Genomic DNA, 55,819 nt, shown 5'->3' with positions numbered 1-55,819 from the left:
GGGCCGCACGGCTTCAGCGAAGCCGATGCCGCGTTCCACCGCGTGGTGGCCGAGGCCAGCGGCAACGCGCTGCTGGCCCTGTGCGCCCGCGCCGTGCACGACGCGGTGGTGGACGCCATCGAAAGCAAGCTGGCGCGTGCCCAGCACACCGGCGAGGCCGTCGAGGCGATGCGGCGGTCGGTCGCCCATCACCGCCAGATCCTCACCGCCCTGCGCGCCCGGGACGGGGCGCGCGCCGCCCGCCTGGGCAGGGAAGCCCTCCACGACCACTTCGCCCCGCACCTCCCGCCCCGCGACCGGCTCAGGCTGCGGGCGGCCCTGGAGACGAGCCGACCGTGGACGGCGACCTGGGGCGAGCTCCTTGCGGCACTGGACTCGTTGGCGCCGGGCGACATGGTCTGTTTCGGCACCGGCCCCGTGACACCGGACGAGCACTGCCTGGTCACCGCGGGCGACGCGTCGGCGGACGGCGCCGGTACGGGTGTAGGTACCGGCGCCGACGACAGTGCCGACGCAGGTGTCGACGGCGGCGTGCCCGCCGAGGCGGCGGCGCGTGGCTGGCACCGCTGCCTGCTCAAGGGGCAGATCGAGGACGTGGTGTCCGACCTCCGCCGCCAACGGGGGCACCCCCCGGACCAGCAGCTGACCCTGCGAGGGATCGCCCACTACGCCGCCCACGGCACCTTCCTGCGGACCGGCGCCGCCGGGGGGCGCGCTGATACCGAGGACCCGTAGGGGGCGGTGCCCGGGCGTCCGCCGCTTGTGTCGAGGTGCTGCGGCCGTCGGGCCCGAGCCGGTGCTACGTCTCGGTGGTGGGCCCCGCAACGAGTTCGCGGAGGTCGGAGAGGGTGGGGGCGGGGCTGAGCCACGCGGCAGGGGTGGGGCCGCCGGTGTAGCCGAGGACGGGCATGCGGGCGGCCCGGGCGGCGCGTACCCCGGCGGGGCTGTCCTCCACCACCAGGCAGTCGGCGGCGGGCACTCCGCACTCCGCGGCGGCGTGCAGGAACAGGTCAGGGGCCGGCTTGCCCTCCGGTACGTCGTCGGCGCTGAAGACGCGCCCGGCGAAGCGGTCCCACAGCCCGGTGGCCGTCAGCGAGTGGCGGATGCGGGGATGGCTGCCGCTGGAGGCGACGCAGTAGGGCACGCCCCGGGCGTCGAGGGCGTCCAGCACCTCGGGCACCCCCGGCATGGTGTGCGGGGCGGCGTCGAAGGCGGCGGCGACCCGGGCGCGGTACTCGACCAGCCAGTCCTCCGCCACGGGCACCGTCGCGCGGGCGCGGACCTGCGCGAGCAGGTACGGCTCCGAGGTACCCAAGAAGCGCTCCAGCACCTCGCGCGGTGTCAGGGGCCAGCCGGCCTCGGTCGCCATCGCGGCCACCACCTCCGGGCCGATCCGCTCGGTGTCCACCAGCACCCCGTCGCAGTCGAAGACGACGAGCCGGGTCACCGCGAGCGCCGCCGGACCGGGGGAGGCGGGGGAGGGAGAGGGAGTGGCGTTCATGCGGGCCACTCCATCACGGCGGACCGGCCGCTCCGGGGCGGGCTCCGGGAGCGGCAGCCCGACCGTCGGACGTCGGAGGTCTCGGGGTGGTGCGGCTGTCACCGGGCGGAGCGGCGGGAAACGGCGGGAGAAACCACCAGGTCGGCCCCGTGCAGATCGGCGACGCCTACCTCGGCGACTTCCTGAAGGAGGTGCGTCAGCAGCAGGACGGCTGACGTCCCCACGGGCCGGCGTCGGCCCGCGCTCTGCCCGGTCACCGGCCGCCCGGCCCCGCGCCGGGCGGCCGGTGGTGCCGGGCCGCCTCAGCCGGTCCCGGTCAGCTTTCCGGTCACCCAGTCGTGAAACTCCCCGATGTGGTGCTCGCTGGGCACCAGTACCCCGCCGTCCCGGTAGGCGCGGGAGGACATGGCGGGCTGGGTGCGCTCGCACGCGGCGAAGTCCTGGAGGTTGACGCGGTGGAAGAGCTCCACCGAGTGCGTCAGATCGGTGCCCTCGGCCACCACTTGGGGGGCGTAGAGCCAGTCGCACTCGACCAGGGTGCGGTCCTGGGCGAGTGGGAACATGCGGTGCCAGATCACGTGGTCGGGCACCAGGTTGACGAAGACCTGCGGGCGGACGGTGACGGCGTAGTAGCGGCGGTCGTGTGCGTCGGGTACGCCCGGCAGCCGTGCGAAGCCGGCGCTGCCGTCCACCGTGAACCCTTCGGCCTCGGAGGCGAACTCGGGGCCGTGCCCCACGAAGTACTGTGCGGCGAATCCGTCGGCGAACTCCGGGAGGACCTCGGTCAGTTCCGGGTGGATGGTGGCGCAGTGGTAGCACTCCATGAAGTTCTCGACGATCAGCTTCCAGTTGGCCGCCACGTCGTAGGTGTGCCGCTTGCCCAGCGCCAGCGACTCGACGCCGTAGTGCCCGATGACGTCGTTGCTGCCGAGCCGGTCGGCGACGTCGGCCATCACTGTTTCCTGGAACGACGGCGGCTCGGCGGCCAGGCACACCCAGGCGTACCCCAGCCACTCGTGCAGCGCCACGGAGTGCAGCCCGAATGCGGTGCGGTCCACGTCCGGCATCCGCGTCAGGTTGGGCGCGGCAGTGAGCCTGCCGTCCAGGTCGTAGGTCCAGGCGTGGTACGGGCACTGCAAAGACCGGCGTACCTGGCCCGTCTCCTGGGTGCACAGCCGGGCGCCCCGGTGCCGGCACACGTTGAGGAAGGCCCTCAGCTCGCCGTGCCGGTTGCGGGTGAGCAGCACGTTCTCCCGGCCGACCTGGACGGTGCGGAAGGCGCCGGGGGCGGCCAGGTCGGCCGAGCGGACGGCGCAGAACCACTCGGTCTCGAAGATGCGTTCCTGCTCACGCCGGAAGGTGTCCGGGTCGGTGTAGTGGTCACCGGGCAGGGTCGCCAGCAGGCTGCCGACGGCGGTCGTCATGGTGTGGTCACTCCCTCGGACGCGGCGGACTGCCTCAGCGGGTCGAACAGGACGATCGGGTGCTCGGTGCTGCCCTCCAGCGCCAGATCGGCGACGATCTCGCCGACGACGGGGACGAACTTGAAGCCGTGCCCGGAGAACCCGCACGCCACGGTGACCGAGTCCGGGTGCTCCGGGTGCCGGGCCAGCACGAAGTGCTCGTCAGGCGTGGTGGTGTACATGCACGTCACCGACCTGTGGTGGCGGCCGGGCAGCGCGGGGAGGCGGGGCCGCAACTGCGCAGCCATCGCCTCGATCTCCTCCGGGTGCACGGTCCGGTCGATGGTCTCCGGGTCGCACACGGTGCCCCGGCGGAAGAACGCGACCTTCGCGCCGCCGTCCGGGCCCTCGATCGCGGGGAAGCCGTAGACCTGGACCCCCGCGGCGTCCTCCCAGATGTAGATGGGGTGCTGCTCCGGTGCGAACGCCGCGGTGCCGCCACGCGGATGGAACCAGTGCATGATCTGCCGCTCGATGGTGAAGCCCACCCCGAGGTCGGCCAGCAGGCGCGGCGCCCACGCGCCCGGGCACACCACCAGGTGCCCGGCGGTGTAGACGTCCTCCGCGGTGTGGACGCGTACGCCCTTGCCGCTCGGCAGCACCTCCCACCGGGTGACCGGCTCCTCGAACCGGAGCTCGGCGCCGGACTGCTGGGCGAGCTGCACCTGCGCGGCGACGGTCGCCTCCGGGCGGACGAAACCGGCCCGCTCCTCGAAGAGGGCCACCTCGTCCGGGGCGGGGGTGAGGGTGGGGAAGCGGCGCCGTATCTGTGCCGCGTCCAGCATCTCGTGGGGCAGCCCCCACTGCTGTGCCGAGCGCAGGCTGCCTGCCACCGTACGGCTGTCCGGGCGGCCCACCATGACGCCGCCGCACAGGGTGGCGAGGCTGCGGCCGGTGTCGCGCTCCAGCTTGGCGAACAGTTCGTAGGAGCGCAGCAGCAGCGGTACGTAGGCCGGATCCTCGAAGTAGGACTGGCGGGTGATGCGCGAGCCGCCGTGGCTGGAGCCGCGGTTGTGCGCCGGGCCGAACCGCTCCAGACCGAGGACGCGGTGGCCGCGGGCGGCCAGGTGGTGGGCGGCGGCACTGCCCATGCCGCCGAGGCCGATGACGATGACGTCGCGGGGATGTGACATTGCGGACCTCCTTGCGCGGGGCCCCGGCGGGGGAGGGGCCGGGGCCCCGCGGGCCGTGTCTCAGCGGCGGATACGGGCCATCTCGGGGTCGAACAGGGGCTCCGCGGCGACCGTTGCCGCCACCTTCTCGCCGAAGTACTCGACGTGCACGGGGGTACCCGGCTCGGCGGCGTGCGCCGGCAGCCACGCGTACGCCACGCACCGCCCGACGCTGTAGCCGTAGCCGGCGCTGGTGACGTACCCGGCGACGACTCCGTCGAGGTGGACGGGTTCGCTGCCCATGACCACCGCGGCCGGGTCGTCCAGGGTGAGGCAGAGCAGTCGGCGCTCCGCCGCGCCCCGGGCCGCGAGTGCGTCCCGCCCGACGAAGTCGCCCTTGGCGGGGCGGACGGCGAAGGAGACACCGGCCTCCTCGGGGGTGTGCTCGGCGCTCATGTCGGCGCCCCAGGCGCGGTACCCCTTCTCCAGGCGGAGGCTGTTGAAGGCGCTGCGCCCGGCGGCGACGACGCCGAGCCGCTGACCCGCCTCCCACAGGGTGTCCCACAGCCGCAGCCCCACATCGGCGTCGGCGTACAGCTCCCAGCCGAGCTCGCCCACGTAGCTGACCCGCAGCGCGGTGACCGGGACGTGGCCGACGAAGGTATCGCGCGCTTTGAAGTAGCCGAACGCCTTGTGGGAGAAGTCGGTGGGCGTCAGCGGCTGCACCAACTGCCGGGCCAGCGGGCCCCAGACGCCGATGCAGCAGGTGCCGGAGGTGATGTCGCGCACCTGGACGTCCGCGGGGGCGTGCCGCACGAGCCGGTCGAGGTCCGCGGGGGTGTTGGCGCCGAGCTGCCAGCGGTCGGGCCCCAGGCGTGCGGCGGTCAGGTCGCTGCGGATGCCGCCGGCCTCGTCCAGCAGCAGGGTGTAGGTGACCGCGCCGGGCCTCTTGGCGAGGTTGTTGCTGGTCATGCGCTGCAGGAAGTCCAGCGAACCGGGCCCGGTGACCTCCAGCCGCCGCAGCGGTGTCATGTCGTACAGGGCGACCTTCTCGCGCGTCACCCTGGCCTCGGCGGCGGCGACGGGGGACCAGTGCCGGGCCGACCAGGCGTCGCGCTCGGGCAGCTGAAGGGACAGCTCCTCGACCAGCGGCGCGTTGGCCTCGTACCAGTGCGGCCGCTCCCAGCCGCCCGACTCCAGGAAGTGGGCGCCCAGTTCCTGCTGGCGAGGGTAGAAGGGGCTGGTACGCAGCGGACGGGCCCGCTGGGGCGGCTGGAGGGGGTGGATGACGTCGTACACCTCGACGAAGCTGGCCTCGCCGCGCTCGTGCACGTACGCCGCGGAGCGCTGGGCCTTCTCGAACCGGTGCAGGTCGCACTCGTGCACGTCCACGCTGGTGCGGCCGTCCGTCATCAGCTCGGCCACGGCGCGCGCCGCGCCCGCGGAGTGGGTGACCCACACCGCCTCGGCGAGCCAGAAGCCGCGCAGGGTGGCGGACTCGCCCAGCAGCGGCATCCCGTCCGGGGTGAAGGAGAAGACCCCGTTGAAGCCCTCCTCCACCGCGCAGTCGCCGAGCGCGGGGAGCATGCGGCGGGTCTCCGCCCAGCTCGCGGCGAAGTCCTCCGGCGTGAAGGGGAGGGAGGAGGGCATGACGGGCGACTCGTCGTAGGACGGCACCGCGTACGGGTCCACCGGCAGCGGGCGGTGTGCGTAGGTGCCGATGCCGATACGGCCGAGCCCGCCGCCTTCATCGAGGTGTTCGCGGTAGTACAGGTCGTGGTCCTGGTGGCGCAGCAGGGGACGCACCGCTTCCTGGCGGGGGCCGTTCCCTCCGCTCAGCGCGGGCAGCGGCGCCGTCTTCGCGTACTGGTGGGCCAGCGGCAGCAACGGCACGTCCACCCCCGCCATGGCGCCGATCACCGGGCCCCAGAAGCCGGCCGCGGAGATCACGTGGTCGGCGGGGAAGGTGCCGCGGTCGGTGACCACACCGGTCACCCGGCCCCCCTCCCGTTCGATGCCGGTGACCGTGTGCCGGTCCAGGAAGCGGGCGCCGCGCTGCTCGGCACGCCGGATCTGTGCCCGGCAGGCCAGGGTGGCGCGGGCCAGCCCGTCCCCGGGGGTGTGGAAGCCGCCGAGCACGGTGTCCGCGTCCAGCATCGGGAACAGCTCCGCGCACCGGGCGGGGCCGACCAGTTCGCCCTCCACACCCCACGCGGCGGCGAGTCCCGCCTTGCGGTGCAGGTCGAGCCGGCGCGCCTCGGTGGTGGCGACCTCCAGCCCGCCGACCGGCAGGAAACAGGGGCGCCCCGCCTCGCTGAGCGCGCTGAACTTCTCGACGGTGTAGCGGGCGTACTGCGTCATCGTCCTGGAGGTGTGGGTGCGGAAGACGAGGCCGGGTGCGTGCGAGGTGGAGCCGCCGGGGGAGTCGAGCGGCCCCTGTTCGAGGACGGTCACCTCGCGCCAGTTGCGGGCGGTCAGTTCGTCGGCGAGCGAGCAGCCGACGATGCCGGCGCCGATGATGACGACGCGCTCGTCGCGCGGGGGCGCCGCGCGGGGGTCGGGGACGTTCACAGGACCACCACCGATCGCAGCACGGTGCCGCGCTGCATGCGTGCGAAGGCTGTCTCGACCTCGTCCAGCGCGATCGTCTCGGTGACGAAGGCGCCCAGGTCGAGCTTGCCGCTGAGGTACAGGTCGATCAGGACGGGGAAGTCCCTGCTGGGCAGGCAGTCCCCGTACCAGGACGACTTGAGGGCGCCGCCCCGGGAGAACACCTCCTGGAACGGCAGCTCCAGCCGCACGTCCGGCGCGGGTACCCCCGCCAGGACGAGCACGCCCGCCAGGTCCCGCATGGCGAAGCCCTGGAGGTAGGTCTCGGGGCGGCCGACAGCCTCGATGACGACGTCGGCACCGAAGCCGCCGGTCAGCTCCTGCACGGCCGCGACCGGGTCGGTGCCGCGGGAGTTGACGCTGTGGGTGGCCCCGAACTGGGTGGCCACGTCCAGCTTGGCGTCGTCGATGTCGACAGCGATCACGCGGCGCGCCCCGGCCAGCGAGGCAGCCGCGACGGCCGCGTCGCCGACGCCGCCGCAGCCGATGACCGCGACGGTGTCGCCGTGGGAGACCCCGCCGGTGTGTACGGCCGCGCCCCAGCCGGCCATCACGCCGCAGCCGACGAGTCCGGCGGCCTCGGGGCGCGCCGCCGGATCGACCCGCACGGCCTGTCCGGCGGCGACCAGCGTCTTCTCGGCGAAGGCGCCGATGCCCAGCGCCGGGCTGAGCGGGGTGCCGTCCAGCAGCCGCATCGGCTGCCGGGCGTTGAGTGAGTCGAAGCAGTACCAGGGCCGCCCTCTGCGGCAGGCGCGGCAGCTTCCGCACGGGGCTCGCCAGGCGAGGACGACGAAGTCGCCGGGGCGCAGGCCGGTGACGCCGGGGCCCGTCTCCTCGACGACGCCCGCGGCCTCGTGGCCGAGCAGGAAGGGGAAGTCGTCGCCCACGGCGCCTTCCCGGTAGTGCAGATCGGTGTGGCAGACACCGCATGCCTGGACGGAGACGAGGACTTCCCCGGGGCCGGGGTCCGGTACCAGGACCGTCTGCACCTCGGCGGGGGCGTCCTTCTTCATCGCGATGACAGCGCGGACCTCGTGTGGCATTCCCAGACCTCGCAGTTGTTGCGTAGTGCACGACTGGTTGCGCTATGGGAGACATAGTGAGAACGCCGGTCCCCGCCGTCAAGAGATGTGGATCAGCGGTTGATGACGGACCGTCAGAAACGCCGACTGCGGGCCCGGCGTGTGCCGGACCCGCAGTTATGGGAGGTCGGGGCGGTGTATTCGCTGACGCCCCGTCAGGAAATTGTGACGTCCGTGGCGGTCGGTGCCGCCGTTGCGGTCAGTATGCGTAGCCCATGCGGCGGGAGAGATCCTGGGCCGCGGCCATCGTGCGCTTGGCGACCTCGTGCAACTGCTCCTCCTCCAGCCGGTAGGAGGGTCCTGACACGCTGATCGCGCCGATCACCTTGCCGTCGTGCGCCCGCACCGGCGCCGCAACCGCGTGCAGCCCGATCTCCAACTCGTCCCGCGCGACCGCGAATCCGTTCTTGACGACCGACTTCAGCTCGGTCCGCAGCTCGCCGGGGGAGACCACCGTGGACTCCGTCAACCGCGGCAGCTTCCGGGCCAGCACGCTCTCCTGCACCGGCTTGGGCTGGTGCGCCAGGAGCGCCTTGCCGCTGGAGGTGGCGTGCAACGGGGTGCGCCGGCCCAGCCAGTTCTGGGCCGTGACCGAGGAGGAGCCGCGCGCCTGCATGATGTTGACCGCCGCGTCGTCGTCCAGCACCGCGATGTTCGCCGTCTCGCCGGCCTCCTCCGCCAGCTCCCGGCACACCGGGGCGCCCTCCTGGGAGATGTCCAGCCGGGACGCGGCAGCCCCCGCGAGTCTCAGCACCCCGGGGCCGAGGTAGTACTTGCCGCGGTCCTGCTCCTGCGAGACCAGGCCCCTGGCCTCCAGCACGCCCAGCAGCCGGAACGCCGTCGATTTGTGGACGCCCAACTCCTCGGCGATCTCGGTCACTCCGGCGTCGGTGTGCCGGGCGAGGATCTCCAGCACGCTCACCGCCCGGTCGACCGACTGGACCGAGGCAGCCGCTCTGCTGGACTGCCTGGCCGACCCTGTGTCCTCCGTCTTTCTGCTCATGTCTGCAACGTCACCGCCTGGTGGCCTGGTTGTGGTTCCCGGTTGCCGGCGCGCGGCCGCGCCTCCTCCTGTGTCGCGTCTCGGCGGGGGGCTTCGAGCGGGTGCTTGACGTGAGGCCCCACCGCTTGGATTCTGTTGCGCATCACGCTCCATCGTGCGCGATACGGAACTCGGATAGTAGCGAAGTGCCTCACCGCACGACCCCGGCCGTCCACCGTCCGGGGTGCGCAACCCCGCCTACTCGAACGTGCTCGCGAGGTGAATCACCATGATCCCCGTCTGCCGCCTTGCCGACCTGCCCGCCGGTGAGTCCGTCCGTCTCGACCTCGAACCTCCCATCGCCGTCTTCCATGCCGACGGCGAGCTGTACGCCATCGACGACACCTGCACCCACCAGGACGCGTCCCTCTCCGAGGGCTGGCTCGAGGGCTGTCTGGTCGAATGCCCGCTGCACGCCGCTTCATTCGACCTGCGTACCGGCCGTCCCACCTGCCTCCCCGCCCGCAAGGCGGTCCGCACCTACCCGGTCAGCGTGCTCGACGGCACCGTGTGGGTACACGTCGAGTCCGACCAGGCCGCCGCGCTACCCCAGCCCGTCGCCCTCGGGCAGCCGCAACCCGCCACCGCCGCACAAGGGAGCGCCGCATGAAGACCCTCGCCGTGATCGGTGCCTCTCTCGCGGGACTCCACGCCGCGCTCGCCCTCCGCGAGGAGGGGTACGACGGGCGGTTGGTGATCGTAGGGGAGGAACACCATCGCCCTTACGACCGCCCTCCCCTCTCCAAGGAGTTCCTGACCGGCGCGCTCACCGCCGAGAGGCTCTCCCTCGCCGACGCGGAGGAGACCGTCGCACTCGACGCCGACTGGCTGCTGGGCACCCGCGCCGAAGGGCTCGACCCACCGTCCGGCACCGTCGCGCTGTCGAACGGCCGCACCCTGGCCGCCGACGGCGTGGTGGTGGCCACCGGAGCGGTGCCCCGCACCCTTCCCGGCGAGCCACTGGAGGGGGTGCACACCCTGCGCACCCTCGACGACGCCGCAGCGCTCCGCGCCGACCTGGGCCACGGCCGGGTGCGGGTCGTCGTCATCGGTGCCGGGTTCATCGGGGCCGAGGTCGCCTCCTCCTGCGCCACCCTCGGCCACGACGTCACCGTCGTCGAGGCCGCCCGGCAGCCGCTGTTGCCGCAACTCGGTGCCCGCATGGCCGCCTTCTGCGCCGACCTGCACACCGACCACGGCGTCACCCTGCTGACCGGGACCGGGGTGCGCGGGCTCCGCCCCGAAGACGCCGACGGGCGACCTCCGGCCCGGGTCGGATGGGTGGAGCTGGCCGACGGGCGCCTCCTCCCCGCCGACGTGGTGGTGGTCGGCGTCGGCGTGCGCCCCGCCACCGACTGGCTGGCGGACTCGGGGCTCGCCCTGGACGACGGCGTCGTCTGCGATGCGGGCGGCGTCACCGCGGTGCCCCGCGTGGTCGCCGTCGGCGATGTGGCCCGCAGCGCCGGACACCGCTGCGAACACTGGAGCGGCGCCATGGAGAGCGCGTCCGTCGCGGCCCGCAACCTGCTGGCCGGGGCCACGGTGGAGACCTGCAACGCGCTGCCGTACTTCTGGTCCGACCAGTACGGCGTCCGCCTCCAGCTCGCGGGGCGGCCCGGGGCGGCCGACACCGTACGCGTGGTCGAGGGCGCGCCGGAGGACCGCAGCTTCCTCGCGCTCTACGAACGCGAGGGCACCCCCACCGCCGTCCTCGCCGCCAACCGCCCCCGCCCCTTCACCAAGGCACGCCGCGAACTCGCCCGCGCGGGCGGGCTGGCGGCGGTCTGAGCGGCAGTTCGGGGCACCTCGGCCGGACGGAGTCGGCCGGTGGCCTGCCCGCCCGGCCGAGGTACCGGACGCCGCGCGTCAGTTGCTGGTCGGTTCCGGCGGCTTCTCGCTCGGCCGCACGATGACGAATCCGTCCCCGTCGAGGCGGAGCTGCACCGCCTCGCCCGAACCGCCGCGGATCATCGACCCGAAGCTCTGCGAACGGTGCAGCGAGGTCTGCAACTGGGCGCTCCAGCCCACCACGGCGTCGGTGTCCACGAACACCGGCGCCTGCTGCGAGACGGGAATGACGATGGGGGAGCCCTCGCAGATCACCCCGAGCCTGCCCTGGCCGGAGAAGACGCTGTTGAACAGTCCGCCACCTGCCATCCCCGCGCCCTTGACCACCCCGATGTCGTAGTGCAGCCCGGCGTCGAAGCACAGCACGTTGCGGCCGTTGACGGTGAGCGAGTCGCCCGCCGCTATGTCCACGACGAAGCAGTTGGCCGCCTCGTGCGCGAACCAGGCCTCGCCCTGCCCGCTGACCGTCATCAACGCCAGGCCCTCCCCGGTGACCTGACGCTTGAGGAAGTTGCCGACCCCCTGCCCTTTCTTCTCGAACCGCAGGTTCCCCCGGAAAGCCACCATCGACCCCTGGCGCGCATAACACTCGCCGTTGACGGTGTACTTCACACACTTGTCGTTCTGCAGCTCCATGCCCGGGGCCGTGGGCGGCTGCGCCATGTTCTTCGAAGCGAAGAGCTCACTCTGCATGGCTGTATTGTCCCCGGAACGCGCCGCACGACCAGCCCCGCCACCACACCCCGTCCAGGAGCAGCGTGCCGCCTGCCTTCGTTCACCGGATCACGAAGTACGACCCCGCCGACCGCGACGAACACGGCACCTACCAGGGTGCGCAGGAGGCGGTCAGCGACCACGGGCCGGTCGAGGCCGCATACCTGGAGGCGATCTCCGCGTTCGCGCAAGCTGCGGGCATCGACCGGCTGGAGATTCGTGAGCCCTCCGTCGCCGGCCACGTCCACCTCGGTGCCCAGCCGGCGGTCGAGGGGCACGGTCTCAGCGGGCTCTTCCCGGCTGACCTCGCCGGTTACCACGACGGGGCCGAGGTCTCCCTGGCAGTGGCCCTGGAGCTGGTCCGCGTCATGCTCCGTGAGCAGGGCGCCTGGTGCCGGCTGGAAGCAGAAGACGTTTTCGCCGTGCACGTCGGATGGGACCAGTACGTGTACGTGGGCAGCGACCAGCTCTGCACAGACGCCGTGGCCCGTACGCGGCAACTCGGCCTCTTCACGGAACGGCTGCCGTCCTCACCCTACGCCGCGGAACGAGAGGTGACAGAAGCCGCCGACGAAGGGTTCTGGGCGTCGGTGTGCACCGAGCTGGTGGCGCGACAAGGCCTGCTCCTGGAGGAAACTCCCCTCGTGAACGTCACACGCTGGCACCGTCTCACCACGGAAAACCTCAACACGGTGCGCGCCGGTCTCGGCCCGCGCGCCCTGCTGACTGTCTGGCCCGACCTGCAACCCGACGTCGGCGCGGTCCTGACCGCACTGCCGTCCGAAGGGCACATCGAGTTCGTCTGGGAGACGAAGGACGGCACGATCGAAGACGTGACCGTCGATGAGACCCGGTACCAGGAGCTCGCTGCTCTGGTAGCCGACGCGCGAGCGGCCCGCGCCGTGTCCCTCTGCACCGACGAACGTAGTCCACTGCTCCAAGCCGCTCTACCCGACAGCGACGGCGTGCTGCGCGCACGATGGTGACCCGATTCATGAGGCGAGGCTCAGGAGTTGCCACGGCACCGGCTGAGCTGTCGAATGGGGACGGTCGAGGTCCACGCCGCTGACGCCGCGTCCATCTGGCCGCACCAGTGCAGTTGGAGGACCCTTCGTGCCGACGCACGTCGACGCGGGCAGGTCCGGCCTGGATCTGGCGACGGCTGGACGAGACGGTGGACAGTTACGTGGCGGGCAGGTGGGGACGACGCATTCTGCTCGGTGCACGATCTCGTACAGGAACCGGTGCTCGCGAGCGACCCGGTGCGGCACTTCAGCTGGCGCCGGTATCAGCGGCACCGTCCTGGCGTGTAGTTACTGATCAGCACGGGTCGTCACCACGGCGTGGAGGTCACGGGGGATCCGTGCTGCCCGGGCCCCGTGGCCGCCGGGTCCCACGGGGCGTCCTCGCCCACCCGGCGGGGGACCGACGCGCTTCGTAGGCATGACGGCGACTGGAGCGAGAGCGCGGCCCGCCTGGCCCGCGCACTGCGCACCGTCCTGCTCGCCCATCGCGACGGGGCACGCATCTTCGCCGGTACGCAGTCGACCGGCCCGAACACTTTGGGCTTCGCCGACAGCCTGATCGGGGTGCTGCGTGAGGCGGGCTTCGACGACGCCGACGCAGCGCGGGCGCTCTATGCGGTGGCCAATTTCACCGTCGGCCACACCCTGGAGGAACAGGCGACCCTCCGGCCAGGGGACGGGGAGCCCCCTCGGGCGGGGGCCCTGCACGAGGCGGTGGGGCAGGGACGTACCCGCACCTCGCCGCCACCCTGCCGGTGCTTGCCGGTACGGACTTCACGGAGTACTTCGAGTTCGGACTGCGGCTGCTCCTGGACGGACTGCGGGCCGCGCGGCAGTGAGCCCGGCGGCCCCCGTCCCCCGCCTCATCGCAGCCCCCCCGTCGCCCCTCCCCGTCGAGCCGGGCCGACCGCTCACGCGAGCCCCCGGCTGCGGCAGTCGGCCGGACCGCCGTCATCCGTCAACGGCAGACGAGAACGGCGAGCCGGACCCGGTGCCAAGGGCTGCGCCACGGGGAGCGGAACACGGGCGGGCCTGGCGTCGCGGGCCCGTGACCGGCGAGTCCCTGCGGGTACACGCGGTCGTTCCGGCATTGCAGCCTGGCCGCGGGGGGCAGGAGAGTCGGGTTCCCGGGAGGTGCACTCTCCCGCCGCCACCTGCCGGATGGCCCGCGCCTCGGTGAGCCGGGAGACGGAGTGCGGCTAGCGTGGGAGCGGAGACGACGGACACGAAGAGGTGGAGCGATGACGACGGCGGGCGCCGACCCCCTGCGGATCGGACAGGAACTGGACGGCGCGGTCGTCACCGTCGCCCCCGGCCTCCCCGAACAGGTACGCGAGGGCATCGCGCAGATCACCGGGCGCCCGCTCGGCTCCGGGCACGGGCCCCGGGTCCACGTGGGGCCGCGCTTCCCCGAACAGGCGGCGGGGGAGCGGCTGTTGTGGGTGCACAGCACCAACGCGGGCGTCGACGCCCTGCTGAAGGCGCGCACCCCGTGGCCGCGCGAGGTCCTGCTGACCCGCACGGTCGGGCGGATGGGGGAGCGGATCGGCCAGTACGTGCTGGCCTGGGCGCTGGCCGAACTGCAGGACGTTTCCGGCTTCCTCCACCAGCACCGGACCCGCACCTGGAACCGGCTGCCCACCGAACTGGCAGACGGCACCCTCGCCGTGGTGCTCGGCACCGGGCGTATCGGCTCCGCCGTCGGTGCCGCACTGCAACGCTGCGGCATCCGCACCGTCGGGGTGGCGCGGAGCCCCCGAGCGACGCCGGGCTTCGACGAGGTCCTCGCGCTGGGCGCCCCGCAGGAACCGGCCGGCGGCCCGGCACCTGGGCTGGCGGAGGCGCTGGCACGGGCCCGCTGGGTGGTCGACGCGCTGCCCCTCACGCCCGGCACCCGGGGGCTCGTCGGCACCGGCATCCTCGGGGCGCTGAACGGGGCGACCTTCTTCAACGTCGGCCGCGGCGAGACCGTGCTGACCGACGCGCTGGCCCGGGCCCTCGACGCCGGGAGCGTGGGGCACGCCGTCCTCGACGTGCTGCCGCAGGAGCCCGCACAGCCCGACTCCCCGGCCTGGGACCTGCCCCGCACCACCCTCACCTGCCACTCCGCGGGACCGACCACCCACGAGGACGTCACCGCCGACTTCCGCGCCGCCTGGCAGGCGCTGCGCGCCGGTGAACTGCCCGCGCTGACGGTGCGGGTGGCGGCCGGGTACTGACGGGCAGGACCCGGCGCGGCACGGCCGCGACGCCGGCGGTACCCACGAAAGTCATGGGGTCCCCTCCGCTCGTCGGTGCCCGGCGTACCGCGGTCCTGCCTACGCTCCGGGCACCGGCGCCGCCCTGCGCACCGGCCTGGACGAGGCCCTCACCTGCACGGCCCCCCTGCGACGTCCCTCAGCCCGCCAACTGTTGGATACGGCGGGCGTGGTGGGCGTGGGTGGCGAGTTTCTCCCGGGTGCCGGGGAGGGTGAGGGCGCCGTCCTCGACGACGGGGCGGCCCTGGACCACGGTGTGGCGGGGGCGGACGGGGCCGCAGCGGAGCCAGGCTTCGACCAGGTCGGTGTGGGCGCCGGCGAAGGCGAACTCGTCGAGGTCCCAGACGACCACGTCCGCGGGGGCACCGGGCCGCAGCCTGCCCAGTCCGTCCTCGCGGCCCAGGCAGGCGGCCGCGTCGACGGTGGCGGCCCGCAGGATGTCGCGGGCGGTGGCCGCTGCGGCGCCGCCGCGCTCCCGTGCGGCCGTCAGCGCGGTGCGGGCCTCCAGCCACAGCGAGGCGTGGTCGGTGGAGGCCGAACCGTCGCAGCCCAGGCCGACGGTGACGCCCGCCTCCCGCAGGGCGGGCAGGCTCGCCGCCCCCGCCCCCAGCATCATCGTCGAACCGGGGCAGTGGGCGACGCCGGTGCCCCACCGGCCGAGCTTCTCCCGCTCGGCGGGCTCGGTGAAGATGAAGTGGGCGACCCACGACCGGTCGCCGCCCCAGCCCACGTGCTCGAACTGCTCGACAGGGCGGCGCCCGAACGTCGCGGTGCAGTACTCCTCCTCGCCCAGCGACTCGGCCAGGTGCGTGTGCAGCCGTACGTCCAGCCGCTCGGCGAGCCGCGCGGTCTCCACCATCAGCCGCTCGGTGACGGCCGCCTGCGTCGAGGGGGCCAGTGCGACGCGGAGCATGGAGCCGGGCGCCGGGTCGTGGTAGGTGTGCACGAGCCGTTCGCTGTCGGCCAGGATGTCCTCGACGCTCTCGGTGATCTGCTCCGGGGCGGGGCCGCCGTCCCGTTCGGACAGGTCCAGGGCGCCGCGGGTGACGTGGAAGCGCAGCCCCACCTCCCGCGCGGCGCGGATCTGCGCGTCGATGAGGCGGGGGCGCGGATGCGCGTAGAGCATGTCCGCGGTGGTGGTGCAGCCGCCGAGGGCGAGCTCCGCGAGTCCCACCCAGGTGGAGACCTCGACGGACTCCTCGTCGACGCCCGCCCACAGCGGGTACAGGGCGCCCAGCCAGTCGAAGAGCTCGTAGCGGGCGGCGGGCGCGTAGGCGCGGGTGAGGTTCTGGAAGATGTGGTGGTGGGTGTTGATCAGACCCGGGGTGACCAGCCCGCCTTGCGCGGACAGGGTGCGGGCGGCGGCCGGTTCCTCACCCGCCCGGCCGGTACCGGTCACCGTGCCGCCGCTGAGGGCGACCCAGCCGCCGGGGATCTCCTCCCCGTCCATGGTGACGACCAGTTCGGCGTCGCGGACGAGTGTGTCGCTCTGGTTCACGGACTTGCTCCTCGTCGTCTCTGTGCGGTGGCCGGCGTGCCGATCCGGTCCCGCGGGGCCGAACCGGCACGGGGCGTGTCGTGCGGGAGGGCGTCGTACGGGGGCCGATGCGTGCCGGGCTGCGCCGGGGGGAACCCGCGGACCGTCCGGCCTTGCGGCGCCGAGCGAGAGGGAAGGGCGTCATGCACTGCTACGACTGCTGCACGGAAGGCACCGAGAGCACGGCCGTCGCTGTCTGTGTCGACTGCGGCGCGGGCGTCTGCCCGCGTCACCTGTACAGCGATCCCGAACCGGTCCGCCGCTCCAGCGCGACCGGGCGCGTCTGGTCGCCGCACGACGCGCGGCGGATGATCTGCCTGGTGTGCCACGAATCGCTCAAGCAGAACCGCTGACGCCACGGGGCGCCCGCTGCGGCGGAGCCCCCGGCAGCGGCCACCGCCGGTGAGCGGCAGCGGCCCGGCGGCTGAGGGCCGGGCAGTCGAGCAGCCTCCCGGCGGTGGCCGGTTCACGGTTCAGCGCCGTACCGCTCGCCCCACGGCGGCGGCCGTCCCCAAGGCGGCTGCCGCCGTGCCGAGCGCGGCCAGCAGCCCGTGGTGGTGGGAGACCCACAGCTGGTAGCTGCGGCCGGTGGCCTCGCTGTCGAACTCGCCGTGGGCCCCGTAGTCCTGGGAAGCGTCTGCCGGCTTCCACAGGTTGTCGGGCTGCGAGGGGGCGCGCTCGTGGTCGGACTGCTGCCCCTTGAACCCGGTCCAGGCCAGGTAGCGGTCCAGCAGACCGGGGGCGAACTTGTCGCCGAGCAGGGTCCCCACGGTGGAGCCGCCGACCCAGTACTCGCGGCGCTGCGGATGATCGGCCGCGTGCAGGATGGCACGCGCGGCCACCTCCGGCTGGTACACCGGTGCGACCGGACGCGGACTGCGCGGCAGCCGCGACTTCACCCAGCTGAACTGCGGGGTGTTGAGCCCGGGGAGCTGCACCATCGTCACGTGCACGCCGCTCCTGTCGTGCAGCAGCTCGCAGCGCAGCGACTCGTGGAACCCCTGGATGGCGTGTTTGGCGGCGCAGTAAGCGGCCTGCAACGGGATGCCCCGGTAGGCCAGCGCGGAGCCCACCTGGACGATGGCTCCGGTGTCGCGCGGCTCCATCCGGCGCAGAGCCGCCAGCGTCCCGTGCACGTAGCCGAGGTAGGTGACCTCGGTGGCCCGCCGGAACTCCTCGGCGCGCACCTCGCCGACCGGCGCGAAGACGGTGGAGAAGGCCACGTTCACCCATACCGCGACCGGGCCGAGTTCCTGCTCGATCCGGTCGGCGGCCGCTTCCACGGCGGTGTGGTCGCTGACGTCCACGTCCAGCGGGAGGGCGGTACCGCCCGCGTCCCGTACGTCGTCCGCGGCGCGCGCCAGGCCCTCCTCGCCGCGTGCGATCAGGGCGACACGCGCCCCGCGCGCGGCGAAGGCCCGCGCCGTCGCCCGGCCCACCCCGCCGCTGGCGCCGGTGACCACGACGACCTGGCCGTCCTCTCCCGCAGGTCGTGACTGCTGTCGGCTCATCGGCCACCTCCGCTGTCCGTGTGCGCCCCGCTGCCGAGGTCGCGCGCCCGGGCTGCCTGTGACGCCTCGGTCGGGCCGTTCCACCCGTCGTGCGTGCGACGTGCCGGGTACCCAGGAAAGGGACACCGGCCACGTCGCCGTGCGGGCCGGTTCACGGGCCGAGCAAGGAGAACAGCCCGCCGTCCGGATCGCGTACCGTCGCGTAGCGGCCATGGGGAGCGCGCTGGACGGGGGAGACCACCGTGCCGCCGGTCCGTTCCGCGGCCGCCAGCGCCGCGTCGATGTCGGTGGCGCGGAAGTACACCTCCCAGCGGGTGCGCAACTGGGGGTCGGGCGCCGCCTCGATGCCGCCGCCCCGCAGCCCGGCGACGGTCTCACCGTCCACCAGGATGTGCACCTCGTCGTGCTGCTCCTCGTAACTGACCCCGTGGCTGGGGTTCTTCGTCCAGTCGAGCACCTCCCCGTAGAAGAGCGCTGCCGCGAAGGCGTCACTGGTGTGCAGCTCCAGCCAGGCGGGGGCGTGCCCGGCGCCCAGGGCCCAGCCGCGCGGCAACTCGCCCTGCCACAGGCCGAACGCCGCCCCGTGGGGGTCCGCGGCCATCACGGCCCGGCCCTCGCCCACGCGCAGCGGGCCCACGGCGACCGTGGCACCCCGTTCGGAGATCCGCTCACAGGCCTTGTCGGCGTCGTCGGCGGAGAAGAAGACGGTCCAGCGCACGGGCAGCTGCCAGGAGACGGCGGCTTCGTTGAAGCCCGCCACCGGTGCGCCCTGTTTGGTCGCGGTACGGAATCCGGGGCCGAGGGGGCTGTCCACGAAGGACCACCCCAGTACGGCGCTGTAGAAGTCCTCCGCGGGCCGTCTGTCGCGGACGGTGAGGCTGACCCAGCACGGCACTCCGGGTACGGAATCCATCACGGCACCTCAAGCCTCTGGGGCTTCCTCTCTCGTGTCTCGCTCTCTCTTGTCCCGTGTCCGGGCTGCGGCTTCGTGCCTTCGCGGACACGCGGAAATGCAGGCTTCGCGCCCTGTGGGGTCCTGCCGTTGTCCCCGCTCGCCGTGGTGCCCCTCGCGCGGGAAGAGAAAACAAGGAGGGGAATGTACGTTTTTGTGAGTTTTGCCGCTTCTGCTGTCGGGTACTCGACGGGCCTCCCGGGATCCGCGGCCACCGTCGCGCGACCACGGGATCCACTGCTGCCCACTGCTCGTCGCGCGCCCCGTGCGCCTCCGGAGGAACCCGCCATGATGGCCCACCCCGACACCCTTGCCGAACTGCTCACCCGCTACGAGGAACTGCGTGAGGGGCCCCACCGCTCCCAGGAGCTGGACGACGTCTCGTACACGCTGTGTGTGGCCACCGCGACCCGCGACATCGACGACGCGGTCCGCGCGGCCCGCGCGCACATCGCGGCGGCGGCCACCACTCAGGCGGCCTGAACGCGGGGACGCCGCACTCGCCGCACGCGCGGGCGCCAGGTCGCCACCACGGCGGCCGCCAGCAGGAGTTCGGCGATGTCCCCTCCGTAGTACATGAGCTCCGCCCCACCCCGCACCTGGACCACGGGTGCGGGGATGTCGATGAGGAACCCCCCGTACATGAGCTGCGAGAGCAGCGCGTGCCCCGCGATGGCCACGCCCAGCAGCACCAGGCGGGCGGGCACCCCGGGACGGGCGGGTGCCGGATCGGGTCCGGCGACCACCCAGGCGAACAGGCAGCCGGACGCCAGGAAGTGGGCGCGCAGCAACCAGTGCGCCGCCGGGGGGCCGCCCATGACCTGGCCGTACACCGGGGTGCAGTAGAGCACCGCGAGGGAGCCGGTGTTCAGTACGAGAGCCGTCACCGGATGCGAGAGGGCCCGTACGGGGTGCGCGCGCAGCAGCGCCGTGAGCACCCGGGCGCGGGCGGCCGGCAGCGTACGCAGCAGCAGCGTGACGGGGGCACCCAGCACCAGCGCGGGCGGCGCGTACATGCCGATCAGCAGGTGCTGCGCCATGTGGCCGCGGAAGTCACCGTGCGCCCACGGGGCCACGGGCGGCAGCAGGGCGACGGCCAGCAGGCCGCACCCGGACAGGAAACCCGCGGTCCGCCACCCGCTCCAGCCGCGCCGGGCGCCGTGCCGCCGCAACCGGTGGAGGAGCACCAGGTAGCCGAGGGCGGGGACGAGGGCGACGGCCAGCGCGGGGGCGAGGGCGGCGGCCGAGGTGGGCGGCGGGGACATGCCCGTCATGCGATCCGCCCGTCCGTCTCCAGTGAGCGCCCGCCCCGCTGGATCAGGTGGCCGCCGGCCAGCAGCAGCGCGCCGAGCACCAGGAAGCCGATGTCCCACCACACCTGGTAGGGGCCGCCGTGCACGTGGTGGATGCCCAGGATCTGGTGGTCCAGGAGCCCCTCCACCAGGTTGAAGACACCCCAGCCTGCGATGATCCACCCCCACAGCACCCGCGAGGTCCACACGCGGCGCCGCCCATGGGTGACCCGTGAGTAGAGGACGGCCAGCCCGGTCAGTACCGCGAGCCAGCACACGGTGTGGAAAATGCCGTCCCACACGGTGTTCATCTCCAGCCCGGAGACCGTGTGGGGCGAGTAGTACTTCACGCCGATGCGGTCGTCGTTGGTGCTGGTCAGCATGTGGTGCCACTGGAGGAGCTGGTGCAGCAGGATGCCGTCGACGAACCCGCCGAGCCCCACCCCCAGCACGATCCCCGGAAGCCGCAGGCTCCCGGGCTCCCTGCCGGGTTCCGCCCCGGTCCGGATCCCGCCCGTCGTCGCCATGGCCTGCGTCTCCGTTCCCGTTCCTCGTGGAGCACGTCACGACGCTCCGTGTCCGGACGACGCGACCACGGGAGGCGACCTGGACGACGCGGCGCGTCCGGCGCGACCAGTGGTCCGGTGCGTTCGTCGCCCCGCACGGCGCCGGTCGCCACGGGTTTCCCGTCCTCGGCGACACCAGTCACCCGCGGCGGCGGGTTTCCACCGGACCGGCCCAGCGTTTTCCCGCGCTTCCGACGGGAACCACGGGGCACGAGCGGCCACGGGAGCACGGGCCGTGGCTCCGTGCTCGTGACGCGTGCTGTCCCATGCGAATGAGGTGAGCGCAGTGCCGGAACCCGGCAGCAAGAGCTACGACAAGCACCGCGCACGGCGCCGGAAGGACCTGGAGAAGAGCGGTCACACCGACGCGCAGAAGGCCAACGAGCAAGCCGAGCGGGAAATGGAGCGCGATCCGCGGTGGCGGCCGTCCGGGCCGCGTACCGAGCGCGGCAGGGGACCCAAGAGCGAACGTCCGGGGAACGCGTAGCCGACACCCACGAGCAGCCCGGGAACGGGCGGGCCTGCGCCAAGAGAGGGCCGGGGCGGACACCGCTCCGGCCCTCTCGTCCGTCCGCGCTCAGTGGGTGGCCGGGTCCGGCCCCCGCACGTGCCCGGTGGTGGCGTCCACGCGCCCGGGTACCTCGTCGTGCCGGACGCCGATGGAGAAGGGCCCGTCGGTTCGAACAGCAGGAGCCCCGCACCCGCAGCCGAGCCGGGCTTGTGCTCGCCGCCCGGTCCGCGGTCTCCCCGGCCACGCTGCACCGCCGCTTTCGCTTCCAGCTCGGTACCACGCCACCGGCATGGGTGACCGGCGAACGCGTCGCGCTCGCCTGCCGGGTGGTCGAGCGCGGCGAGGAACAACTGGAGAGCGTCGCCCGCGACAGCGGCCTCGGTACCGCCGCCGCCCTGCGGGCCTGCCTCCGCCGCGGGACGGGGCTGAGCCCGGCCGCGTACCGCCGCCGTTTCGGGCGTGTGGACCTCCCGGCCCCGGGGGCCGTGTGACGGCCCGTGCGGGGCGGGGTTCCCGCACGGGGCCGGACCGCCGCCCGCCGCTTCTGGGAGAGTGTCACCGGCACGGCAGACGCACCGCACACCGCACCGGGAGGCCCTCGTGGGGGAGAACAAGCGCCGCATGCTGGCCGGGGAGTGGTACCTCCCCGACGACGACGAGCTGCAGGCGGAGAGCCAACGGCGTGCCGAACTGTGCGCCGCCTACAACGCGGCGGACACGGCACCGCCCGCCGAGCGCCGCAAGATACTGGAGCAACTGGTCGGCGACCTCGGCGAGGACGTCGTCATCCGGCCGCCCTTCTCCTGCGACTTCGGCACGTATCTGTCGATCGGCGCCCACTCGTTCGTCAACTACGGCGCCGTCTTCCTGGACACCGCCCCCATCACCGTCGGCCGCCACGCACAGATCGGCCCGAACGTCCAACTGCTGACGCCCACCCACGAGCTGGACGCCGAACGGCGGCGCGCAGGCTGGGAGAAGGGGGTGCCCATCACCATCGGTGACAACGTGTGGCTCGGCGGCGGTGCGATCGTCTGCCCCGGGGTCACCATCGGATCGAACACCGTGGTCGGCGCGGGGTCGGTGGTCACCAAGGACCTGCCCGGAGGCGTCCTGGCCGTCGGCAACCCGGCCCGCGTGGTGCGCGAACTGTGACGACGGCGCGGCGGCGCCCCTGACGCTCCCATCGCGGCCCGCTTGGGGGCCGTCAGGGGCGCCGTCGGGAGCCGTCGGGCAGGTGGGAGCCCGCCTGCGACCCCGCACGGAGCATGCCGCCCTCCACCGCCCCACGAGGTGCCGGTCACGTACCTGTCCTCGTCACCGGCGTCACTGGCGTCACCGGCGTCACCGGGCCGGGAAGGCGATCGCGGAGGCGACCTCGCGGACGGCCCCGGGGCGGCGCAGCGGCACGCCGGGGCGCTCGGCCGCGTGGACGTCCGCGTCCTGCTGCCCGGCCGCGGGTGCGGCGATCTCACCGGGTGCGACGGCGCGACACCTCCGTGCAACGGTCACCGGGCCGCCGAGTCACCCGGGGTCCGGGCGGTGAACCGCTGTACCCGCACGTATGGGAGCTCGCGTCGCTGGACACCCGCCCGATGTGCGACCCGTACCAGCGGCGCGCATGCTGGAAGACAACTCGTGTCGACCCACTTGAGTGAGGTGAACCGCTATGCAGCACGACGAGTTCATCGGGCAGGTCCAGGCGCGGGCGCGCCTGCACAGCAGGGGCGCGGCGGAGGCCGGAACGCGGGCCACGCTCGAAACGCTGGCGGAGCGCATCCCGGCCCCGATGGCGGAGAAACTGGCCGCACAGCTCCCACTGGAACTCGGTGAGCACCTGCGCAGGGTCGAATACGCCCAGGACGAGCCGGTGACCGGAGTACGGATGGACCGCCACGAGTTCTTCGAGCGGGTCGCGCGGCGTGCCCACACCGACCCGCCGAAGGCCGTCCATGAGGCCCGCACGGTCGTCGAGCTGCTGGAGGAGTCGACTCAGGGTGCGCTGACAGAGCGGATCCGGGAGTCCCTCGACGACGAGCTCGCCGACATCCTCTTCTCCGGCAGCACCGGAACCGCCGGCGGCTGACCGGGGCGACCGAGGAAACCCGGCGATCGACCCGCGGGCGGCTGTCGGGCTCGGAGAGGGCAGCGGTTCGAGGACGGCAGCGCCGCGAAGACGCCGGCGGACCGGAAAGGCAGCGAGCAACCATGAGTACAGCGCACACCACCGTCGAGGAGGTACTGGCCGCACTCGACCAGGTGGACTTCCCGGCGGACAAGGACGAACTGATGCGTGCGGCGTCCCAGGCCGGCGCCTCCGGTGAGGTGGGCGTCGCACTGCGCGGCATCCCGCCGGAGACGTACGCCAACCGCGAGGAGGTGGCCCGCTCCGTGCGGGTGGACCCCGACTCCGACCTCGACCGCACCCCCGGCCAGCGCGCCGAGCAGGCCCGGCAGGGTGGCAGGCCAGGGCAGTCGCAGCACCTGCGCGAGGCCCCCAAGCCACCGGTGGACGAGGAACTCGACCGCTAGCCATCCGGACCCGAGGAGGACCGTCATGGTGCGCAAGAAGGTCGAAGGCGACGAGGAACAGCGGCGTGCCGCGGCCCACAAGGCCCACCGCGACGAGGAAGCGCCCAGTGCCCGCAACGTCACCACGGGCGCGTCCAAGCAGCGCACCCACCGCGCGGGCCCGTCCGCAAGGATGGACGAGGAGAAGCCCGCGCAGCGGCAGGGCAAGCAGGGCCACAGTGCGGAAGCCCCCACCCCGCGCCCGCAGGAGGCGGCCGGTCCCGCCCAGCCGCGCAGCCCGTACGAGGGCCGGGGCAACCCGGCGTACTCGGCGGAGCACGAGCAGGTCTTCCGCGCCCTGGTCACCGCGGAGCAGCACCACGGCGGCGAGGCCGTCGACCTGCCCGAGATCGCGCGGACCGCCGAGCTGCCGCAGGACCGTACCCGCACGCTGGTGCACGACCTGGTCACCGTGCACCACCTCGCCACCGAGTTGCAGAGCGCGGACGCGCCGGAGGCCGGTTCGCGCTACGAGAGCAAGCCGGGCCGCTGAGCGGGCCACGCGGATTCGGGCTTCCTCCGGCCCGGTCTCCCGTCCGTCCCGCTTCCACTCGGCACCCGGGCCCGGTCCGTCACCCGGCGCGGCCGCCCCCGTGCCGGGTCTCGACCGGGTCCGGGACGTCGCCCGACCCGCTGACCGGCGCCGGAAGCCGCCCTCGCCCATCCCCGGCGGGGGCCTTTGGCGCGGCGGAGCGCTGGGTGTGCAGCGGAGCGGTCACCAACCTCTCGGCCGCCGAGCGCTCCTCGTCCCGCGCGGCGGGAGCCCGAGTGCCGCCGGTCGTCGAGGGAACCGGCCCCGCGACATGCCGCTGCACGCCCTCCACCAGGCGGGGGGCGGTGAAGCTCGCGCCGTGCACGAAGCGCATGGCGGGGCCGAAGGAGGGGGCCGTCAGCAGACCCGCGAAGAACAGCCCCGGGTACGAGGACTGGAACCGGGCGTCCAGCCACGGGGCGTCACCGGTGCCGACGCGGCGCACCCCCTCGCGCAGCACCGAGTCGAGCATCCCGAGCCGGGACAGGTCGGGGGAGAACCCGGTGGCCGCCACCACATGGTCGGTCTCCAGGGTCCGTGCCGTACCGTCCGCCGCCGACAGCCACAGCCGTACCCGCTCGCCGGCCACCCCGCCGACGCGGCGCACCCCCGGAGCCGTCCGGTCGGCGGCCGTGATGGTGTGGCCGAGCAGCACCGGCACGGCCGCCTCGAAGCGCTCCCGCAGCCACCAGGCGCCCGCCGGGCCCAGGGCGTTGCGGGCGATGTGGAGCCGGGCGGTGGCGGGCAGCCGTCGTACCGCACCGGGCAGAGTGGACCACACCCAGCTCGGCCAGCCGGTGCCCAGCGCACTGTGCGGGTCGCGCAGCGCGGTCAGGCGCCCCCGCGCCAGCGGCTGCGGCGGGGTGTTCCAGTCGATGCGGGGCGCCCGGGCGACGACCCGCACCCGCGCCCCCTCCTCGGCCAGCAGCGCGGAGGTCTCCAGCGCGGCCTGTCCGGCGCCGACCACGGTCACGTCCTGTCCCCGGAACCGGCCGAGGTCGCGGTGGTGGGTGCTGTGGGTGGCCAGGTCGGTGGGCAGCCCGCCGAGCGCGGCCGGCCGGTGGGCGAAGGGCAGCACCCCGATCGCCAGCACCACTGCGCGGGCAGTGAGTTGTTCACCCTCCGCGGTCGTGAGGCGGAACCCGTCGGGGTGGGGTGCCACCCGGGTCACGGTCTGCTCGTCGACGGGCGGCGCCGCCTGCCGCGCGAACCAGGTGCCGTACTCGGTGAAGGTGTCCAGCGGCAGCGGGTCCCCGTGCGCCACCTCGATTCCGCGCGCGGCGCAGTAGGAGGTGAGGGAGTGGGTGCCCTCGGGGTCGGACAGGCCGGAGGCGGCGGGCTCGGACTTGAGGAACATGCCGCGCGGCATGTGGTCCCGCCAGGAGGCCATCGGCCTGCCCAGCACGCGCAGGTTCAGACCCGCGGCGGCGGCGTGCGAGGCGACGGACAGTCCGTAGGGGCCGGCGCCCACCACGACGAGGTCGTACATGGGTTTCCTTCTCTCTGTGCGGTCCGGGGTCCGTGTGGATCCTGGTACGGAGCGGCGGTTGTGCGGTCGGACGGCTGGACGGTCCGGTGCCGGGGCGGTCAGGTGCGGTCGGATGCCTGGGCGTTCACGTCTCCGCGCCGGCCGGCTCGGACGGCTCGGACGGGACGGCCGGTGCGGCCGGTGCGGCGGGTGCAGCGGAGGAGGCGGCTGTCGTGGGTGCGGACGGTGCGGCGTGCCGGTCCGAGGACGAGGGGTGCGGCACCGCCGTCCGCCCCTGGCACGGACCGGAACCGGACGCGGAGTCCCTGCGGAAGGGCTTCGTGCGGCGCAGCCCTGCGCGCAGGCACCGCCCCGGCCAGCCCACCGCCATGGCGGCGCCCGGCAGCAGATCGTCCGCCGCGAACCAGGCGCGCTCCACCGGACCGCGCGCGGGCTCGTCCCCCGGTGCGCGGCGCGGCGTGGGCGCGGGGCGGCTCACCAGCGCGGAGAGCAGCGCGTAGTTCTCCGCGACGAAGACCCGGCCGGGACCGCCCTGCGCCGCCGGCACCGCGCGGCCGGTCAGATGCAGGTGCTGGGCGCGCACGACGTCCGTGCCGTTGTCGTCGGTGAACAGCCGGAACTGGGCGCCGGGCCGCGGGTTGAAGTCGACGAGGTGGTGCACCCCGGTGGCCGCCTCCAGCCGGAGGTCGAGGTCGAGGATGCCGCGGTAGTCCAGCGCTGCCGTCAGGGCGGCTGCCGACTCCTCCACAGCCGGGTTCGGCAGCCACCTGCCGACCGCCGTCATCCCGGTGCGCGGAGGCCACGAGCGCTCCTTGCGGCCCGCGCCGCCTGCCAGCAGGCGGCCGTCCTCGGCGGCGTACCCGTGGAAGAACCAGTCAGCTCCTGCCCCTTCCGGCAGTCGGCGCTGGAGCAGCAGCGCGCTGCCCGCCTCGGCGGAGCGCGCGAACAGCCCCGCCGCCTCCGCCGGGCTGTGTACCAGCACAGTGCTGCGCAGCCCGGGTGGAAGCAGCCAGGGCCGGGCCCACTTCGCCACCACCGGCAGGCCGAGCGCCGCCGCCTCGCGGGCCGCCTCGGCCGCGCTGCCGGGCAGCACGGTGGGCGGGTGGGGGACACCTGCGCGCTCGCAGACGGCGGCCAGCTCGGCCTTGTCGGCCAAGGTGGCGGGCAGTTCGGGCCGCACGTCCGGGAGCAGGTAGAACTCCCGGAGCCGGGCGGCGAGGCGGGCGGTGGCGATCGCCCCGTGGTCGTCGAGGGGGACGAGCACCGCGGGCCGGCCGATCGCCCGTGCGGCCCGCAGCAGGGCCCGCTCCACCTCGTCCTCGGCGTGCGCGCCCTTCCCTGCGGGACCGAGGGGCCGGGTGCCGGAGCGCGGTGGCCGACCGGACGGTGGTGCGTGCACCCGGTGCAGGAAGCGGGTTCTGCCTGCCGGGCCCGGTGCGCCGCCCAGCAGTGCGTGCACCTCGATGCCCGCCCGTCCCAGCGAACGCGCGGCCCCCAGGGTGCCGTGGTGGTAGGGGTTCGCATCGAGCCGGAGCAGCAGCGCGGGCACGTCCGTGGCGAAGGCGGACGGGCGCGACGGCGGTGACGAGCGGATGAACGAGGGCGTGAACGGGCGCATCAGGCATGTCCTTCAGGCGCGGGGCGGGTGGGTGGGGTGAGAATTCGCTGACGGATCATCAGCAGAGTCGACCGGCGGATGACCGGACAAGCGCCGGACACGACCGGCGGCCAGGAGGAGCCATGGCAAGCCACAGAAGCGGGCGGATCAAGGCGGTCCTGTGCGGCGGGGTCGTCACCGCGGGCCTGCTTGCCTCCTGCACGGTGCTGCCCGCGACCGAACGGGAGTCCGGTCCCGAACCGCCCCGGCCGTCCGGGCGCCCGGCCGCACCCTCGGCCTCCGCCGCGGCGTCCCCCTCCGCGGGGTCCGCCGCTCCGGCCACGCCGTCCGGCCGCACGGTCGGCGCGTTCCTCGGCTCCGGTGAGGAGGGGGTGCGTCGGATGCCGCAGATGGAGAAGTGGCTGGGTGGCACCGCGTTGCGGGTGGGACACAGCTACCTGCCGGGAAGGCAGTGGACCGACATCGAGGGGCCGCCCGGGATCCTGGAACCGTGGGCGCGCTGGCGGCGCGGCGACCCGGCGCGGCTGTTCGTGCTGAACGTGCCGATGCAGGACCGCAACGAGGACCATGTGGACGACGAAAGGGTTCGCGGGCTGCTTCGGGAGGGCGCGGAGGGCAGATTCGACGCGCACTTCCGCACACTGGCGCGGCACCTGGTGGACCGGCAGCTCGCCGACACCGTCCTCGTGCTGGGCTGGGAGATGAACGGCACCACCTACACCCACCGTTGCGGCCCGGACCCGGACGCGTGGAAGAGGTACTGGCGCCGCATCGTGACCACCATGCGAGCGGTGCCGGGCCAGCGCTTCCGCTTCGACTTCGCGCCCAGCCGGGGCCGGGACGCGGTCCCCTGGACGTCGTGCTACCCGGGCGACGACGTCGTCGACGTGCTCGGCATGGACGCCTACGACCAGCCGGCGGGCATGAGCTTCGACGAACAGGTGCGGGAGCCCTACGGACTCCAGGCGCACGTCGACTTCGCGGCCCGCCACAACAAGCCGATCTCCTACCCGGAGTGGGGGCTGTTCCGCAACGGCGACAACTCCGAGTACGTGCACCGCATGCTCACCTGGATGGACCGGCACAAGCCGCTGTACCACAGCATCAGCGACTACTGCCCGCACGGCGTGTGGCAGTGCCGTCGCAACCCCGCCTCCGCCAGGACGTACCGGATGGCGCTCTTCGCCCAACCTGCTCCGCCTGTCCCGCCCTGGCAGTCCCGGCAGCCTGTTCCCGCCTCGCGGGCTCCCCGGCAACCGTCCGCCCCGTCCGCACCCGCGCCCTCCGCCCGGGCCGGCACCGTGCCCGCCTCCGCGCCACGCCACTGGTGGGAACGGTGCTGGGGCGCCGGACAGTACTGCGTGCGGCTCGACTGGCTGCGCCGCCCGGCTGGTTAGCCGTCGCGCGGACCGGACCCGCCACCGTGCCGTCGTCATCCCCTCACAGCCCCGGCCTGAGCCCGGCCGCCCGGCTCAGCAGCATCCGCACCCGTGCCGCACCGCCGTGCTCCCGCACCCACCGGGCGGCGCCGTTCCGGGCAGCCACCTTCGCGACATGCAACGCCAGTACGGGCGCCAGCCCCCGACGAGCCAGCAGGTAGCGGCGGTTGACGGCGGTCACCGGTCGCCACCGCAGCTTGTAGGGCTCGGTGCCGCGCAGCAGGCTCAGCGTGCCGCGGCCGGTGGCGGAGGCGAAGTGCGCGTCGTGCCGCAGCAGCATCGTGGCGATGTCGACCTTCTGCTCCCGCAGCCGGGGATCCGCCCCGTACAGGTAGCCGCACACCAGGTCGGGCGAGACGAGCGCCACGTCGCAGGCGGCGACCCGGCCCCCGATCCGGTATTCCGTCACCGTCGCGTCCCCGTCGGCCACCAACCGCTCGACCGCCGCCACCAGGTGCGCACCGAAGCGGGGCCGCAGATGCTCGGGGGTCACGCCCCGGCCGCGCCACTGGCGTTCGTGCAGCCGCAGCATCGTGCGCACCGACTCCGGGACCCGGGAACCGGTCACCTCGTGCGCCTCGACGCGCAGTTCGTCGATGCGGCGCAGCTTGCGGCGGGTGCGCTTGGCGCTGGCCGGAGCGAGCCGGCGCAGCATCTCCTCCATGGGCACCCCCGGCAGCTCCAGGCACGCCGAGTCCGCCACCTGCCTGCGCGCCCCGGACCAGGCCGCATACAGCCTCTCGGCCGCCCCGCCGGGGCGCACCTCCCGCAGATCGAGCACTGCGCTGCGTGAGGCCGCGCGCAGCGCCCGCGCAAGCGCGTCGGCCGCTCGCGGGCAGCTGTCGTCGAGCAGCACGTCCTGGTAGTCGGAGATGTCGCCGCCGAGCGTGACCAGCGTGGGGAGCGGCCGGTGCACCAGCATCAGCGGAGCGGCGGCCACCAGCTTCCCGTTCTCCCGCACCAGTACGACGCGCAGCCTGCCGCGCCGCCCGTAGGCCCGCCACCAGGAGGCCAGCCAGGCATGGCTCTGGAACGGGGTGGCCGAGCGGTTCCGCGCACGCAGCCCGTCCCACTCGCCCCCCAGCGCCGCGAACTGCTCCTCGGCGCGGCACAGGGTGGCGGTCAGCCGTGCGGGCGGACGACCGGAGCTCTCACCCCGGCCGCCCCGCCAGGGCGTCAGGACGGGGCCCGCCAGCCTGCGGCGTGCCTCCGGCCGCCGTCGTCGGGTGGGCGGGGTGAGCGGGGAGATCACCGGGCGGCCTCCGTCTCCCTGGCCGCCTGTGCGTCACCGTCCGCACGGTCCGCAGCCGCGTCCTTGTCCGTGCGGTCCGCCGCCTGGCCGCCCTGGGCGGGCGCGGGCACGACCGGGGGCCCGTCCGTTGCGCGGCGCGGCGGACGGGCCAGCAGCACCAGCCCGCCGAGCAGACCGCCCGCGCTCGCGCCCACCGCGACGGCGACGGGCATCGAGGGGGAGACCGGCTCGGCGGTGGTGGTGGCGCGCGAGACGACGGTCAGCCGTACGCCGGTCTTGGACGCCGACGCCTTCGCCGTGCTCGCCAGCGAACGGGCCACGGCGTCGGCGTAGTCGGCCGCCTTCCCCGCCTTCGGCGAGTCCCCGGTGATCTGCACCATCGGCGCGTCGGGCGAGGTGGTCGCGCGCACATGCGACCGCAGCGCACCGTGCGGCACCTCGGCGCCGCGTTCCGCCGCCGCGAGGACCACCGCGTCCGTGGCGATCTTCCCGTACGCCTGCGCGTACCCCAGCGCGGAGGCCGCGTCGGCGTGCCTGCCGGGGGAGACGAGCACGTAACTGGACGCCTCGTAGCGGGGTTCGGTCACCGTCGCGTAGGCCGTACCGCCGAGCGCGCCCACCACGGCGCACACCGGCAGCGGCCACCAGCGGGGCACCCGCCTCGTCACGCCCGCGAGGCGGCCGGTGCGGGTGGTCCGGGGTACGGATGCGGCCGGCGCGTCCGTCCGTGTCGGCGCGGCGGGACGGGCGGGCTTCCCCGGTGTGGTCGTGGGCATGGACTCACCTCGATGTCAGGGGGCTTGCGGATGCGGGTCGGTCGGGGGAGGGCCGGGCGGGCGGTGCGCCGGAGGCGTCGGCCGGTGCCGGACGCGTGCTGCGGGTGCGGCCCGTGAGGTGTCCGGTGGTGCGCACCCCGGCCGGGGGGCCGGACCGGGTGCCGGACGGGGCGGCCCCTGCCGTCCGGTAGACGTCGGCGAGGTGTGCGGCGCAGCGCGCGATGTCGTACCGCTCGACGACGGGAGGGACGGGAAGCCGTCGCGGGCCCGCCGCGTGCGCCGCCTCCGCCTCGCGCAACGCGGCCGCGAGCACGCCCGCGGAGGGGGCCAGCCGGCGGGCACCGGGCGCCTGGTGCGACGGCAGGTCCTGCACCGCGGGGCATGCCGCGTACCGCACGGGCAGCCCCGCGGCGAGGGCTTCGAGGACGGCCAGCCCGAACGACTCCTCCGCCGAGGGCGAGACGAACAGATCGGCCGCCGCCAGCACCCCGGGGACGTCCACCGCCGCGCTCTCCTCGCGCTGTCCGGGTCCGAGGCCGCCCGCGCAGGCGCCCAGCAGCAGTAGGCGGTCCGCCGCGCCCGTGGCCGCCGCCCGGCCCCGCAGTGCCGAGCGCTCCGGACCGTCGCCGGCCAGCAGCAGCCGCGCTCCGGGCACCGCCGCCACCGCGTCCACCAGCGCGGCGAAGCGCTTGCCCGGCACCAGCCGCCCCACTCCGGCGACCACGAACGCGTCCGGCGACAGGCCCAGCAGCGCACGCACCCGGTCCCGCCGGGCGGCGTCGAAGCGGAAGCGCGCGGCGTCGATGCCGTTGGGGACGGTCCACAGCCGGGCCGCCGGGACGCCCCAGCGGCGCAGCCTGTCCGCGACCGTCGCGGACACGGCGACCGTGCCGGTGCCCAGCCGTTCGGTGGCCAGGTACAGGGCGCGCACACCCGGTGTGAGCGGGCGGCCCTCCAGCAACTGCGCGCCGAGGGAGTGTTCGGTCGCCAGCACGGTGCGCACCCCGGCCAGCCTCGCGGCGATCCTGCCGTACACGCAGGCCCGGTACAGGTGCGTGTGCACCACGTCGTACCGCCCGGACCGCATCAGCCGTACCAGCCGGGGCAGCGCGGTCAGATCGCGGTTTCCCGCCATGCCCAGGTGTGCCACCCGGGTCCCGTCGGCCCGGATGCCCTCGGCCACACTGCCCGGTTCGGTCAGGGTGACGACGTCCCCGGTGACGCCGTGCTCGGGCAGCCGGCGCAGCAGCAGCCGCAGTTGCTCCTCCGCGCCGCCCACCCCGAGCCCGGTGATGACGTGCAGCACCCTCATCGGCGGACCCCGCCGAAGCTCGGGGACCCGGCGGCCTGCGAGGGCGCGGGCAACGGGCGGCGGCGCAGCGGGTGCAGCACCTTCTTCAGATACAGCCGCGTCGAGGAGTCCCGGGACCCCACATGCACCCGCGGCAGTGCGTGCACACCCGTCAGCGGCCCCGGGTCGATGGCGCACGCGTACGCGTACCCGGCGCCCCGGACCGCCTCGACGGCGCGCGCGTCGAGAGTCCCGTACGGGTAGCAGAAGCCGTCCGGAGCCACCCCGGTCAGCTCCGCCAGCAGGGCGCGGCTGTGCGCCGTCTCGCGCTCCAAAGTGGCGTCGTCGGCGGCCGTCAGGTCGGTGTGGACCAGCCCGTGCGAGCCGACCTCCATACCGGCCGCGGCCACGGCCCGGACGCCGTCGGCATCCAGCAGCGGCTTGCGCGGGCCCGACGCGTCCCAGGCGTTGTCGCCGCCGAGCCGGCCGGGCAGCACGAACACGGTCGCGGTGCACCCGTGGCGGCGCAGCAGCGGCAGCGCGCCGGTGAGGAAGTCGGCGTAACCGTCGTCGAAGGTCAGCCCCACCAGACCGGCACTGCGCCCGGTCGCGCGCGCCCGCAGCAGTTGCCCGACGCCCACCCCGGTCAGTCCACGCTCCCGCAGCCAGCGAAGCTGCCGGTCCAGGCGGTCGGGGGAGACGGTGACCTGGTACGGGTCGTCGGTGCAGTCGGAGACCGAGTGGTACATGAGTACCCAGGGCGCTCGTGACCCGGCGTCAGTGGACATGCGGAAACCTCCGTCGGACGGTGGCGAACAGATGCGGCAGCTCCGGCGCCCCCACCAGCACGCCGACGGCCCCGAACGTGACCAGCACGGCGACCCCGCCCAGCGCCGCGGAGGGGAGCGGGGACCCGGCCGCAGCGGCGGCGGCCCACCCCGCGGCGGCGGCCACGCCCGCGGTCAGGGTCAGCTTCAGCAGCCCGGCCGCCACCCGGGGCACGTCGATGGCCACCACCCGGGCGCCGAGGCCGCGCAGCAGCAGTGCGGCGGTGGTGGTGATGCCCAGTGCGTTGGCGGCGGCGATCCCGTAGACGCCCCACGGCCCGACGGCCGCCACGGCCGCCGCCGTGGTGACGGCGAGCCCTGCGCCCATCGCCGCCGCCGGGTACCAGGGCGGGCGCCCGCCGGAGAAGAAGGGCCGGACCAGCGCGCCCACCATGCTGTGTCCGAGCAGCCCGCAGGTGTAGACCCGCATCACCGCGGCCGTCGCGGCCGTGTCCCGCGCGTCGAATGCGCCCCGCTCGAACAGCACCCCGATGAGCTGCGGCGCGCAGGCGACCACGTACGCGGCCCCCAGCAGCACCACGATCCCGGCCAGCGCCAGGTCCCGCTCGACCCGGCGCCGCGCCGCCTCCGCGTCGCCCTCCGCCATGGCGCGGGCCACGACCGGGAACGTCACCGTGCACACCATCAGTGAGAGCACCATCGGCAACTGGGCCACCTTCTGCGCATAGTTGAGATGCGAGATGGCCCCCGCGGGCAGCGAGGAGGCGACGAAGCGCTCGAAGAGGACCTGGGCCTGGCGGCTGACGGCGAAGACCACGACGGGCGCGAGCGCCCCGACCCCGAGCCCCACCGCCCCGCCCCCCGGCCGCCCCCCGCCCCTGCCCTCGCGCGCGCCCACGACTCCGCGCCCGCCTCCGGCGCGGCGCTCGTCCCCGGTGGCGCGCCCGCGTCCGGGCCTGAGCCCGTCTTCGGTACCGCCGCCAGTGCTTCCGGGCTCGACTTCTGCGCTGCGCCCGTCTTCGGGCCCGCAACCGTTTCCGGCCCGCGAACCGCCTGCGGTACCGCGCCCGCGCGCGCCTTCGGTCCTGAGGCCGGTAGCCGCACCGCCGGTCCTCACGGCGAAGGGGCGGCGACGTGGGCGGGTCCCGGCGGGACCGGAGCGGCGTCCGGCCGGCACGGCGGGCCGCGCGGGCAGCGCGGCGAGGAAGGACGGAAGCTGGACGAGCACCATCAGCGCGCCGCCCGCCGCGACACCGAGCGCCGCCGCCCGCACCCCCCACAGGCCGTGCCCGGCGAACATCACGCCGATGATGCCCGTGTTGTACGCGACGTAGATCGCCGCGGGCGCCACGAAGCGGCGGTGGGCGCGGAGTGCCGCGCTGAAGTAGCCGGCCAGCCCGAAGGTGAGGACCGTCAACGCGGTCAGCCGCAGACAGCTCGCGGCCGTCCCGGCGGCGGGCAGCCCCGGTGCCAGCACCTGCACCACCTGTGGGGCTGCCGCTGCCAGGAGACCCGCGGCGGCTGCCAGTCCCAGGGCGAGCCGGGGCAGCGTCGACGCCACCAGCGCCCGCACCGGGTCGGCTGCCTGGTCACCCCGCGCCGTGCGCCGGGACAGGGCCAGGCTGAAGGCGGGCACCAGGATCAGGGCCATGGCGTCCTCGATCAGGAGGGTGGACGCCAGCTCGGGCACCGTCCACGCCACCAGGAACGCGTCCGTGTCGGCGTCCGCCCCGAAGAGCCGGGCGATGGACTGGTCCCGCACCAGCCCGAACAGCGAACCGGCCGCGGTGAGCACGGCTGTGACGGCCGCAGCCCGCGCGAGGAACCGCCCCAGTACCGGTCCCTCGTCTCCGCCCCGTCGGCCGGCTCCGGCTGCGGGTGCGGCCGGGTGCGGCCGCGCGGTCCGGGGGCCCGAGGGTGCGGTGCCCACCCGGTCCGGTGGGACGGTGCCGCCTTGTTCCGGTGCGGTGGGCCTGGGGGCCGGTGGGACGGTGCCGCCCGGGATCGGCGAGGGATCGTTGCCGTCCCGGAGCGCCGGGGCCGGTGCCGGGCCCGGTACCTCGGCGGTCCGGACGGGGACAGTGTGGTCGTCGGGCAGCGGGAAGCCGGTGGCGTCGGTGGTCCGGACGGGCGTGTGTCCGCCGCCGGGGGCTCCGGCGGCGGTCGGCCGCGCGCAGGGGCGAGAGGCGTCCGTCATACGCCCCCACCCCCGTCGGGGGCTCCGCTTCCGTTGGGGGCTGCGCTTCCGTTGGCGGCTCTGTTCCCGTTGGAGGCTCCGCTCCCGTCCGCGGCTCCGCTCCCGCGCATGGTCGGGGCCCTGTCCGCGGTCGGGGCCCCGTCCGCGGCACCGCTGAGCTCCGGGGCGGGGGCCAGTGCCCACCAGGCGGCCAGGCCCAGTACCAGGGCGGTCAGCACGGTGGAGGGGCCGCCGATGTCGCCGTAGAGGAAGTCGACGCCCTGCCAGACGAGGAGTCCGACGGCCACCATGCCGCAGTCGGTCGCCGCCCGAGCGCCCCTGCCGCGGCGGGCCGTGTGCAGCCTGCGCACCCCGCACACCAGCAGCGCGGCCCACGATCCGAGCAGGGTGACCGTGCCGATCAGCCCCTGCTCGCTCAGCACGAGGAGGTACATGTTGTGCGGGGACAGCAGCGGTTCCCGCTGGAAGGGCACCCCGGCGCCGGCCGTGTCGCTGCCCGAGGAGAGGCCCAGATCGGCGTGGCTGTCCCGGTGGGCGGGGAAACCCTTGGGGCCGACGCCGGTCACCGGCGCCTGGCGCCACATGCCGGCCGCCGCACTCCACAGGCTGTAGCGGTCGGTGACGGACCGGTCGGGCGAGGCCGAGACCTCGGTGATGCTCGTTGCCCGCTCGGCGAGTTGCTGCGAGCCCACCCCGAACCCGCCGACCAGCACCACGGCCGCGGCCGCCAGCACGGCCAGCACCGGCACCGCCGTACGGGCTCCGCGCAGTAGGAGGAGCAGCACACAGGCGAGCGCGGTCGCGATCCACGAGCCTCGGCTGAAGGAGAGGGCCAGCGGGACCAGGAGCGCGGCGGTGCAGCCCAGTGCGGCCGGTCGCGCCCACCGGGGCGCCTGCGCGGGCATGCCGAGCCCCAGCGCGAGCGCGGTCACCGTGCCGTACGCGACGACCGTCGCCATGCCCATCACGTCGAGGGCGCCGAAGGTCCCCACGGCGCGGACGTTCTCCCCCATGTAGGAGGCGCCGGTCGCGGTGCCGGCCTGGACGACGCCGACGGCGCCCTCGACCAGGGCGAGCAGCACCACCGAGCCGGCCATCAGCCGGGCATCGCGGGCGTCCCGCAGCGACAGCAGGACCGCCGCCGGGACCAGCACGAACAGTTGCAGGTAGCGCACGAATCCGGGCAGGCTCGCGGCGGGATCGGCGGAGGCGGCCGTCGCCACGGCGAAGCCCACCGCGGGCCCGCCGAGCACGAGCACGGCGGTCCGGGTCAGGACCGGACGGGGCGGTTGCCGCCCCCCTCGGCGCAGCAGCCCGAGCACACACCAGACCACCAGTACGCCGGAGGCCGCGTCCGCGAGCGTGACGCCGCCCTCTCCGGCCAGGCTCGTACGGTCCGCGGGGGCACACAGCGACAGCACCGTCGCCGCCACGGGCATCACGGGCGCGTAGCCCCGCACCCGGTGCAGCAGCGGGACCCGCGCCGGGCGGGGGTGGGCGACCCGCGTCGGCGCCGCCTCGCGGGGGAGCGCCGAAGCGGTGGCCGGGGTGGCCGGCGCCGCGCTCACCGCCCCTCCAGCCGGAAGAAGGAGGTGGCCGTACGGCACATGATGCGCACGTCCTGCCACAGCGACCAGGTCTCGATGTAGTGGTTGTCGAACCGCGCGCGGTCCTCGATGGAGGTGTCGCCGCGCAGCCCGTGGACCTGTGCCAGCCCCGTGATGCCGACCGGCGTACGGTGCCGCTGTGCGTAGCCTGGATGGAGCCTGCTGAACTGCTGCACGAAGTAGGGGCGTTCGGGGCGCGGGCCGACCAGGCTCATGTCGCCCCGGAGCACGTTCCACAACTGCGGCAGCTCGTCCAGCGAGGTGCGGCGCAGCAGCCTGCCGATCCGGCTGGTGCGCGAGTCCCCGGCCACCGTCCATCTCGTCGCCGCCTCATGGTCGTCGGCGGGGCGCACGGTGCGGAACTTCAGCAGAGTGAAGGTGCGTCCGCCCTGGCCGATCCGCTCCTGCCGGAACAGGACCCCGGGCCCGTCCAGCAGCCGGACGGCAAGGGCACAGAGGGCCAGGGCGGGCGCCGCCAGGACGAGTGCCGGGGCCACGAGGGACAGGTCCAGCAGCCGCTTGCACCGGACGGTGCGCGGCCGCGGGCAGTCCAGCACCAGCCGTCGGCAGCCGAAGCCCCACAGGTGTGCCTCGGCGGAGCGCCTGCCGCCCAGGGTGGTGTGCGAGCCGTGCGCCCCCAGCGCGCAGCCCGGGCGGACCAGCCAGCCGGTCACCCCGTGCCCGCCCAGCAGCGTGGCCAGCGCGGCGGTGTGCGAGTCCTCCCAGGGGGAGCGGACGAAGACGACGTCCTGAACGGCGCTGCGCGCGACCTCCCGGGCCACTTCTTCCAGGGTGGTCACCACGGGCAACCCGGAGACGGGCCCTGCGGGCGCCGGCAGGGCGGAGGCGGGCAGCGCCGGTGCCGGCACCAGGACGGCGTCCGGCTCGCCGGAACCGGCAGCGGGGACGTCCGCGCCGACCGTGGCCTTCGCGCAGGCTGCGTCATCCGCGCCGGCCATGGCGCCCATGCCGTCGGCGCCGGTTGCGCGGCCCGCGGCACGCCCGCCACCCACGGCGGTTCCACCACTCGCCCCGCCCGCATCGTCGGGGACGGCCGCGGCATGCGCGTCGTCCGTGCCGCTCCGGGCCGCCGCACCGGAGGTGCCCGGCACGGCGAGTGTGCCGCCGTGCGTGGGCGGTTCGAGCGAGGTGCCCGGTTCCGGTTCCACCAGGCCCACCGGGCGCATCCCGTACCGGGGCCGCTCCGCGAGTGCGGCCGTCACGGCCCGGGCGGTCGCGCCGCGCCCCACGACCAGCGCGGCGCGCGGCCGGTGACGGCCCCGGTGGCGGTGCAGCGCGTGCACCAGAGCGCGGCCCGCACAGGCCAGTGCGGTCTGGAGAGCGACCCCGGCCAGGACGCGGGTCAGGGTCGCCGGTCCGGCTCCGCCGCACACGGCGAGCACGGTGACGCCCACGCACCAGGCGGCGGCCACCCGGGCCCCGAGCGCGGGAAGTTCGTCGAGGGCGTGCGGATCGAGCCCCGGCCGGTAGAGGCCTGCCCGGTGGCACAGCGCCGCGAGGCTCGCGCCGACGACGGCAGGCAGGAGCGGCGCCGTGGGCGTCCCCGTGCACATCAGGGTGGCGGCGACGGCGGCCGTCACGTCGCAGGCGGCCAGCGGGACGGCTGCGGTGCGGCGGCGTCGTGCGGCGGTCCGTGGCGGTGCCACCGGCGCGGGCCCCGGGGCAGAGCGCCCCGCGCGCTTCCCGGCTCCAGCGGGGTGGGGGACCCCGGGGCCCTGCGGGGGCCGTGGCGGCGGTGACGTGGGGGAGCGGGGGGAGGGGGAGAGCGAGGCCGAGGGCACGGACGTCACGGACGCCACGTACGAGGGTGCCGACGCGGGCCCCGCGGGGCCGCCGGGCTCCGACGGAACGTCGACGGCCGGTGCCGCGTCGGCCGCCCGCACCCCGTCCGCCTCGGCCGCAACGGTGACTGCGGCCTCACCGACCGGCCGGGGCACCACCGGGCCGCTGCGGACGGGCTCCTGTGCCGCGCCGTCGGCCTCTCCGCCGCCTCGCCGGGCCGGGGCGCTGTCCGCATCTCCCGCGACTCCACAGGTGCGAGGGGTGCCGGAGGGTGCGGCGGTGCCCGGCGTGGGCGCTGTCCCGGATGCGGGGCCGGATGCGGTGCTGCTGTCCGTGCTGTCGGCGGTCATCGTGCTCCCGCCGACGCCGAGGTGGTGTTGCCGGCCGGGGACCGCCGCTCACGCAGGATGTCGTGGTAGAGGCCGAGCACGGCGGCTGCCGTGTCCCGTACGTCGAACGTGGCCCGCACGTGTTTGCCGGCCGCCTCCGCCAACTCGGCGCGCAGCGGGGCGTCGAGCGCGAGACGGGTGACCGCGTCGGCGAGCGCGGTGGTGTCGCCGGGAGGGACGAGACAGGCGATCTCCTGGCCCGGGGGCAGCATCTCGCGTGAGCCGTCCACGTCGGTGACGACCACCGGGCAGCCGCACGCCATCGCCTCCAGCGGCGTGAGGGCCATGCCTTCCCACCGGGAGGGCAGCACCAGCAGGTCGGCAGCCGCATACCAGTCGGCGACCCTGTCGCTCGCGCCCGCGAAGACCACGGAGTGCGGGGCGGCGCGGCGCAGCTCCTCCCGGTCGGGGCCGTCGCCCACGAGCACGAGCCGCGCCTCCGGGACGCGGGCGGCGACGTGTGACCAGGCTGCCAACAGCGCGCCCTGTCCCTTCTGTTCGCACAGCCGTCCCACGCACACCACCAGCGGGTCCGCCGCCCGGATACCGCGCAGTGCCACGAGCCGGGCCCGGGCCGCAGTCCGCCGGTCCGGGCAGCAGAGGTGGGCGGGGGCGGGGGCGAACCGGTCGAGGTCGACACCGTTGGGCACGACCGACCAGCGGGCGGCGACACCGGCCGCCGCACCGGTGTCCCGTTCGGCCTCGCTCACGCACAGCACCCGGTCCGCCCAGCGGGCCGCGTACCGCTCCCAGGAGCGGGCCAGCCGTGCGGTGCGGCCGGTGGCGGCCTCGAAGGACCACGCGTGCGGCTGGTAGAGGGTGGGCACCGTGCCACGCAGGGCGAGGCGCGCCGCGAGGCCGGCCTTGGCGCTGTGCGCGTGCACCAGGTCGGGGCGGACGGCGCGGACCAACTGTCGTACGGCGTACGTCTCCGCCGGGACGCGGACGCCCGGCTCACGGACGGCCGGCCAGTGCACGGCCCGCGCACCCGCCGCGGTCGCCTCCCGCTCCAGCGCGCCGCCCCGGGGGCAGCCGACGACGACCCGCGCTCCCGCACGGACCTGCGCCCGCGCGAGATCGGTGACGACGCGGGCCACGCCGCCCTCGACGGGCTGGGCGAGATGCAGGACGGTGACCCGCCTTCGTGGCTCGTGAGCCCGTGGCTCGGTGCACTGTGCCAGCAGTTTCGGCATGGACGACTCCGCCTCCCGAGATGAAGCAGAGTGACCTTGACAAAATCCGACTGGCGAACCCGGGCGGCACGCCGGTTATCTCCCGGTTTTCTCCGACTCGTCCCACGCGTGGCGGTGCAGACGCCCGCACACCCTCCTGAGCTCCTCGCCCATCGGACACGGCGCCCGAGCGGGGTGGACCGACGAGAGGGCGGGCGTGCCGTCGTGCGGGACTCCAGGGAGCCTGCCTTCTGGGGCCGTGCTGCTCACCGCGGTGCGCGCGGGCCCGTCCTACGCCCTAGCCGCCGCGGTCATGCCCAGGACTGTGGCGGCGCGGGGCACCGGTGCACGGTGACAGGAGCTGAGCCACGGCTCCCAGGTCACCTGCGGCCGAACCGCAGGGCGCGGGCCAGTACGTCCAGCGCCTCGTCCGCCCAGCCGATGACGTGCAGCCCCGAGGTGACGTTGGCAGGCGGGTGGTTGATCAGCGTGTCCCTGCGGACCAGCCGCTGGAAATCCACCCGCGGGTCGGGCCGCGGCTCGCCCCCGTACGGCGTACGGAACTCGACTCCGGCTGTCCGCATTACCTGCATCAGCTCCTGCGCGAGGATGCCGTAGGCCACGGTCGTCGGGTGGACGCCGTCGAGTGAGAACAGGCCGCCGTCGCTGCGCCGCTCCCCGTCGCTCAGCAGGAAACGCGAGTTGGGCACCGGGTCGAGCGCCCGCAGCTCGCGAGGCAGCGGATACGGGGTCCACCAGCTCGGCCGGGCCGCCTCGTCCTCGAAGTAGCGGCGGCAGGCCATGCGGTCCAGCAGGCCGGCCGTATCCAGCAGGTACCAGTCGTTCCCCGACCGCCGCGCCGCGCGGACCACCTGGGCCATCGCGTCGTTGTACTGGTCGATCGCCGCGTCCACCGCGCGCGCCTGCTCGCCCGTCAGATGCGGGTCCCGCCGCACGTCGAAGTCGCTGTCGCTGATCCAGGGCCGGGTGTAGTAGGGGAAGTAGCGCGAGCCCGGCTCCGCCTTGCTGTGCACACCCCGCGCGACGGGAGCGATGGTCACATGCGGGACCGCGCACCAGATGACGTGCCGTGCGCGGACCTCCCCGACCTCCTGGGCGAGTTGCCGCAGCTCGGCCGCGAAGTGCTCGGGCCGCCACACCGTGTACCTGCTCTTCTCACGCAGGTCGTCGTAGCCCTCCCCGCTCCAGGCGACCTTCAGCTCGATCACGGAGGAGAGGGCGTTGTTGGCACCGAGGAAGACGACGAGCGTCTCGATCCCGTGCTCCGGGTCGGGCTCGTGTCCGGTGCCGTGCCCCTGCCCCGGGATCCGCCCGTGCCGCTCCTCCCCGACCTGGTCACCCAGCACCCGTGCGGCCCCCACCTGGGTGAGGGCCCCGGCGGCGGGCGGCCGGGTGGGCAGGGCGCGCAGGGCGGCGCGCTCGCCCGGATTGCCGACCATCTGCTTGACGAGGTCGTCGCGCGGGGCGGCGATCATCTTGCGGCACACGTCCGCCGACTTCTCCAGCGCGTCGCGCAGGTCCCAGCCGAAGACGGCCAGGTTGTGGTTGACGGCCGTCGCCGTGGCCGGAGCACAACCGGCCCCGCGCTCCCAGTAGTCCTCCACCTTGTCCATGAAGCGGCGGGCCCGGAAGAGCGCCTCGGGCGTGTCCCACCAGTCGATGTCCTTGCCGCAGTGCTCCTCCAGCTCGCGCAGCAGCATCTCCAGGTTGAGCGGCAGCCCCCCGCACCCCTCGTAGACGGGCTGCCTGAACTGTGCCGACCAGCCCAGTTCGTGCGCGAGGATCGCAGGGTAGGACAGGTCGGTGCGGAAGACGGCGCAGCTTTGGAAGCCCTCCGTCAGGGAGTCGCCGATGGTCACCAGCCGGTTGCGGGGCTCGCCGCGGAAGGACGTGGCGACCGGGATGCCGAGGGTGGGGTCGGTGTAGGGCGCGCCCGGCTCGGACCGGCCGGCTGCGCGGGCCGTCCCCACGGGTGCGGATGCGGGTTGCTGTGCCGTCATGTCACGCCCCGATCTGCCGCCGCCGGGCGCCGCTTCACGTGGCTGCGCGCGCCGGCACGGCCGTGGTGGGTGAGTACGAGAACGAGTACCTGGAGGGGTACGGAGTCCTACCGCCGTCTTACCCACTGCGGAGCGTGATCCGACGGCGGCCTCGTGGCGGAACCGCGCACGGGCCGGGTTTCATCCCGCCGGGTCGGCCCGCACGGTCCCGGCCGCCAGCGCGCGGTCGATCTCCGCCTCGGACAGCCCGGCCTCCCGCAGCACCTCGCGGGTGTCGGCTCCGGGACGGCGCGGGGCCGACCGGACGCGGAAGGGGGTGCGGGTCAGCCCGACGGGGGTGCCGATGCCGCGGTAGCCGTCGTGTTCGACGACCATGCCGCGGTGGCGGACCTGCGGCGAGTCGAGCGCCTCGGCCACGTCGTGCACGGGGGAGGCGGAGACGCCTTCGTCCAGCAGGCGGGTGGCCAGCTCCGCGCGGGGCAGGCGGGCGAACCGCGGTGCGAGCCGCGCCCGCAGCGCCGTCACGTTGCGCACCCGGTCGGGGTTGGTGGCGAACCGCGCGTCCTCGGCCAGCTCCGGCTCGCCCAGCAACCGGGCCAGCGCGGCGAACTGCCGGTCGTTGCCGACGCCCACGAACAGGGGACCGTCGGCCGCCTCGAAGGAGTCGTACGGTGCGATCGTCGGATGGGCCGACCCGGTGCGCGGCCGGACCCGCCCGTCCGCGAGCCAGGTCGCCGAGTGCGGGTGGAGCAGGCCGACGGCGGTGTCCAGCAGCGTGCAGTCCACGAGCTGGCCGAGGCCCGAGGTGTTGCGTTCGTGCAGAGCGAGCAGCACACCGGAGAAGGCGAGGATGCCGGTGACCATGTCCACCACCGGCACCCCGACCCGCAGCGGGTCGCCGTCCGCCTCGCCGTTGACGCTCATCAGCCCGCCGTACGCCTGGAGCACCGCGTCGTACCCGGGCCGCCCGCCCATCGGGCCGTCCGTGCCGAAGCCGGTGACGCGGCAGTGGACGAGCGCCGGGAAGCGTGCGGCCAGCTCCTCGTCCGTCCAGCCCCACTTGGCGAGGGTGCCCGCCTTGAAGTTCTCCACCAGGACGTCGCTGGAGCGCAGCAGCCTCTCCAGCAGGGCCCGGCCCTCGGCGCCCGACAGGTCCAGGACCACGTTGCGCTTGTTGCGGTTGAGGTTGTGGTAGTACGCGCTGGCGCGGGCCGGGCCTGCCGTGTCGTCCCCGACGAACGGCGGGCCCCACCCGCGGGTCTCGTCCCCGCCGGGCGGCTCCACCTTGACGACCCGGGCGCCGTGGTCGGCCAGCATCTGCGTGCACAGCGGGCCGGCCAGCACCCGCGAGAGGTCCAGCACCCGCAGCCCGGCCAGTGCCCCGGCCCCCTCCTCCTCGCGCGCGGCGGCCATCAGTACGACCTCGGCAGGCCGAGCACATGGCTCGCGACGTAGTTGAGCACCATCTCCTGACTGATGGGCGCCAGCCGCAGCAGCCGTGCCTCCCGGAAGTACCGCTCCACGTGGTACTCACGGGCGTACCCCATGCCGCCGTGCGTCTGCACCGCCTGGTCGGCCGCCTGGAAACCCGCCTGGGCACACAGCCACTTGGCCATGTTCGCCTCCTTGCCGCAGTCCAGTCCGCGGTCGTACCGCCAGGCCGCCTGCCGTGCCATCAGTCCGGCCGCCTCCAGTCGCGTCGCCGCCTCGGCCAGCGGGAAGGCGACCCCCTGGTTCTGCCCGATGGGGCGGTCGAAGACGACACGCTCGTTCGCGTATCCCACCGCCGCCGTCAGCGCGGCCCGGCCGATGCCCAGCGCCTCGTGGGCCAGCAGGATCCGCTCGGGGTTCAGCCCGTCCAGCAGGTGCCGGAAGCCCTGCCCTTCCTCGCCGATCCGCCGTGCGGCGGGCACCCGCAGTCCGTCGAGGACGACCTCGTAGGAGGCGACCGCGTTCCGCCCCATCTTCGGGATGGGCCGCAGCTGCACCGCCGGCGAGTCCAGGTCCGCGAGGAACAGCGACATGCCGTCGGTGGGCCGGGCCACCTCCTCGCGCGGCGTGGTCCGGGCGATCACGACCATCATCTGCGACTGCCCCGCCTTGGTGATCCACACCTTGCGGCCGTGCAGGACGTAGTGGTCGCCCTCCCGCCGGGCAGTCGTGGAGATGCGTGTCGTGTCCGTTCCCGCGTCGGGTTCGGTGACGCCGAAGCACACGTGCAGGGAGCCGTCGGCCGCATGCGGCAGTATCTCGCTGCGCAGGCCAGGACTGCCGTGCTTGACCAGTGTGTTGAGGCCGAAGATCGTCAGGTGCATCGTGCTGCACCCGTTCATCCCGGCCCCGGAGGCCGCGACCTCTTCGAGCAGCAGCGAAGCCTCCAGGACGCCGAGCCCTCCGCCGCCGTACTCCTCGGGGATCGCCATGCCCAGCCAGCCGCCCTCGGCGAACGCCGCGTAGAACTCGTCCGGAAAGCGGCCCGCCTCGTCCACCTCGGACCAGTACGTGTCGGGGAAGCGCGCCGCGACCGCGCGCACGGCCTTCCGGACGGCTTCCTGATCCTCGCTGAGCTGGAAGTCCACGGTGCGGATGCCTGCCCTTCGTCCGGACCTCGCGGTGCCGGAGGGTTCGGATATGCGTCGCAGGAGGGGGAACATTCCGGATGCTAGGTGGGGTGTACGTGGTGGTCAATGGGTTCCTTCGGAGCGGAAAGACCATGGTGCGGTCGGGAGTTCGGCATTACGGTTCGTATATACGAACGGTGGTGGGGAGGCCGGAGATGACCGGGACGGGAGCCGGAGTTCAGGCGGGCAGCGATCCGGCAAGCGGTGGCGGAGCCGCACGCGGGGCGCGGGAGCACCGCACCGTGAGCCGGGTCACCGGCATCCTGGAGGCGGTGGCCCGCTGCGGGGGCGCCCGCATGCACGAGCTGGCGGAGGCGCTCGGGGCGCCGAAATCCTCCGTGTTCGGGCTCGTCAAGGGGCTCGTCGCCCAGGGGTACCTGAGCGAGGACGCCGGGATCTACCGGCTCGGCCCGGCCCTGGGCAGCCTGGTGCCGCCCGCCGCTCCGGACATCGTCGAGGCGGTGCGCCCCGTCCTGGCCGCCCTGCGCGACGAGTTCGGCGAGACCGCGATGCTGGGCACCGCCGTGGGACACTCCCTCGTCTACGTGGCCGCTGCCGAGTCACCGCGGCGCATCCGCTACTCCGCGCCCCTGCACACCCGCCGCCCCCTGTATCCGCCGAGCGCCGGAAAGGTCTTTCTCGCCCACCGCCAGGAGGGCGAGCAGGATGCGTACCTGACTGCGCTTCTCGCCGACCCCCGGGCACGGGAGCGCGCCCGCACCGAGCTGGCGACGGTCCGCGCGCAGGGTGTCGCCTTCAACCGCGGTGAGACCCTCCCCGACGTGAGCGCGGCCGCACGGCCCGTCCGGGTACGGGGCGCCCTGCGAGCGGTCCTCGCCGTCGCGGGCCCGACCGGCCGGATCGCCGAGCGCCTGCCGGCCGTCGCCGGGGCACTGGGCGAAGCGGTGCGCGAGGCGGCCGGCCGCCTCGCGCAGACGTGACCGACGAGGCCACCTGCGGCGCGGACATCCGAAACCAGGCCCGCGGGGCGCGGGCGCCTGGGGATGCGGCCCCCTCGGCGTGCGTCAGCCGGCAGCGGGCCCGTCAGTCGGTCCCGAGACCGTCGATCAGGCGCGCCAGGAACCGGGTGAAGGTGGCGTCGGGGCCGAGAGGGCGTCCGGGGGCGGAGAGGGCTTCGGCGAGTTCCGGGTGGTGGCCGTCCGCGGCGACAGCGGCGAGGTAGCGGCTCTCGGCCGCGGCCCGGTCCGGTGACCGTGAGACCGCAGTCTGCGCCAGTTCATGTGCGACATGGCCGGCCACGAACGCGGTGAGCTGGGCGAAGGCCTCCAGCTTGGCCGCACCGTCCAGTCCGGTGGGCCGCAGGACGGTGAGCACGTGTTCCAGGAAGGCCAGGGTGCGGGGGCCCGGCACGCGGTGGGTGGACAGGGCGGCGGGCAGCCAGGGGTGGCGGAGCATGTGGGCGCGTTGCAGGTGGGCCACGCCCTTCAGTTCGGCACGCCAGTCGCCGCTGGGTGGGTCCGTGACCGCGAGTTCCCCGCTGACGTGGTCGACCATCAGCTCCAGCAGCGTCTCCTTGTCGGGGGCGTAGCTGTAGAGCGACATGACGCCCGCGCCGACCTCGGCGGCCACCCGCCGCATGGAGACCACGTCGAGTCCTTCGGCGTCCGCCAGAGCGACGGCTGCCGCGACGATCGTCTCCCGGCTGAAGGAGGGCCTGCGGCCTCGGCGGGGCTCGGTGGGGCGCAGCCAGAGCTGCTCGGGATCGACGCCCACGGCACCGGGTTTGCTTGCGCCGGACACGGTCTCGCGCTCCTTCCCCTGGTCTCGGGTGGCTCCTGTCGGAGTCATCCAAGCATCCTCTATTCTCGTACGGTGTACGGAAACAGAGGAGGGGACGATGTCCGCACGCACGCCCGACGCCGCTGCCGAGCCTGCGCGGGTGCCACCCGCCGGGAAGCCGCCGCTGTCCTCCCGGATGATGAGGGCGACCTGGCGAGGCCTGCCGACGAAGCGGCACGAGGTCGGATATGAGCCGGGGGCGAGGGTTCCGGCTGCCGACGGCAGCCCGCTGCTCACCGACCACTACTTTCCGCGCGCCGAGGGCGACTTCCCCACCCTCCTGGTCCGCTCGCCCTACGGCCGGGGCCTGCCGTGGTCGCCCCAGTACGGCCTGCTCTTCGCCGAACAGGGCTTCCACGTGGTCCTGCAGAGCTGCCGCGGCACCGGCGGTTCGGGCGGCGTGTTCGACCTGTGGCGCAACGAGGCCGCCGACGGCCGGGCCGCGGTGGACTGGCTGCGCGAGCAACCCTGGTTCGACGGCACGCTGGGGACCGTCGGCCCCAGCTATCTGGGTTACGTGCAATGGGCCCTCGCCACGGATCCGCCGCCGGAGCTGAAGGCCATGGTGGTGCAGACAGGGCTGCACGATCCGTACGCACTGTTCCACGCAGACGGTGTGCTCCGCCTGGAGAACGCCCTTGCCGTCGGGATGGGCTTGACCTATCAGCACCAGGGCATCGTTCCGCTTCTCAGGGCGGCGGTGCGACTGCAACGCCGCCTGCGCGACGCCATCACCGCGCAGCCCTTGCGGGGCGCGTACGTGCCGGCACTCGGGTGCCGACTCCCGTGGCTCGACGAGGTGATGGCACACCCGGACGCCGACGACCCCTACTGGCACGGCGCGTCGTCCGCCGAGTCGGCGGAGCACCACCGCGTGCCCACGGCTTTGATCACCGGATGGCACGACGCACTGGCCGACCAGACCGTGGAGCAGTACACCCGGCTGGGCCGGGCCGGATGCGAGGCCGCCCTCCTCGTCGGCCCCTGGACGCACACCTCCGCCCTCCAGCGAGGATGGCCACAGGTGTTCACCGAGAGCCTCGCCTGGCTGCGTGCCCATCTGTGCGCCGATCCCTCCGGCCTGCGCCCGACCGCGGTGCGGGTGCACGCCGGCGGCGAGAACACCTGGCAGGACCTGGACCACTGGCCGCCGACCACGGCCGCCACCCCGTGGTACCCCGTCCCCGGTGGGCATCTCACCCGGCAGGCCCCCGCCGACTCCGTACCGGTGACGGCGTTCCGCTACGACCCGGCCGACCCCACCCCCTCCCTCGGCGGCCCCCTGCTCTCGCGCACCGCCGGCCCCAGGGACAACGGCACTCTGGAAGCCCGGGACGACGTCCTGACCTTCACCGGCCCACCGCTGACCGAGCCGCTGGACGTCCTGGGACCCGTCTCCGCGCGGTTGACCGTCTCCACGGACACCGGACATGCCGATGTCTTCACCCGGCTGTGCGACGTGGACCCGCACGGCCGCTCCGTCAACATCTGTGACGGGCTCGGCCGGCTCCGCACAGCCGGACAGATGCCTTCCCGGGTCACCGTGGCGATGAGCGCCACCGCCCACCGCTTCCGCGCCGGTCACCGCATACGCTGGCAGATCAGCGGGGGCGCCCACCCCCGCTACGCCCGCAACCCCGGCACCGGTGAGTCGCCGGTGGACGCCACCTCCTTCGCACCGGTGCACCTCACACTCCACACCGACTCGGCACTGGTACTTCCCGGCAGCACCGGCTTCGCATGAGCGTCGGCCCACCGGGGAACGGCCGCAGAACCGGGCCGGCCCGCGCGCGGCGGGCGAACCCCGAACGCCTCGGTGGAGCGGCTGCACACCATCCATCGCTCGGTCAACTCGCTTCCCTGGACCGGGAGTCTGCGGGATCATCTCTCGCGGCAGAACAGGACTGGACCACTCCCGCGACGGCGGAAGTGGAGTCTCCACGGGGAATGGGTGAGCCGCATGACCGAGATCCAGGCGACGCCGGGCACCGACGCACATGCCCAGCCCCGGCTTGCCGTCGCCGTGCATGTCGAGGCCGAACTTCTGCGACTGGGACTCCAGGCGATGCTGCCCGGCCTGGAGACCGTCGACCGTGCGGAGCAGTTCGGGCGCGCCGCAGCACTGGAACGCGCTCTGTCGGAGCACCGGTTCGACGTGCTGATCCTCTCCAGCGCGAACACGGCGTACGCCACACCCGGGCGGCTGCGTCACGCCCACTCCGGGCTGCGGACCCTCGTCGTCCTCGACCCGGCCGACGCCGAGTCGCACGGCGCGCTCGCCAAGCTGCCCGCCGACGGCTACCTGCTGCGCGAGGAGCTGACCGCCACCGCCCTCGACCGGGCCCTGCGGCAGCTCGCCGCCGACGAGATGCCGATGCCGCTGCGGCTCGGGCGCCGACTGCTCAGCCACGCGGGCGAGTCGGCACACCTGCTGCCGGCCCGCACCGTGCGGCTGACGGCCCGCGAGCACCAGGTGCTCGACCGGCTCGTCGCCGGCTTGAGCAACAAGCAGATCGCCCGCCATCTGCGGATCTCCGAACACGGTGTCAAGCGGCTGGTCAGCAGTGTGCTGCTGAAGCTCGACGCGGCGAACCGCACCGCGGCGGTCGTCACCGCGATCAAACTGGGCCTCATCGACTGAGCCCCTGTGCACCCGGCCCCGTCGGCCGGGGCCCCTGCGTGAGCCGGAACCGCCCTCCCTCGGGGGCGGTTCTGTGCTGTCCCGCCGTACGGCCCGGACGGGCGGTCCGGCAGGGCGCCCCGGCCGTGGGGGAGTACCGGGCCGTGACCACCGGGCCTGCCCGATCGGGCAGGCCCGGTGGTGCAGGGGGTGTGGGCGGTCTTCCGGGGCTGTCGGCGCACTGCGGCCGTATCGAGGATGAGTCGGCCAGCCCCCGCCGAGAGGACCGTCGAATGAGCTGGAGGCACCAGGACCCCGCCCTCCTCGCGGATGCCGCCGTCAGCAGCGTCGCCCTCGTCGCCGACCCGTTCGCACAGTCCGCGGCCCCCGGCTTCTGGGTCTGGTCGCGGGACACACACCGGGCGGTCACCGGCGCCGTCCTGGCCCTCCCGGACGAACGGCTCCGCACCCTGGCCGGAAGCGTCGGTGCACACCCCGCGGACGTTGCCGCCTGCCGCCGGTTGACGACCCTGCTGGCCGAGCGGCTGCGGCGGCACCGCGAGGAGCCGGAGACGGTGCACCTCGCCTCGCTGGTGTGGGAGGCGGAGACGTGCTCCCGGCTGCGGATGCAGACCGGCAGCGAGCGCCCCGCAGGGCTGGGGAGGCCCGGCGCGCGGGAGATCCTGCGCACCTGCCGCCCGCCGGCCGCGCCGAAGGGCCAGGTCGACGCGGCCCTGGTGGTCCCGTTCCGGGAGCGCGGCGGGGAGAGCGACCGCACCCGCAACCTGGCCGCGGTGCTGCACGCGCTCAACGACCAGAGCCACCCGCGGGACCGCTACCGCGTCGTGGTGGTGGAGGCCGACAGCGAGCCCCGCTGGGAGAGCGTGTTCGCCCCCTGGTGCGACGCCTACCTCTTCGCGGAGAACGCCGGGCCGTTCAACTACTCCTGGACCCTCAACGCGGGCGTCGTGCACGGCGCCAGGCCCGCCGACCTGATCTGCGTGCTGGAGGCCGACATCCTCGTCGACCACGGCTTCGTCGAGCGGGCCGTCCAACGGTTCCGGGTGCCGGGCACCCAGGCCCACTGGCCGTTCGAGGACCTGCTCTACCTGGACGAGGCCTCCAGCCACCAGGCCGTGACCGAGCGGTGCCTTGAGCGCCGGCCCACCGTGGGCAGGGACGCGCTGCGCGGCGTCTTCCTGCGGCGCACGCCGGGCGCCTGCGTGTGGCTGCGGGAGAGCCTCTTCACCCGGATCGGCGGCTACGACGAACGCTTCACCGCCGGCTGGGGCGGCGCCGACAACGACTTCGCCTGGCGGGCCGACCTGCACGGCGGGCTGGACCGCTACCGCGACCGCATGGTGCACCTGCACCATCCACGCGCCACCGACTGGTACGACGCCGAGGGTGCGGGGGCCACCGCGTACGAGACGTTTCCCTGGTGCACCTGGCCATCCGACTCCCGGATCGGCGACCTGGCGAAGTTCGGCTCCGAACAGCCCCTTGCGTCCCCTTCCCACTAGCGATTCCCGTCCCGTTCCGGCTCGTTCCTCCCGTGCCGCAAACCCTCCAGGAACAGGGGAAGACATCCATGGAACCTGTGGTCGGCATCGGCCCGGTCTCACGTACGACCGTCGACGCGGCACTCGCCGTCGCCCGGCGGACCCGCACACCGCTCATGCTCATCCCCAGCCGCCGCCAGGTGGACGCCGACGAGTTCGGCGGCGGCTACCTGGGCTGGACGACACGGCAGTTCGCCGACCACGTCCGTGCCCGCGACCCGCACGGGCTGACGCTGCTGTGCCGGGACCACGGCGGCCCCTGGATGCACACCGCCGAGGCGGACATCGCCGCACCGCACGAAGCGCTCGACTCCTGCGTGCGCTCCTTCACGGCCGACCTCGACGCCGGATTCGGACTCCTGCACATCGACACCTCCGAGGGGCGGCCCGGCACCGGACCCGTCCCCGCCCGGACGGCCGCCGCCCGGCTGGTGGAGCTGTACGCGCGCTGCCACGCGGAGGCGACGGCGCGGGGGAGCCGGGTGGCCTACGAGATCGGCTTCGAACCGCAGGACGTGTCCACCAACGACCCCGACGAGTTCAAGGCCGCACTACGGCTGGTCCTGGAGGGCATCGAGGCGGCCGGCGCGCCCCGGCCCCGCTACGTCGTCGCCCAGACCGGTACCAAGGTCGCCGAGCTGCGCAACGTCGGACGCTTCCACAACCCCGAGGCCCGCGCCGAGACGCTCCGCCAGGTGTCGACCCTGGCCGCGATCTGCCACCAGGAGGGCGTACGGCTCAAAGCGCACAACTGCGACTACCTCACCACCGAGGAGACGGTGTCGCTACTGCGCGCGGGTGTCGACGCGTTCAACGTCGCGCCCGAGTACGGCGTCTGCGAGACCCGCACCCTGCTGCGTGTCCTCGACGAGCTGGAGATGGACCGCGCCAAGGAGGAGTTCCTGCGCCTCGCCCACGACAGCGGCAAGTGGCGCAAGTGGATGCTCGACCCCACCGGCGCCACCGACACCGAGCGCGCCGTCGTCGCCGGACACTACGTCTTCGGCACGGAAGAAGGGCTGCGGATCCGCGCGGAGGCCGCGCACGCCCTGACGCGGCACGGCCGGCCCCCACTGGAGACGGTGCTGCGGGAGGCGGTCGCCGAGCGGATCGAGGCCGCGCTGCGCGCCGTCGCCCTCGCCTCGCGGGGAGCGGGAGCCGGTCGTGGTGACCCCGCCGTGCCCGCGGAGGCCGCCGGAGCCGAACGGTGAGCGCCGCCGCCCTGGAGGTGTTCGCGCCCGAGACGCTGCGGGAGGCCGTCGACCGCGTCCTGCGGGTGCCCGACGCGCACCGCACCTTCGGCAAGGACGCCGGCTTCGCCGAGGAGACCTGGGCCATCGGCCCCGACCTGCTCGACGCCCTCCTCGACCACGGGCTGCCGCACCGCGGCACGGGCGACGGGCGCCGCTTCGAACGCACCGACCTGCACAACATCAGCACCTACCTGCGGCTGCCCTCGCCCTACTTCCAGGCCCTCAGCCGCAAGGCCCAAGCCATGGACGAGGCCGCACGCCGCGGCGCGCCGCACCGTCACGAGCTGCGACTGAGCGCCGCGTGCGCGGGCGGGGAGGCGGGCCACCAGGGCGGCTGCGCCTTCGTACCGGTACCCGGCCTGGCGCGGTACGGCGAGCCCGACAGCCTGCGCGAGACCTCACCCGGTGTCTTCACCGTGCGGGCCCAGCTCCCGTCCGACACCCACGTGTTCGACGAGGACCGCGCCGAGTTGCTGTCCCTGGTGGCCGACTGGGAGCTGTACGTGCTGCCGGACGGGGTCATCCAGGACGAGGACTTCTCCCGCGCGACCCGGCTGGCCAACTGCCTCATCCCCACCCGGCTGCTGCTGCGGGAGGCGCAGCGGCGGGGCATCCGCGCCCGGCACGGGGCGGGCCTGCTGGTCGCGCCGCCGTTCACCACCCTGCACCACTGGGTGGAGTTCGAGATCGGCGGGGCGTGGTGGCCCGCCGACCCGGTGCTGCTGACGGCGTTCGCGCGCTGGGGAATGACCGACCCCGTCGCCTGGCCCTACAACCGCTCGGTCGCCGGCATCGTGTGGCACCTGCTGTCCCGGCCGCCCGAGGTGTTCTTTCCCGTCGTCCACGACCACGGCCGGCAGGCCCCCCTGCACATCTCCGCTTCCTGACCACCGCCCCACCGCCCCCCACTGCGCGACCCCTCTCACGGAAGGACCGACCGCCCATGGGCAGCCCCGCGACCGACGCCGTCTTCACCGCCATCAGCGAGCCCGAGGACGACACCGGCGCCCACCCCTCCCTGCCGCCCCGCGAAGTGGCGCCAGGGGTGCGGGTCATCGGCTTCGCCGACACCAAGAAGGTCGTCAAGCTGTGGGGCCAGGAGCGCTGGCTGCACGAGGAGGAGCCGGACGGCCCGTACGGCTTCAAGTTCATCCGCATCAAGGCGGGCCACCGCACCTCCCTCCAGTACCACGAGCACAAGCGGGAGAGCTACTTCATCCTGGAGGGCGAGGCGGTGATGCACTATCGGCGGACCCAGGACGGCGAGACGCTGCAACTGCCCATGCCCGCGGGGACGTTGGCCCATGTCGATCCGGGCGCCGTGCACCGGGTGGAGGGCGTCACCGACATCGTGCTGGTGGAGGTGTCCACCTACGACGACGGTTCGGACAACGTGCGGCTGGAGGACGACTACGGGCGCGGCGACGGCCGGATAGCGGAAGAGCACTGAGGGATGGGCGGCTTCACCGTTCCCAAGTACCGCTATCCCGCCCAGTTCACGGACGGCGGGCGCCACCTGCTGGCGCGGATCGAGGAGGTGCTGCTGCGCGGCGGCTACGTGCTGGGCGAGGAGGTCGCCGAGTTCGAGCAGCGCCTCGCCGGATACCTCGGCGCCGCGCACACCGTGGGCGTCAACTCCGGTACCGACGCGCTGATCCTCACCCTGGACGCGCTCGGGATCGGTCCCGGCGACGAGGTCGTCACCGTGGCGAACTCCTTCCACGCCACCGCCCAGGCCATCGCCCGGCGCGGTGCCACACCCGTGTACGTGGACTGCCGCGACGACGACTTCCTCATGGACCTGGACCGGCTGCCGGAGGCGCTGACCGACCGCACCCGCGCCGTCATCCTCGTCCACATGTTCGGCAAGGCGGCGGATGTGCCCCGGGCGGCGCGCCTCGCCCGGGACGCCGGTGTAGCCCTCGTCGAGGACTGCGCACAGGCCATCGGGGCGCGCAGCCACGGCGTCCGCGTCGGCACCGCCTCGGCGGCGGGCTGCTGGAGCTTCGCACCCTCCAAGAACCTCGCCGCCGCAGGCGACGCCGGTGCCATCAGCGTCCAGGACGACGAGCTGGCTGAGCGGCTGCGCCTGCTGCGGCACTTCGGCCAGCCGGAGCAGAACCAGCACGAGATCCTCGGCTACAACTCCCGCCTCGACACCCTCCAGGCGCTGGTCCTGCTGCACAAACTGGACCGGCTGGACACCTGGAACGCCCGCCGCGCCGAGGTGGCCGCCACCTACCGCGAGCGGCTCGCTCCCCTCCCGCTGCGCTTCCAGGCACCGGGCGAGGACGGCGAACACGTCTACCACCTCTTCCAGGTCCGAACCCGGAACGAGACGGAACGCGACGGACTGCTGGCACACCTGACCGCCTCCGGGGTGGACGCCGTCGTCCGCTACCCCGTCCCCCTGCCGCACCAGCCGGCACTCGCCGGGCCCGCTGCCGGGCGGCAGCACTTCCCGGTGGCCCAGGAACTGGCCCGGCAGACCCTGTGCCTGCCCGTACGGCCCGACCTGGACGCCCGCGAGATCGCCCACGTCTGCGACGCGGTCACCGGATACTTCGCCGCCGGGAGATCCTGATGGGCACACCCGTCCTGGAGACCCGCGTCCGCACGCCCGCCGACGACACCGAGTTCGAGGACTACCTGACCCTGGCCCGGCACGCCTTCGGCAAGACCCCCTACGACCACCCCACGCTGCGCAGCCACGGCGTCGCGGCGGTCGCGGTGCGCGGCGCACAGGTGCTGGGCGGGGGGCTCTTCCTGCCCTTCGCCCAGCACTTCGGCGGGCGGCCCGTCCCCTCGGGCGGCGTCGCCTGGCTCGCCGTCGCCCCCTGGGAACGCGGCGCCGGACTCGCCCGCCGCCTCACCGAGGAGGGCACCGACCGGCTCCGCCACGAGCACGGCGCCCATCTCGCCTGCGCCTGGACCCCGGCACCCGGCGTCTACCGGCGCTGGGGCTGGGAAGCAGCCGCCGTCGCCTCTTCCTGGGAACTCACCCCCGCCGAACTGCCCCGCCCGGCCGACGGTTTCGAGACCGTCGTCCCCGACGAGGCCGCCTGTGCCCGCCTGCGCGAGAGACTCACCCCCGGCTGGAACGGCCCCCTGCGCCGCCCCGCCTGGTGGCACGGCTGGAAACAGCGCACCCTCCAGGAGACGCAGAACCCGCTGACCCTCGGTGTCGCCCGCGAGTCGGTCCTGAGCGGATACGCGACCCTCACCGTCGAACCGCACCGCCCCTGGGGCGTGGCCGCGGTGGTGCACGACCTGTGGCACGACGGACTGGAGGCGCTGCCCGCCTTGCTGGCAGCCGTCTGCGCCAGATCCCCCCAGGTGCGCCTGATCCGCTTCCGCCGCTCCGTGCTGCCCCGCCCCAACCCGCTGAAGTGGGTGCTGGACCAGTACGCGGTGCGCGAGGACGGCTGGTACCCGTGGGTGCTGACCCTCCTCGACGTGCGGCGCGCCCTGGAAGCCCGGGGCTGGGACCCCCACCCGCGCGGCAGCGTCGGACTGGAGGTCGTCCCACCGGAGGGCGGAAGCACTGCACACTGCCTGACGTTCGAGGACGGCACACTCCACACCGAGCGCGGCAACGGACCCCGGGCCCGGCCCGTGCGGCTGCCCGCCACCACCCTGGCCGCCTGGTACGCCGGCGCACTGCCGCTGCGGCACGCCGCCGCCCTCGGCATGGCCGAGGGCGACCCGCGCGACCTCGCCCTGCTCGATGCCCTGGCCGCCGGCCCCACCCCCTGGCTCCCCGACAGCTTCTGAAACCGGCGGGCCCCGCACCACGTCACCCGACAGCCCCTGCGAGGAGGGCGCACGCATGTGTTCGACGAAGGTCACCGGATGAGGCGGCGGACCGCACAGCCACCCGCCGGGCCCGCCCTCCGCCCCCGAGGGGACCAGTGATGCGGGCACCGGTCACGACGCTGCTCGTCATCGCCAAGGAGCCGCGCCCCGGCCGGGCGAAGACCCGGCTGAGCCCCGC

51 protein-coding genes and 2 pseudogenes (2 of these 53 only partly in view) are annotated in these 55,819 nt (G+C 74.3%); 26 read left to right on the top strand and 27 right to left on the bottom strand.

Translation table 11 applies throughout. The features are described 5' to 3' along the window. Positions 1 to 735, top strand: partial view of a FadR/GntR family transcriptional regulator gene (locus tag H297_RS42785; RefSeq protein ID WP_064744844.1) — the 3' portion only. The gene continues 462 nt to the left of window position 1, outside the view; only the last 735 of its 1,197 coding nucleotides appear in the window; its start codon lies beyond the left edge, outside the window; the stop codon is at positions 733 to 735. 64 nt (positions 736 to 799) lie between these two features. Here H297_RS42785 and H297_RS0118750 read toward each other — a convergent pair whose 3' ends face one another. Then, positions 800 to 1,501 (bottom strand): HAD-IA family hydrolase, encoded by a 702-nt coding sequence (locus tag H297_RS0118750; RefSeq protein ID WP_078514278.1) that lies wholly within the window; start codon positions 1,499 to 1,501, stop codon positions 800 to 802. Positions 1,502 to 1,590: 89 nt separating this feature from the next. Here H297_RS0118750 and H297_RS44370 point away from each other — a divergent pair, with 89 nt between their 5' ends. Next, on the top strand, positions 1,591 to 1,716 hold the full coding sequence (locus H297_RS44370; protein ID WP_486589568.1) for a hypothetical protein: 126 nt from the start codon (positions 1,591 to 1,593) through the stop codon (positions 1,714 to 1,716). A gap of 87 nt (positions 1,717 to 1,803) precedes the next feature. Here the strand turns inward: H297_RS44370 and H297_RS0118740 are convergent, their stop codons facing one another. The 5 genes from H297_RS0118740 to H297_RS0118720 all read right to left on the bottom strand — a co-directional run bounded on the left by H297_RS0118740 (position 1,804) and on the right by H297_RS0118720 (position 8,771). Further along, positions 1,804 to 2,925, bottom strand: a complete 1,122-nt coding sequence (locus H297_RS0118740; RefSeq protein ID WP_027738320.1) for an aromatic ring-hydroxylating dioxygenase subunit alpha — start codon at positions 2,923 to 2,925, stop codon at positions 1,804 to 1,806. After that, positions 2,922 to 4,097, bottom strand: coding sequence for an N-methyl-L-tryptophan oxidase (solA, locus tag H297_RS0118735; protein WP_027738319.1), 1,176 nt, complete (start codon positions 4,095 to 4,097; stop codon positions 2,922 to 2,924). The genes H297_RS0118740 and solA overlap by 4 nt, the downstream gene beginning before the upstream one ends. Positions 4,098 to 4,157: 60 nt before the next feature. Next, the gene (locus tag H297_RS0118730) at positions 4,158 to 6,647 is read right to left on the bottom strand and encodes an FAD-dependent oxidoreductase (RefSeq protein ID WP_027738318.1); all 2,490 of its coding nucleotides are present in this window, start codon (positions 6,645 to 6,647) and stop codon (positions 4,158 to 4,160) included. Next, positions 6,644 to 7,729: an S-(hydroxymethyl)mycothiol dehydrogenase gene (locus H297_RS0118725; RefSeq protein WP_027738317.1), complete on the bottom strand. Its 1,086-nt coding sequence runs from the start codon at positions 7,727 to 7,729 to the stop codon at positions 6,644 to 6,646. Before H297_RS0118725 ends, H297_RS0118730 begins: the two co-directional genes overlap by 4 nt. A 238-nt stretch (positions 7,730 to 7,967) precedes the next feature. Further along, the gene (locus H297_RS0118720) at positions 7,968 to 8,771 is read right to left on the bottom strand and encodes an IclR family transcriptional regulator (RefSeq protein ID WP_027738316.1); all 804 of its coding nucleotides are present in this window, start codon (positions 8,769 to 8,771) and stop codon (positions 7,968 to 7,970) included. 268 nt (positions 8,772 to 9,039) lie between these two features. Here H297_RS0118720 and H297_RS0118715 point away from each other — a divergent pair, with 268 nt between their 5' ends. Together H297_RS0118715 and H297_RS0118710 are read left to right on the top strand one after the other, a co-directional pair. Further along, complete coding sequence (locus H297_RS0118715; RefSeq protein WP_027738315.1) at positions 9,040 to 9,420, top strand: bifunctional 3-phenylpropionate/cinnamic acid dioxygenase ferredoxin subunit; 381 nt, start codon at positions 9,040 to 9,042, stop codon at positions 9,418 to 9,420. Continuing rightward, positions 9,417 to 10,598 carry an FAD-dependent oxidoreductase gene (locus H297_RS0118710; protein WP_027738314.1) on the top strand — a complete coding sequence of 394 codons (1,182 nt, stop codon included), beginning with the start codon at positions 9,417 to 9,419 and terminating at the stop codon, positions 10,596 to 10,598. The genes H297_RS0118715 and H297_RS0118710 overlap by 4 nt, the downstream gene beginning before the upstream one ends. A 78-nt stretch (positions 10,599 to 10,676) precedes the next feature. Here the strand turns inward: H297_RS0118710 and H297_RS0118705 are convergent, their stop codons facing one another. Then, complete coding sequence (locus H297_RS0118705) at positions 10,677 to 11,351, bottom strand: AIM24 family protein (protein ID WP_027738313.1); 675 nt, start codon at positions 11,349 to 11,351, stop codon at positions 10,677 to 10,679. Between the two features lie 65 nt (positions 11,352 to 11,416). Between H297_RS0118705 and H297_RS0118700 the strand changes: the two genes are divergently transcribed. The 3 genes and pseudogenes from H297_RS0118700 (at position 11,417) to H297_RS0118690 (ending at position 14,616) form a co-directional block, all read left to right on the top strand. Continuing rightward, positions 11,417 to 12,358, top strand: coding sequence for a hypothetical protein (locus tag H297_RS0118700; RefSeq protein ID WP_027738312.1), 942 nt, complete (start codon positions 11,417 to 11,419; stop codon positions 12,356 to 12,358). Positions 12,359 to 12,817: 459 nt separating this feature from the next. Continuing rightward, positions 12,818 to 13,236, top strand: a pseudogene (locus tag H297_RS37100) (TetR/AcrR family transcriptional regulator C-terminal domain-containing protein); the annotation flags it as partial. Between the two features lie 402 nt (positions 13,237 to 13,638). Then, complete coding sequence (locus H297_RS0118690; protein WP_037794633.1) at positions 13,639 to 14,616, top strand: NAD(P)-dependent oxidoreductase; 978 nt, start codon at positions 13,639 to 13,641, stop codon at positions 14,614 to 14,616. A 178-nt stretch (positions 14,617 to 14,794) separates the two neighbouring features. Here the strand turns inward: H297_RS0118690 and H297_RS0118685 are convergent, their stop codons facing one another. Next, positions 14,795 to 16,153, bottom strand: a complete 1,359-nt coding sequence (locus tag H297_RS0118685; protein ID WP_027738310.1) for an amidohydrolase family protein — start codon at positions 16,151 to 16,153, stop codon at positions 14,795 to 14,797. Between the two features lie 182 nt (positions 16,154 to 16,335). Here H297_RS0118685 and H297_RS0118680 point away from each other — a divergent pair, with 182 nt between their 5' ends. After that, positions 16,336 to 16,545: a DUF2180 family protein gene (locus H297_RS0118680; protein ID WP_027738309.1), complete on the top strand. Its 210-nt coding sequence runs from the start codon at positions 16,336 to 16,338 to the stop codon at positions 16,543 to 16,545. Positions 16,546 to 16,665: 120 nt separating this feature from the next. Here the strand turns inward: H297_RS0118680 and H297_RS0118675 are convergent, their stop codons facing one another. Next, positions 16,666 to 17,703: an SDR family oxidoreductase gene (locus H297_RS0118675; RefSeq protein ID WP_027738308.1), complete on the bottom strand. Its 1,038-nt coding sequence runs from the start codon at positions 17,701 to 17,703 to the stop codon at positions 16,666 to 16,668. Positions 17,704 to 17,854: 151 nt separating this feature from the next. After that, positions 17,855 to 18,616: a VOC family protein gene (locus H297_RS0118670; RefSeq protein WP_027738307.1), complete on the bottom strand. Its 762-nt coding sequence runs from the start codon at positions 18,614 to 18,616 to the stop codon at positions 17,855 to 17,857. 327 nt (positions 18,617 to 18,943) lie between these two features. Between H297_RS0118670 and H297_RS37095 the strand changes: the two genes are divergently transcribed. Continuing rightward, on the top strand, positions 18,944 to 19,138 hold the full coding sequence (locus H297_RS37095; protein WP_037794631.1) for a DUF5133 domain-containing protein: 195 nt from the start codon (positions 18,944 to 18,946) through the stop codon (positions 19,136 to 19,138). Here H297_RS37095 and H297_RS0118660 read toward each other — a convergent pair. Continuing rightward, complete coding sequence (locus H297_RS0118660; protein WP_027738306.1) at positions 19,126 to 19,929, bottom strand: cytochrome c oxidase assembly protein; 804 nt, start codon at positions 19,927 to 19,929, stop codon at positions 19,126 to 19,128. The two genes, H297_RS37095 and H297_RS0118660, sit on opposite strands and share 13 nt — an antisense overlap. After that, positions 19,926 to 20,474, bottom strand: coding sequence for a DUF2243 domain-containing protein (locus tag H297_RS0118655; protein WP_027738305.1), 549 nt, complete (start codon positions 20,472 to 20,474; stop codon positions 19,926 to 19,928). Before H297_RS0118655 ends, H297_RS0118660 begins: the two co-directional genes overlap by 4 nt. A 316-nt stretch (positions 20,475 to 20,790) precedes the next feature. On the opposite strand from H297_RS0118655, the gene H297_RS0118650 reads away from it, so the two are divergent. From H297_RS0118650 to H297_RS0118640, 3 genes and pseudogenes are all read left to right on the top strand, one after another. Beyond that, the gene (locus H297_RS0118650) at positions 20,791 to 21,000 is read left to right on the top strand and encodes a hypothetical protein (RefSeq protein WP_486589567.1); all 210 of its coding nucleotides are present in this window, start codon (positions 20,791 to 20,793) and stop codon (positions 20,998 to 21,000) included. A 236-nt stretch (positions 21,001 to 21,236) separates the two neighbouring features. Beyond that, positions 21,237 to 21,515 (top strand): annotated as a pseudogene (locus H297_RS0118645) (helix-turn-helix domain-containing protein); the annotation flags it as partial. A 109-nt stretch (positions 21,516 to 21,624) separates the two neighbouring features. Next, positions 21,625 to 22,179 (top strand): sugar O-acetyltransferase, encoded by a 555-nt coding sequence (locus tag H297_RS0118640; RefSeq protein ID WP_027738302.1) that lies wholly within the window; start codon positions 21,625 to 21,627, stop codon positions 22,177 to 22,179. Positions 22,180 to 22,368: 189 nt separating this feature from the next. On the opposite strand, the gene H297_RS42780 is transcribed toward H297_RS0118640, so the two are convergent. After that, on the bottom strand, positions 22,369 to 22,536 hold the full coding sequence (locus H297_RS42780) for an SDR family oxidoreductase (RefSeq protein ID WP_199787231.1): 168 nt from the start codon (positions 22,534 to 22,536) through the stop codon (positions 22,369 to 22,371). 157 nt (positions 22,537 to 22,693) lie between these two features. Between H297_RS42780 and H297_RS0118630 the strand changes: the two genes are divergently transcribed. From H297_RS0118630 to H297_RS0118620, 3 genes are all read left to right on the top strand, one after another. After that, positions 22,694 to 23,110 carry a DUF2267 domain-containing protein gene (locus H297_RS0118630; RefSeq protein WP_027738301.1) on the top strand — a complete coding sequence of 139 codons (417 nt, stop codon included), beginning with the start codon at positions 22,694 to 22,696 and terminating at the stop codon, positions 23,108 to 23,110. A gap of 122 nt (positions 23,111 to 23,232) precedes the next feature. Then, entirely contained in the window at positions 23,233 to 23,556 is a 324-nt protein-coding gene (locus H297_RS0118625; protein WP_027738300.1) for a DUF2795 domain-containing protein, read from the top strand. A gap of 25 nt (positions 23,557 to 23,581) precedes the next feature. Then, entirely contained in the window at positions 23,582 to 24,088 is a 507-nt protein-coding gene (locus tag H297_RS0118620) for a hypothetical protein (protein WP_027738299.1), read from the top strand. A gap of 79 nt (positions 24,089 to 24,167) precedes the next feature. Here H297_RS0118620 and H297_RS37090 read toward each other — a convergent pair whose 3' ends face one another. Continuing rightward, positions 24,168 to 25,616, bottom strand: coding sequence for an NAD(P)-binding domain-containing protein (locus H297_RS37090; protein WP_051351966.1), 1,449 nt, complete (start codon positions 25,614 to 25,616; stop codon positions 24,168 to 24,170). Between the two features lie 124 nt (positions 25,617 to 25,740). Continuing rightward, complete coding sequence (locus tag H297_RS37085; RefSeq protein WP_051351965.1) at positions 25,741 to 27,234, bottom strand: ATP-grasp domain-containing protein; 1,494 nt, start codon at positions 27,232 to 27,234, stop codon at positions 25,741 to 25,743. Between the two features lie 122 nt (positions 27,235 to 27,356). Between H297_RS37085 and H297_RS0118605 the strand changes: the two genes are divergently transcribed. After that, positions 27,357 to 28,631, top strand: coding sequence for a glycosyl hydrolase (locus H297_RS0118605; RefSeq protein WP_027738298.1), 1,275 nt, complete (start codon positions 27,357 to 27,359; stop codon positions 28,629 to 28,631). 43 nt (positions 28,632 to 28,674) lie between these two features. On the opposite strand, the gene H297_RS0118600 is transcribed toward H297_RS0118605, so the two are convergent. The 11 genes from H297_RS0118600 to H297_RS0118550 form a co-directional block, all read right to left on the bottom strand. Further along, on the bottom strand, positions 28,675 to 29,925 hold the full coding sequence (locus tag H297_RS0118600) for a GNAT family N-acetyltransferase (protein WP_027738297.1): 1,251 nt from the start codon (positions 29,923 to 29,925) through the stop codon (positions 28,675 to 28,677). After that, a complete protein-coding gene (locus H297_RS0118595) occupies positions 29,922 to 30,701 on the bottom strand; it encodes a hypothetical protein (protein ID WP_027738296.1) in 780 nt (259 codons plus the stop codon). Before H297_RS0118595 ends, H297_RS0118600 begins: the two co-directional genes overlap by 4 nt. Before the next feature lie 4 nt (positions 30,702 to 30,705). Next, positions 30,706 to 32,013 carry a glycosyltransferase gene (locus H297_RS37080; protein WP_078514276.1) on the bottom strand — a complete coding sequence of 436 codons (1,308 nt, stop codon included), beginning with the start codon at positions 32,011 to 32,013 and terminating at the stop codon, positions 30,706 to 30,708. Then, on the bottom strand, positions 32,010 to 32,780 hold the full coding sequence (locus H297_RS0118585; RefSeq protein WP_027738295.1) for a polysaccharide deacetylase family protein: 771 nt from the start codon (positions 32,778 to 32,780) through the stop codon (positions 32,010 to 32,012). Before H297_RS0118585 ends, H297_RS37080 begins: the two co-directional genes overlap by 4 nt. Next, a complete protein-coding gene (murJ, locus tag H297_RS41810; RefSeq protein WP_486589566.1) occupies positions 32,770 to 34,977 on the bottom strand; it encodes a murein biosynthesis integral membrane protein MurJ in 2,208 nt (735 codons plus the stop codon). Before murJ ends, H297_RS0118585 begins: the two co-directional genes overlap by 11 nt. Next, on the bottom strand, positions 34,974 to 36,545 hold the full coding sequence (locus H297_RS37070; RefSeq protein WP_486589565.1) for an O-antigen ligase family protein: 1,572 nt from the start codon (positions 36,543 to 36,545) through the stop codon (positions 34,974 to 34,976). Before H297_RS37070 ends, murJ begins: the two co-directional genes overlap by 4 nt. Beyond that, the gene (locus H297_RS44365; RefSeq protein ID WP_486589569.1) at positions 36,542 to 38,158 is read right to left on the bottom strand and encodes a sugar transferase; all 1,617 of its coding nucleotides are present in this window, start codon (positions 38,156 to 38,158) and stop codon (positions 36,542 to 36,544) included. Before H297_RS44365 ends, H297_RS37070 begins: the two co-directional genes overlap by 4 nt. Positions 38,159 to 38,733: 575 nt before the next feature. Continuing rightward, on the bottom strand, positions 38,734 to 39,969 hold the full coding sequence (locus H297_RS0118565; RefSeq protein ID WP_027738294.1) for a glycosyltransferase family 4 protein: 1,236 nt from the start codon (positions 39,967 to 39,969) through the stop codon (positions 38,734 to 38,736). A 359-nt stretch (positions 39,970 to 40,328) separates the two neighbouring features. Then, the gene (locus H297_RS0118560; RefSeq protein WP_027738293.1) at positions 40,329 to 41,969 is read right to left on the bottom strand and encodes a hypothetical protein; all 1,641 of its coding nucleotides are present in this window, start codon (positions 41,967 to 41,969) and stop codon (positions 40,329 to 40,331) included. Positions 41,970 to 42,149: 180 nt separating this feature from the next. After that, the gene (locus tag H297_RS0118555) at positions 42,150 to 43,382 is read right to left on the bottom strand and encodes a CoA transferase (RefSeq protein WP_037794629.1); all 1,233 of its coding nucleotides are present in this window, start codon (positions 43,380 to 43,382) and stop codon (positions 42,150 to 42,152) included. Then, entirely contained in the window at positions 43,382 to 44,548 is a 1,167-nt protein-coding gene (locus H297_RS0118550) for an acyl-CoA dehydrogenase family protein (RefSeq protein ID WP_027738291.1), read from the bottom strand. Before H297_RS0118550 ends, H297_RS0118555 begins: the two co-directional genes overlap by 1 nt. A 197-nt stretch (positions 44,549 to 44,745) precedes the next feature. Here H297_RS0118550 and H297_RS0118545 point away from each other — a divergent pair, with 197 nt between their 5' ends. Beyond that, the gene (locus H297_RS0118545) at positions 44,746 to 45,531 is read left to right on the top strand and encodes an IclR family transcriptional regulator (RefSeq protein ID WP_078514270.1); all 786 of its coding nucleotides are present in this window, start codon (positions 44,746 to 44,748) and stop codon (positions 45,529 to 45,531) included. Between the two features lie 103 nt (positions 45,532 to 45,634). Here the strand turns inward: H297_RS0118545 and H297_RS0118540 are convergent, their stop codons facing one another. Next, the gene (locus H297_RS0118540; protein ID WP_027738289.1) at positions 45,635 to 46,351 is read right to left on the bottom strand and encodes a TetR/AcrR family transcriptional regulator C-terminal domain-containing protein; all 717 of its coding nucleotides are present in this window, start codon (positions 46,349 to 46,351) and stop codon (positions 45,635 to 45,637) included. A gap of 97 nt (positions 46,352 to 46,448) precedes the next feature. On the opposite strand from H297_RS0118540, the gene H297_RS0118535 reads away from it, so the two are divergent. The 9 genes from H297_RS0118535 to H297_RS37055 form a co-directional block, all read left to right on the top strand. After that, a complete protein-coding gene (locus H297_RS0118535; RefSeq protein ID WP_027738288.1) occupies positions 46,449 to 48,134 on the top strand; it encodes a CocE/NonD family hydrolase in 1,686 nt (561 codons plus the stop codon). 216 nt (positions 48,135 to 48,350) lie between these two features. Beyond that, the gene (locus H297_RS0118530; RefSeq protein WP_027738287.1) at positions 48,351 to 49,031 is read left to right on the top strand and encodes a response regulator transcription factor; all 681 of its coding nucleotides are present in this window, start codon (positions 48,351 to 48,353) and stop codon (positions 49,029 to 49,031) included. 272 nt (positions 49,032 to 49,303) lie between these two features. Continuing rightward, the gene (locus H297_RS0118525) at positions 49,304 to 50,533 is read left to right on the top strand and encodes a galactosyltransferase-related protein (protein ID WP_027738286.1); all 1,230 of its coding nucleotides are present in this window, start codon (positions 49,304 to 49,306) and stop codon (positions 50,531 to 50,533) included. Between the two features lie 68 nt (positions 50,534 to 50,601). Further along, complete coding sequence (locus H297_RS37060) at positions 50,602 to 51,783, top strand: class II D-tagatose-bisphosphate aldolase non-catalytic subunit (protein WP_051351962.1); 1,182 nt, start codon at positions 50,602 to 50,604, stop codon at positions 51,781 to 51,783. After that, positions 51,780 to 52,712 (top strand): hypothetical protein, encoded by a 933-nt coding sequence (locus H297_RS0118515; RefSeq protein ID WP_027738285.1) that lies wholly within the window; start codon positions 51,780 to 51,782, stop codon positions 52,710 to 52,712. Before H297_RS37060 ends, H297_RS0118515 begins: the two co-directional genes overlap by 4 nt. A 56-nt stretch (positions 52,713 to 52,768) precedes the next feature. Continuing rightward, positions 52,769 to 53,275, top strand: a complete 507-nt coding sequence (locus H297_RS0118510; RefSeq protein WP_027738284.1) for a cupin domain-containing protein — start codon at positions 52,769 to 52,771, stop codon at positions 53,273 to 53,275. 3 nt (positions 53,276 to 53,278) lie between these two features. Next, positions 53,279 to 54,409: a DegT/DnrJ/EryC1/StrS aminotransferase family protein gene (locus tag H297_RS0118505; protein ID WP_027738283.1), complete on the top strand. Its 1,131-nt coding sequence runs from the start codon at positions 53,279 to 53,281 to the stop codon at positions 54,407 to 54,409. Continuing rightward, the gene (locus tag H297_RS0118500) at positions 54,409 to 55,599 is read left to right on the top strand and encodes a GNAT family N-acetyltransferase (protein WP_486589564.1); all 1,191 of its coding nucleotides are present in this window, start codon (positions 54,409 to 54,411) and stop codon (positions 55,597 to 55,599) included. The genes H297_RS0118505 and H297_RS0118500 overlap by 1 nt, the downstream gene beginning before the upstream one ends. 140 nt (positions 55,600 to 55,739) lie before the next feature. Beyond that, positions 55,740 to 55,819, top strand: partial view of a DUF2064 domain-containing protein gene (locus tag H297_RS37055; protein WP_051351961.1) — the 5' end (the start) only. It continues 613 nt past the right edge of the window; only the first 80 of its 693 coding nucleotides appear in the window; the start codon lies at positions 55,740 to 55,742; its stop codon lies beyond the right edge, outside the window.

The sequence above is a fragment of the Streptomyces sp. CNT360 genome (assembly GCF_000424785.1).
The sequence above is the reverse complement of the archived record's forward strand: the minus strand, read 5'-3'. Positions and strand labels throughout refer to the sequence as shown.

What these genes read in the sequence shown, in the direction of transcription:
- H297_RS37080 (WP_078514276.1), bottom strand. Translation starts at nt 32,013, where the DNA reads ATGAGGGTGCTGCACGTCATCACCGGGCTCGGGGTGGGCGGCGCGGAG.
- H297_RS0118535 (WP_027738288.1), top strand. Translation starts at nt 46,449, where the DNA reads ATGTCCGCACGCACGCCCGACGCCGCTGCCGAGCCTGCGCGGGTGCCA.
- H297_RS0118750 (WP_078514278.1), bottom strand. Translation starts at nt 1,501, where the DNA reads ATGAACGCCACTCCCTCTCCCTCCCCCGCCTCCCCCGGTCCGGCGGCG.
- H297_RS37095 (WP_037794631.1), top strand. Translation starts at nt 18,944, where the DNA reads ATGATGGCCCACCCCGACACCCTTGCCGAACTGCTCACCCGCTACGAG.
- H297_RS37060 (WP_051351962.1), top strand. Translation starts at nt 50,602, where the DNA reads ATGGAACCTGTGGTCGGCATCGGCCCGGTCTCACGTACGACCGTCGAC.
- H297_RS0118705 (WP_027738313.1), bottom strand. Translation starts at nt 11,351, where the DNA reads ATGCAGAGTGAGCTCTTCGCTTCGAAGAACATGGCGCAGCCGCCCACG.
- H297_RS0118605 (WP_027738298.1), top strand. Translation starts at nt 27,357, where the DNA reads ATGGCAAGCCACAGAAGCGGGCGGATCAAGGCGGTCCTGTGCGGCGGG.
- H297_RS0118720 (WP_027738316.1), bottom strand. Translation starts at nt 8,771, where the DNA reads ATGAGCAGAAAGACGGAGGACACAGGGTCGGCCAGGCAGTCCAGCAGA.
- H297_RS0118505 (WP_027738283.1), top strand. Translation starts at nt 53,279, where the DNA reads ATGGGCGGCTTCACCGTTCCCAAGTACCGCTATCCCGCCCAGTTCACG.
- H297_RS0118585 (WP_027738295.1), bottom strand. Translation starts at nt 32,780, where the DNA reads ATGTCCACTGACGCCGGGTCACGAGCGCCCTGGGTACTCATGTACCAC.
- H297_RS0118710 (WP_027738314.1), top strand. Translation starts at nt 9,417, where the DNA reads ATGAAGACCCTCGCCGTGATCGGTGCCTCTCTCGCGGGACTCCACGCC.
- H297_RS0118560 (WP_027738293.1), bottom strand. Translation starts at nt 41,969, where the DNA reads ATGACGGCACAGCAACCCGCATCCGCACCCGTGGGGACGGCCCGCGCA.
- H297_RS0118675 (WP_027738308.1), bottom strand. Translation starts at nt 17,703, where the DNA reads ATGAGCCGACAGCAGTCACGACCTGCGGGAGAGGACGGCCAGGTCGTC.
- H297_RS0118670 (WP_027738307.1), bottom strand. Translation starts at nt 18,616, where the DNA reads ATGGATTCCGTACCCGGAGTGCCGTGCTGGGTCAGCCTCACCGTCCGC.
- H297_RS0118655 (WP_027738305.1), bottom strand. Translation starts at nt 20,474, where the DNA reads ATGGCGACGACGGGCGGGATCCGGACCGGGGCGGAACCCGGCAGGGAG.
- H297_RS0118680 (WP_027738309.1), top strand. Translation starts at nt 16,336, where the DNA reads ATGCACTGCTACGACTGCTGCACGGAAGGCACCGAGAGCACGGCCGTC.
- H297_RS0118595 (WP_027738296.1), bottom strand. Translation starts at nt 30,701, where the DNA reads ATGCCCACGACCACACCGGGGAAGCCCGCCCGTCCCGCCGCGCCGACA.
- H297_RS37085 (WP_051351965.1), bottom strand. Translation starts at nt 27,234, where the DNA reads ATGCGCCCGTTCACGCCCTCGTTCATCCGCTCGTCACCGCCGTCGCGC.
- H297_RS0118690 (WP_037794633.1), top strand. Translation starts at nt 13,639, where the DNA reads ATGACGACGGCGGGCGCCGACCCCCTGCGGATCGGACAGGAACTGGAC.
- H297_RS0118620 (WP_027738299.1), top strand. Translation starts at nt 23,582, where the DNA reads ATGGTGCGCAAGAAGGTCGAAGGCGACGAGGAACAGCGGCGTGCCGCG.
- H297_RS0118660 (WP_027738306.1), bottom strand. Translation starts at nt 19,929, where the DNA reads ATGACGGGCATGTCCCCGCCGCCCACCTCGGCCGCCGCCCTCGCCCCC.
- murJ (WP_486589566.1), bottom strand. Translation starts at nt 34,977, where the DNA reads ATGACGGACGCCTCTCGCCCCTGCGCGCGGCCGACCGCCGCCGGAGCC.
- H297_RS0118555 (WP_037794629.1), bottom strand. Translation starts at nt 43,382, where the DNA reads ATGGCCGCCGCGCGCGAGGAGGAGGGGGCCGGGGCACTGGCCGGGCTG.
- H297_RS0118565 (WP_027738294.1), bottom strand. Translation starts at nt 39,969, where the DNA reads ATGCCGAAACTGCTGGCACAGTGCACCGAGCCACGGGCTCACGAGCCA.
- H297_RS0118625 (WP_027738300.1), top strand. Translation starts at nt 23,233, where the DNA reads ATGAGTACAGCGCACACCACCGTCGAGGAGGTACTGGCCGCACTCGAC.
- H297_RS0118525 (WP_027738286.1), top strand. Translation starts at nt 49,304, where the DNA reads ATGAGCTGGAGGCACCAGGACCCCGCCCTCCTCGCGGATGCCGCCGTC.
- H297_RS0118510 (WP_027738284.1), top strand. Translation starts at nt 52,769, where the DNA reads ATGGGCAGCCCCGCGACCGACGCCGTCTTCACCGCCATCAGCGAGCCC.
- H297_RS0118530 (WP_027738287.1), top strand. Translation starts at nt 48,351, where the DNA reads ATGACCGAGATCCAGGCGACGCCGGGCACCGACGCACATGCCCAGCCC.
- solA (WP_027738319.1), bottom strand. Translation starts at nt 4,097, where the DNA reads ATGTCACATCCCCGCGACGTCATCGTCATCGGCCTCGGCGGCATGGGC.
- H297_RS0118545 (WP_078514270.1), top strand. Translation starts at nt 44,746, where the DNA reads ATGACCGGGACGGGAGCCGGAGTTCAGGCGGGCAGCGATCCGGCAAGC.
- H297_RS0118715 (WP_027738315.1), top strand. Translation starts at nt 9,040, where the DNA reads ATGATCCCCGTCTGCCGCCTTGCCGACCTGCCCGCCGGTGAGTCCGTC.
- H297_RS0118630 (WP_027738301.1), top strand. Translation starts at nt 22,694, where the DNA reads ATGCAGCACGACGAGTTCATCGGGCAGGTCCAGGCGCGGGCGCGCCTG.
- H297_RS44365 (WP_486589569.1), bottom strand. Translation starts at nt 38,158, where the DNA reads ATGTGCACGGGGACGCCCACGGCGCCGCTCCTGCCTGCCGTCGTCGGC.
- H297_RS0118725 (WP_027738317.1), bottom strand. Translation starts at nt 7,729, where the DNA reads ATGCCACACGAGGTCCGCGCTGTCATCGCGATGAAGAAGGACGCCCCC.
- H297_RS0118740 (WP_027738320.1), bottom strand. Translation starts at nt 2,925, where the DNA reads ATGACGACCGCCGTCGGCAGCCTGCTGGCGACCCTGCCCGGTGACCAC.
- H297_RS0118500 (WP_486589564.1), top strand. Translation starts at nt 54,409, where the DNA reads ATGGGCACACCCGTCCTGGAGACCCGCGTCCGCACGCCCGCCGACGAC.
- H297_RS37090 (WP_051351966.1), bottom strand. Translation starts at nt 25,616, where the DNA reads ATGTACGACCTCGTCGTGGTGGGCGCCGGCCCCTACGGACTGTCCGTC.